The 45,237-nt window shown below is 65.6% G+C and carries 48 protein-coding genes, 1 tRNA gene and 1 riboswitch; of the genes, 24 read left to right on the top strand and 25 right to left on the bottom strand.

The features are described 5' to 3' along the window. Positions 1-140 precede the first annotated feature (140 nt). The 4 genes from PVW46_RS02575 to PVW46_RS02560 form a co-directional block, all read right to left on the bottom strand. Complete coding sequence (locus tag PVW46_RS02575) at positions 141-923, bottom strand: ABC transporter permease (protein WP_139132433.1); 783 nt, start codon at positions 921-923, stop codon at positions 141-143. Continuing rightward, positions 920-1,762, bottom strand: a complete 843-nt coding sequence (locus PVW46_RS02570; protein ID WP_069211424.1) for an ABC transporter permease — start codon at positions 1,760-1,762, stop codon at positions 920-922. The genes PVW46_RS02575 and PVW46_RS02570 overlap by 4 nt, the downstream gene beginning before the upstream one ends. 58 nt (positions 1,763-1,820) lie before the next feature. Continuing rightward, positions 1,821-2,948 carry a polyamine ABC transporter substrate-binding protein gene (locus PVW46_RS02565; protein WP_069211425.1) on the bottom strand — a complete coding sequence of 376 codons (1,128 nt, stop codon included), beginning with the start codon at positions 2,946-2,948 and terminating at the stop codon, positions 1,821-1,823. 136 nt (positions 2,949-3,084) lie between these two features. Next, entirely contained in the window at positions 3,085-3,963 is an 879-nt protein-coding gene (locus PVW46_RS02560; protein ID WP_069211426.1) for a LysR family transcriptional regulator, read from the bottom strand. A gap of 145 nt (positions 3,964-4,108) precedes the next feature. Here PVW46_RS02560 and PVW46_RS02555 point away from each other — a divergent pair, with 145 nt between their 5' ends. Genes PVW46_RS02555 through PVW46_RS02545 form a run of 3 tightly spaced genes read left to right on the top strand, consistent with a single transcriptional unit; the run spans position 4,109 to position 6,358 of the window. Further along, positions 4,109-4,807, top strand: coding sequence for a BtpA/SgcQ family protein (locus PVW46_RS02555; protein ID WP_274574458.1), 699 nt, complete (start codon positions 4,109-4,111; stop codon positions 4,805-4,807). Next, positions 4,804-5,445 (top strand): phosphoribosyltransferase family protein, encoded by a 642-nt coding sequence (locus PVW46_RS02550; RefSeq protein ID WP_069211428.1) that lies wholly within the window; start codon positions 4,804-4,806, stop codon positions 5,443-5,445. The genes PVW46_RS02555 and PVW46_RS02550 overlap by 4 nt, the downstream gene beginning before the upstream one ends. 46 nt (positions 5,446-5,491) lie before the next feature. Further along, complete coding sequence (locus PVW46_RS02545) at positions 5,492-6,358, top strand: polysaccharide deacetylase family protein (RefSeq protein ID WP_069211429.1); 867 nt, start codon at positions 5,492-5,494, stop codon at positions 6,356-6,358. Here the strand turns inward: PVW46_RS02545 and PVW46_RS02540 are convergent. The 13 genes from PVW46_RS02540 to PVW46_RS02480 form a co-directional block, all read right to left on the bottom strand. Next, the gene (locus PVW46_RS02540) at positions 6,355-7,773 is read right to left on the bottom strand and encodes an AMP-binding protein (RefSeq protein WP_069211430.1); all 1,419 of its coding nucleotides are present in this window, start codon (positions 7,771-7,773) and stop codon (positions 6,355-6,357) included. The genes PVW46_RS02545 and PVW46_RS02540 overlap by 4 nt on opposite strands. Next, positions 7,766-8,614 carry a hypothetical protein gene (locus PVW46_RS02535; RefSeq protein ID WP_069211431.1) on the bottom strand — a complete coding sequence of 283 codons (849 nt, stop codon included), beginning with the start codon at positions 8,612-8,614 and terminating at the stop codon, positions 7,766-7,768. Before PVW46_RS02535 ends, PVW46_RS02540 begins: the two co-directional genes overlap by 8 nt. Then, the gene (locus tag PVW46_RS02530) at positions 8,611-9,939 is read right to left on the bottom strand and encodes a hypothetical protein (RefSeq protein WP_069211432.1); all 1,329 of its coding nucleotides are present in this window, start codon (positions 9,937-9,939) and stop codon (positions 8,611-8,613) included. The genes PVW46_RS02535 and PVW46_RS02530 overlap by 4 nt, the downstream gene beginning before the upstream one ends. Then, on the bottom strand, positions 9,936-11,027 hold the full coding sequence (locus tag PVW46_RS02525; protein ID WP_069211433.1) for a DUF3419 family protein: 1,092 nt from the start codon (positions 11,025-11,027) through the stop codon (positions 9,936-9,938). The genes PVW46_RS02530 and PVW46_RS02525 overlap by 4 nt, the downstream gene beginning before the upstream one ends. Further along, positions 11,020-13,464 (bottom strand): PEP/pyruvate-binding domain-containing protein, encoded by a 2,445-nt coding sequence (locus PVW46_RS02520; protein WP_069211434.1) that lies wholly within the window; start codon positions 13,462-13,464, stop codon positions 11,020-11,022. The genes PVW46_RS02525 and PVW46_RS02520 overlap by 8 nt, the downstream gene beginning before the upstream one ends. Continuing rightward, a complete protein-coding gene (locus tag PVW46_RS02515; RefSeq protein WP_069211435.1) occupies positions 13,461-14,366 on the bottom strand; it encodes a UbiA family prenyltransferase in 906 nt (301 codons plus the stop codon). Before PVW46_RS02515 ends, PVW46_RS02520 begins: the two co-directional genes overlap by 4 nt. Further along, the gene (locus PVW46_RS02510; RefSeq protein WP_069211436.1) at positions 14,363-15,622 is read right to left on the bottom strand and encodes a hydroxymethylglutaryl-CoA reductase; all 1,260 of its coding nucleotides are present in this window, start codon (positions 15,620-15,622) and stop codon (positions 14,363-14,365) included. Before PVW46_RS02510 ends, PVW46_RS02515 begins: the two co-directional genes overlap by 4 nt. 156 nt (positions 15,623-15,778) lie before the next feature. Then, positions 15,779-16,333 (bottom strand): ThuA domain-containing protein, encoded by a 555-nt coding sequence (locus PVW46_RS02505; RefSeq protein ID WP_069211437.1) that lies wholly within the window; start codon positions 16,331-16,333, stop codon positions 15,779-15,781. A gap of 5 nt (positions 16,334-16,338) precedes the next feature. After that, on the bottom strand, positions 16,339-16,542 hold the full coding sequence (locus PVW46_RS02500) for an SDR family oxidoreductase (RefSeq protein ID WP_274574446.1): 204 nt from the start codon (positions 16,540-16,542) through the stop codon (positions 16,339-16,341). Further along, a complete protein-coding gene (locus PVW46_RS02495) occupies positions 16,523-16,651 on the bottom strand; it encodes a hypothetical protein (protein ID WP_274574443.1) in 129 nt (42 codons plus the stop codon). The genes PVW46_RS02500 and PVW46_RS02495 overlap by 20 nt, the downstream gene beginning before the upstream one ends. After that, positions 16,648-16,902, bottom strand: coding sequence for a hypothetical protein (locus tag PVW46_RS02490; protein WP_069211439.1), 255 nt, complete (start codon positions 16,900-16,902; stop codon positions 16,648-16,650). The genes PVW46_RS02495 and PVW46_RS02490 overlap by 4 nt, the downstream gene beginning before the upstream one ends. Beyond that, positions 16,884-17,255, bottom strand: a complete 372-nt coding sequence (locus tag PVW46_RS02485; protein ID WP_069211440.1) for a hypothetical protein — start codon at positions 17,253-17,255, stop codon at positions 16,884-16,886. The genes PVW46_RS02490 and PVW46_RS02485 overlap by 19 nt, the downstream gene beginning before the upstream one ends. A gap of 340 nt (positions 17,256-17,595) precedes the next feature. After that, positions 17,596-18,120 (bottom strand): hypothetical protein, encoded by a 525-nt coding sequence (locus PVW46_RS02480; protein ID WP_069211441.1) that lies wholly within the window; start codon positions 18,118-18,120, stop codon positions 17,596-17,598. Positions 18,121-18,316: 196 nt separating this feature from the next. Further along, positions 18,317-18,411, top strand: a riboswitch (TPP riboswitch). A 55-nt stretch (positions 18,412-18,466) separates the two neighbouring features. Here PVW46_RS02480 and thiM point away from each other — a divergent pair. From thiM to tenA, 4 genes are read left to right on the top strand one after another with little or no spacing between them, the layout of a single operon-like run. Beyond that, positions 18,467-19,255: a hydroxyethylthiazole kinase gene (gene thiM, locus PVW46_RS02475; RefSeq protein WP_069211442.1), complete on the top strand. Its 789-nt coding sequence runs from the start codon at positions 18,467-18,469 to the stop codon at positions 19,253-19,255. Then, entirely contained in the window at positions 19,252-19,863 is a 612-nt protein-coding gene (gene thiE, locus PVW46_RS02470; protein ID WP_069211443.1) for a thiamine phosphate synthase, read from the top strand. Before thiM ends, thiE begins: the two co-directional genes overlap by 4 nt. Beyond that, positions 19,860-20,663 carry a bifunctional hydroxymethylpyrimidine kinase/phosphomethylpyrimidine kinase gene (thiD, locus tag PVW46_RS02465; protein ID WP_069211522.1) on the top strand — a complete coding sequence of 268 codons (804 nt, stop codon included), beginning with the start codon at positions 19,860-19,862 and terminating at the stop codon, positions 20,661-20,663. Before thiE ends, thiD begins: the two co-directional genes overlap by 4 nt. Then, positions 20,660-21,379, top strand: a complete 720-nt coding sequence (tenA, locus tag PVW46_RS02460) for a thiaminase II (RefSeq protein ID WP_069211444.1) — start codon at positions 20,660-20,662, stop codon at positions 21,377-21,379. The genes thiD and tenA overlap by 4 nt, the downstream gene beginning before the upstream one ends. Positions 21,380-21,579: 200 nt before the next feature. Here tenA and PVW46_RS02455 read toward each other — a convergent pair. After that, positions 21,580-21,663: transfer RNA gene (locus tag PVW46_RS02455), tRNA-Leu, on the bottom strand. Positions 21,664-21,844: 181 nt separating this feature from the next. On the opposite strand from PVW46_RS02455, the gene PVW46_RS02450 reads away from it, so the two are divergent. The 8 genes from PVW46_RS02450 to PVW46_RS02415 all read left to right on the top strand — a co-directional run bounded on the left by PVW46_RS02450 (position 21,845) and on the right by PVW46_RS02415 (position 26,347). Further along, on the top strand, positions 21,845-22,459 hold the full coding sequence (locus PVW46_RS02450; protein ID WP_043139543.1) for an exopolysaccharide biosynthesis protein: 615 nt from the start codon (positions 21,845-21,847) through the stop codon (positions 22,457-22,459). 87 nt (positions 22,460-22,546) lie between these two features. Then, positions 22,547-23,008: a disulfide bond formation protein B gene (locus PVW46_RS02445; RefSeq protein ID WP_043139546.1), complete on the top strand. Its 462-nt coding sequence runs from the start codon at positions 22,547-22,549 to the stop codon at positions 23,006-23,008. Between the two features lie 222 nt (positions 23,009-23,230). Beyond that, positions 23,231-23,488: a PepSY domain-containing protein gene (locus tag PVW46_RS02440; protein ID WP_043139549.1), complete on the top strand. Its 258-nt coding sequence runs from the start codon at positions 23,231-23,233 to the stop codon at positions 23,486-23,488. A gap of 55 nt (positions 23,489-23,543) precedes the next feature. Next, the gene (locus tag PVW46_RS02435; protein ID WP_069211445.1) at positions 23,544-24,083 is read left to right on the top strand and encodes a cytochrome b/b6 domain-containing protein; all 540 of its coding nucleotides are present in this window, start codon (positions 23,544-23,546) and stop codon (positions 24,081-24,083) included. Next, on the top strand, positions 24,080-24,577 hold the full coding sequence (locus PVW46_RS02430; protein WP_043139556.1) for a helix-turn-helix transcriptional regulator: 498 nt from the start codon (positions 24,080-24,082) through the stop codon (positions 24,575-24,577). The genes PVW46_RS02435 and PVW46_RS02430 overlap by 4 nt, the downstream gene beginning before the upstream one ends. A gap of 56 nt (positions 24,578-24,633) precedes the next feature. Continuing rightward, a complete protein-coding gene (locus PVW46_RS02425) occupies positions 24,634-24,777 on the top strand; it encodes a hypothetical protein (protein ID WP_043139559.1) in 144 nt (47 codons plus the stop codon). A gap of 139 nt (positions 24,778-24,916) precedes the next feature. Further along, positions 24,917-25,918 (top strand): type I glyceraldehyde-3-phosphate dehydrogenase, encoded by a 1,002-nt coding sequence (gene gap, locus PVW46_RS02420; RefSeq protein ID WP_069211446.1) that lies wholly within the window; start codon positions 24,917-24,919, stop codon positions 25,916-25,918. A 270-nt stretch (positions 25,919-26,188) separates the two neighbouring features. After that, positions 26,189-26,347: a YjiS-like domain-containing protein gene (locus tag PVW46_RS02415; protein ID WP_121494987.1), complete on the top strand. Its 159-nt coding sequence runs from the start codon at positions 26,189-26,191 to the stop codon at positions 26,345-26,347. Between the two features lie 137 nt (positions 26,348-26,484). Here the strand turns inward: PVW46_RS02415 and PVW46_RS02410 are convergent, their stop codons facing one another. The 4 genes from PVW46_RS02410 to PVW46_RS02395 all read right to left on the bottom strand — a co-directional run bounded on the left by PVW46_RS02410 (position 26,485) and on the right by PVW46_RS02395 (position 29,311). Next, positions 26,485-27,198, bottom strand: coding sequence for a hypothetical protein (locus PVW46_RS02410; protein ID WP_069211447.1), 714 nt, complete (start codon positions 27,196-27,198; stop codon positions 26,485-26,487). Between the two features lie 69 nt (positions 27,199-27,267). Beyond that, positions 27,268-27,765 (bottom strand): pantetheine-phosphate adenylyltransferase, encoded by a 498-nt coding sequence (gene coaD, locus PVW46_RS02405; protein WP_069211448.1) that lies wholly within the window; start codon positions 27,763-27,765, stop codon positions 27,268-27,270. An 88-nt stretch (positions 27,766-27,853) separates the two neighbouring features. Next, positions 27,854-28,291 (bottom strand): CBS domain-containing protein, encoded by a 438-nt coding sequence (locus PVW46_RS02400; protein ID WP_043139566.1) that lies wholly within the window; start codon positions 28,289-28,291, stop codon positions 27,854-27,856. A gap of 105 nt (positions 28,292-28,396) precedes the next feature. Then, positions 28,397-29,311, bottom strand: a complete 915-nt coding sequence (locus PVW46_RS02395; protein WP_069211523.1) for a LysR family transcriptional regulator — start codon at positions 29,309-29,311, stop codon at positions 28,397-28,399. A 99-nt stretch (positions 29,312-29,410) separates the two neighbouring features. Between PVW46_RS02395 and PVW46_RS02390 the strand changes: the two genes are divergently transcribed. The 3 genes from PVW46_RS02390 (at position 29,411) to PVW46_RS02380 (ending at position 32,810) form a co-directional block, all read left to right on the top strand. After that, complete coding sequence (locus PVW46_RS02390; RefSeq protein ID WP_043139569.1) at positions 29,411-30,910, top strand: CoA-acylating methylmalonate-semialdehyde dehydrogenase; 1,500 nt, start codon at positions 29,411-29,413, stop codon at positions 30,908-30,910. Positions 30,911-31,225: 315 nt separating this feature from the next. Next, on the top strand, positions 31,226-31,612 hold the full coding sequence (locus PVW46_RS02385; protein ID WP_043139571.1) for a hypothetical protein: 387 nt from the start codon (positions 31,226-31,228) through the stop codon (positions 31,610-31,612). 70 nt (positions 31,613-31,682) lie between these two features. Further along, positions 31,683-32,810, top strand: a complete 1,128-nt coding sequence (locus PVW46_RS02380; RefSeq protein ID WP_069211449.1) for a carboxylate-amine ligase — start codon at positions 31,683-31,685, stop codon at positions 32,808-32,810. Between the two features lie 7 nt (positions 32,811-32,817). Here the strand turns inward: PVW46_RS02380 and PVW46_RS02375 are convergent, their stop codons facing one another. Both PVW46_RS02375 and PVW46_RS02370 read right to left on the bottom strand, forming a co-directional pair. Continuing rightward, the gene (locus tag PVW46_RS02375; protein ID WP_069211450.1) at positions 32,818-33,978 is read right to left on the bottom strand and encodes a hypothetical protein; all 1,161 of its coding nucleotides are present in this window, start codon (positions 33,976-33,978) and stop codon (positions 32,818-32,820) included. Between the two features lie 171 nt (positions 33,979-34,149). Then, the gene (locus PVW46_RS02370) at positions 34,150-35,580 is read right to left on the bottom strand and encodes an NCS1 family nucleobase:cation symporter-1 (protein WP_043139578.1); all 1,431 of its coding nucleotides are present in this window, start codon (positions 35,578-35,580) and stop codon (positions 34,150-34,152) included. A gap of 266 nt (positions 35,581-35,846) precedes the next feature. Between PVW46_RS02370 and PVW46_RS02365 the strand changes: the two genes are divergently transcribed. From PVW46_RS02365 to PVW46_RS02345, 5 genes are all read left to right on the top strand, one after another. Further along, the gene (locus PVW46_RS02365; protein WP_069211451.1) at positions 35,847-36,983 is read left to right on the top strand and encodes a glycosyltransferase; all 1,137 of its coding nucleotides are present in this window, start codon (positions 35,847-35,849) and stop codon (positions 36,981-36,983) included. 144 nt (positions 36,984-37,127) lie between these two features. Next, positions 37,128-38,267, top strand: coding sequence for an acyl-CoA dehydrogenase family protein (locus tag PVW46_RS02360; protein WP_069211452.1), 1,140 nt, complete (start codon positions 37,128-37,130; stop codon positions 38,265-38,267). Positions 38,268-38,361: 94 nt separating this feature from the next. Beyond that, complete coding sequence (gene mmsB / locus PVW46_RS02355; RefSeq protein WP_274574423.1) at positions 38,362-40,272, top strand: 3-hydroxyisobutyrate dehydrogenase; 1,911 nt, start codon at positions 38,362-38,364, stop codon at positions 40,270-40,272. A 73-nt stretch (positions 40,273-40,345) separates the two neighbouring features. After that, positions 40,346-40,549 (top strand): YgaP family membrane protein, encoded by a 204-nt coding sequence (locus PVW46_RS02350; RefSeq protein WP_069211453.1) that lies wholly within the window; start codon positions 40,346-40,348, stop codon positions 40,547-40,549. 107 nt (positions 40,550-40,656) lie between these two features. Continuing rightward, a complete protein-coding gene (locus tag PVW46_RS02345) occupies positions 40,657-40,983 on the top strand; it encodes a hypothetical protein (RefSeq protein WP_069211454.1) in 327 nt (108 codons plus the stop codon). Positions 40,984-41,086: 103 nt separating this feature from the next. Here PVW46_RS02345 and uvrA read toward each other — a convergent pair whose 3' ends face one another. Then, a complete protein-coding gene (uvrA, locus tag PVW46_RS02340) occupies positions 41,087-43,945 on the bottom strand; it encodes an excinuclease ABC subunit UvrA (protein WP_069211455.1) in 2,859 nt (952 codons plus the stop codon). A 234-nt stretch (positions 43,946-44,179) separates the two neighbouring features. On the opposite strand from uvrA, the gene PVW46_RS02335 reads away from it, so the two are divergent. Further along, positions 44,180-45,237: vWA domain-containing protein (locus PVW46_RS02335; protein ID WP_274574415.1), on the top strand; the 1,058-nt coding region annotated here is incomplete at its 3' end.

Raw genomic sequence — 45,237 nt, 5'->3', positions numbered from 1 at the left:
CGTCGTCTTGCCGCAGCCCGACGGCCCCATGATGGCGACGAATTCGCCCCGCCCGATGTCGAGGTCGAGGTGCTTGACGGCCTCGAAGGTGCCATAGGTCTTGCGGACGCCCGAAAATCGGACAAGCGGATCCGTGTCAGTCATGCATTGGTCTTTCGCAGGATCAGGAGCTGGGCCACGATCACCAGCGCCATCGAGGTCAGGAAGACGACCGAGCCGATGGCGTTGATCTGGGGATCGACGTTGCCCTGCAGGATTTCGAGGATCATCACCGGAACCGTCTTGTTCAGGCCCGAGACGAACCAGGCGACGATGAACTCGTCGAAGCTGACGGCGGCCGTGAGGCAATAGGCCGAGACCAGCGCCGGCAGGCAGAAGGGGATCACCACGGCCCGCATGGCACGCCACTGCGAGGCACCGAGGTTCCAGGCGGCGGCCTCCAGCGCGGGGTCCATCTGGCTGAGCCTGAGCCGGCAGATCGCCATCGCAAAGGGCGCGCCCATGACCGTATGGGCGACGACGATGCCGGACAGCGTCCCGGAAATCCCCAGCCGTCCCAGCCATGCCAGCATTGCCAGCCCCATGATCACCAGCGGGATGGTCGGCGGCAGCAACGCCAGAGCCAGGTAGGCGGGTTTGAAGCGGAAGCCGTAGCGGAAATCGGTATAGGCGGTGACGAAACCCAACGCGGTCGACAGGGCCGCCGCGCAGACGGCCACGATCAACGAGTTGCCGAAGGCGGTCCAGACCTCGGAGCGGGAAAAGGCGGTCTTGTACCAATGGGTCGTGAACTCCCCCAGCGGGACGGTCGGGAACCGGTCAGAGTTCAGCGAAAAGACCATGCTGGTCAGGATCGGCAGAAAGACGAAGGTGAAAAGTGCCACGAGGTAGAGGCGAAAGGCGATGTCCGAAGGGCGCATCATTTCCTCCGCCCGTAGGCCGCACCGACGGCAGCGAAGGCCGCGACGAAAAGCGTGGCGATCATCATGATGGCGACGACGGCGGCGCGCGGCCATTGCTGGCCGGACTTGGTGGTGTCGATGATGAGGATCGAAAGCGTCGGAGGCTTCGATCCGCCGAGGTAGAAGGGACTGACGAAATCGCCAAAGGACAGGATGAAGGCAAATGTGGCGCCCAGGATCAGACCAATCCGCGCCGCAGGCAGGATCACCTGGAACAGCGTCTCACGCGGGGATGCGCCGAGGTTCCATGCTGCCTCGATCAGGTTGCGGTCGATGGCGGCCAGGCTGAAGGTCTGCAGGATGACGACCAGCGGCAGGACGAGGGTCATGTAGCCCACCATCGCGCCAAAGCCCGAGTTGAGCATGGTGAAGGGCCCCAGCCCGCCAAAGCCCAGCACCGCGTTGATCGGTCCGCTTTCGGCCAGCAGCACCTGCCAGGCGTAGACCCGCACGAGATAGGAGGTGAAAAAAGGCACGATCAGGAAGAAGATCGCCCAGCGGCGGGTGGTTTCCGACACGCGAAAGGCCAGCGCGTAGGAGGCCGGAAAGGCAATCAGGCTGGCCAGCACACCGGCCAGCGTCGCGCGCCAGAGCGTGACCCAGTAGGCGTTCCAGAAATAGTCGCGCCCCAGCATCCGGTCCCAGTTCTTCAGGACGAAGTCCGGCTCCATCCGGTAGTTGCGCACCAGCCAGAAGGACATGGCGACCATCAGGATCAGCGGGCCGAGAAAGAACAGCCCCTGCCAGATCAGCAGCGGCAGGCGCCAGACATAGGGGTAGGCATCGAAGCGTTTGGACATGATCGGGGAACCGGGTAAAAGGAGACCCCGGCGCAAGGCCGGGGCGCGATGCCTGCGATCAGGCGGTCTTGTACTCGGACCAGAAGTCGTTCCAGTCCTCGAGGTCCTGCTGGCGTGGGATGTCGCGGAAGAAGAGACGGCCCTCGGAGAGCAGCTTGATCGGCGACTGGTCGTCACCCTCGATCAGACCCGAGCGTTTCGCCTCGGCCGGGTCGGCCTCTTGGATGGCCTTCCAGCCGGATTTCAGCGGCGAGAGGCCGGGATAGGCGGCCATCTTGATCGACTTCACCTGGCCCTCTGGGCTCAGCATGTAGTTGATGAACTTGTTGATGATCTCGTGCTTGGTCGTGCCCTTGCCGATGGAATAGCTCTCGGTCCACTGGATGCCGCCCTCTTCTGGGATCACGCTGGCCACCGGGGCGCCGTCCTTTTGCAGGACGCCGGTGATCCAGTCGCCGATGCCCGCCATCGCCAGCATCTCGCCGTTCTTGAGGCTGGCGAAGGTGCCGCCGTAATCGAAATAGCCGCCGACCTGGGGTTTCAGGCTCAGCGTCTTGTCCATGACCGCCTCCCAGGCGTCCTCGGAAATGTCGAAGGGCGACGGATCGCGGTTGCCCATCAACAGCGAGATCTGCCCAAGCGACGGCAGGTGCCAGTCGAAATGGCCGAGCTTGCCGGTGATCTTGGGGTTCCAGAAGGCGTTGTAGCTCATTGCCTCTTCGCGGGTCATCACGTCAGAGTTGTAGGAGACACCCAGGAGCCCGAAACGCACCATGACCGACCAGAGCTGGTCGTCGGTCCAGTGGCCGGGAAAATTCTGGTACTCGGGCCAGAAGTCGTCGAAGGGGTACAGGCTGGAGTCCATCTCCTCGATGTATCCGGCCATGTTCAGCTGCTGCACGAACTCTGCATCCGACAGGATCAGGTCGTAGGTGCCCGGCGGCGACTGGGCGATCAGGCCCAGCATATTGTCACCACCGGCATAGTATTTCGGCACGAACTTGACGTTGTTGGCGGCCTCGAACTCGGCCACGATGTCGGGTTCGGCATGGCCGTACCAGGCCAACATGTTGATCTGCACCGGGTCCGCGGCCCAGGCGCGGTTGATCATCGGCGTCGTCAGCGCGGCACCCGCGGCCCCGGCCAGGAGGCGCCGCCGCGAAAGGGTAAAGGTCGATCTGGTCATGGAACCTCCGTGTCGGTCTATTCTGTTGTCCGCCGCCCGATCCGCGGAACTGCGGCCAAAGCGATCTGCTGCACAGCCTATGAGCAGATTGGACCAACTGGGAAATTTCCAGTTGGTATGATTGCATTAAGGATTCTTATGTTTTGACCGCTGATCGCGACCTCTGGATATGCTCCAGCAGGTGCTGCGCCAGCCCGTGCCCGGCCCCGCTCAGCGCGGCGTGCTTGTAGAACAGGCCAATGCGCAGGGGCGCCAACTGGGGAAAGCCCTCGTCCGGGCGGCCCACCCGCATACCGGGCATCAATGTCGCCGGGGTCAAGGCCGTGGCCCCCAGCCCGGCGCGCACCGCCGTCTGCAATCCGGCCACGTCCCGTGACAGCAGCACGGTCCGCCAACTGCGCCCGGACAGCCGCAGGGCGTTGCGCATCCGGCTGGCGTATTCGCAAGGCTCCGGGTGGCAGAGGATCGGCAAGGGTGCCCTGGGGTCCAGGTGGAAACTGTCCTTGACCGCCCAAAAGGGTTCGACCAGCGCGCTTTCGACAAGGTAGGGCACATCACCCTCAGGCACCACGGCCACGCAGATATCCAGCGTGTCGGCGGCAAGCGCCGTGCGCAGGCCGCTGGACAGAAGGCTTTCAATCTCGATGCTGACCTCGGGATGGGCCACCGCGAAGTCCGCGATCGCCTCGAGCAGGAAGCTATGGGCGAAATCCGTCGGCACGCCGACACGGATGCGCCCGGACAACGCCCGATCGCCGAAATGCGCCACGATATCGTCGTTCAGCCGCAACATCTGGCGTGCATAGGGCCCAAGCGCCACCCCCGCATCCGTCAGCGCAAACTGCCGTCCCGCGGTGCGGATCAGCTTGGTCTGCAACAGGTCCTCCAACCGCCGGATCTGCAGGCTGATGGCGGGCTGGGTCCGCCCCAGCGCCTGCGCCGCGCGGGTAAAACCACCCAGGTCGACGACGGTGACGAAGCTGCGAAGAAGGTCGGTCGGGATATTGGTGGCCATGCAAGCATAGTCGCGCCTTATGCAGTTATCAGAATTATAAATTTTTCATATGCCCAAGGGATTCATAGCTTCTGTCTGAAATACGGGAGATGATCCGATGACCTGCCCAGATTTTAGACAGTTGCCAAGCGGACAGGGGCCCATCGTGACCCCCGTCATCCACGTCCTGGACCGGGACCAGACGCTGGCCAACATCGACATCGCGTTGGAGGTGGGCTGCCCCGGTGTCTTTCTCATCAACCACGATTTCCCGATGGCGCCCTTCCTGCCGATCCTCCGCCAGGTCAGGGCCGCACGACCTGGGGCCTGGCTGGGCGTCAACTTTCTGGACCAGCCCGGCGACATTGCCTTTCCGGTGCTGGCAGGGCTCGCACGCGAGGGATTCTCCTTTCAGGCCTATTGGGCCGACGATGCGCGGATCGACGAAGCCGAACAGGTTCAGGCAGAGGCCGCGCGCATCGCCCGCATCCGCGCCGACAGCGGCTGGCAGGGACTGTATTTCGGCGGTGTCGCCTTCAAGAAGCAACGCCCCGTGCCGCCAGAAATGTATGCCACCGCCGCGCGGATCGCGGCCCGTTACATGGACGTGGTGACGACCTCAGGCATTGCCACCGGACAAGAGGCCGACCTGTCCAAGATCGAGACCTTCCGCAGCGCGCTGGGCACGGCACCGATGGCGCTGGCCTCGGGCATCACGCCGGATAACGCCGCCCGCTATTGCGATGCGGTCAACTGCTTCCTTGTCGCCACCGGCATCAACCTGCCGGGAGATTTCTACAACATCGACCCGGCGCGCCTTGCGGCGCTGCTCTCTGTCATCCGAACCCACGGAGCAAGCTCATGACCCATTCCAAAGGCCCCCGCGACGACCGGTGGTATCTTTCGCTGATGTCCCCCAACACCAAGGGGCCACAATTCGCCTGGCTGGACCCGACCTCGATCTACATCAACTCCACGGCTTTCGGGGACCTGTTGGACGATCTCTGCGCCGAGCTGAACCCGGGGCAGATCGACGTGGTGGCGGGGCTGGACGCGATGGGCTTTGTTCTGGGCGCGGCGCTGGCGACGCGGCTGGGGCGCGGGTTCCTGCCCATCCGCAAGGCGGGAAAGCTCTGCGTCGAGACCGACAGCGTCAGCTACGGCAATTACTCGGGCCGCACCCAGGACATGGAGATGCGCACCCCCGCCTTCGCCCCCGGAACGCGCGTCCTGCTGGTCGATCAGTGGATCGAGACCGGCGGCACGATGGATGGCGCGATCCGCCTGGTCGAACGGCAACAGGGCACGGTCGCCGGCCTCGTGGCCATCGCCGTCGAAGAAAACGACAGGACCGCCCGCTACCGCGAGACCTACAGCGTGACAAGCGCGGTGCTGCCCGGCACCCCCTGGCAGGCGGACTGCAATGCGCAATCGCTGGGCAGTTTCGCCCGCTATGCCCCGCCGCGCACCTTTCCCACCGCCGGGCGCAGCCCCGCCCCTTGATCCGCCGCGCGGGCCGGTCGCAGGCTGCAGGCAAAAAGGACCCGACATGTTGTTGCATCCCCTGCCCTGGCCCGACGGCAAACGCCTTGCCGCCGCCATCACATTCGACATCGACGCCGACAGCCTGATCCGCAACGCCCGTCCCGACGACGGGCACCTGCGGTTGGCGCCGGTCAGCATGGGCCGCTACGGACCGACCGTCGCCGTGCCGCGCATCCTGGACAGCTACCGGCGGCTGGGTCTGCGGCAGACCTTCTTCATCCCGGCCTGGGTGATGGAAACCTACCCCGCGACGGTCGAGATGATCCTGAAGGACGGGCATGAAATCGGGCACCACTCCTGGCGTCACGAAGACCCGATGGGGCATTCCGATGCGCGCGAGGCCGAGCTGTTCGGGCGCGCGATGGAGGTCCACCAGCGTCTCACGGGCATGAAACCGCGCGGCTATCGCGCGCCGGTCTACAACGCGACGCCCGGCGTGATCGAGCGGCTGATCACCGAGGGTTTCCTCTATGACAGTTCGCTCATGGCGGACGAGATGCCCTACCTGCTGCGGGCGCCCGCAGGTGAGTTGATCGAACTGCCCCCGCACTGGGGCAACGATGACTGGCCCCCCTTCGCCCATTTCGAGGAAATCGGATACCTGATGCCGGTGCGTGCGCCCTCGGACGGCATCCGCGCCTTTGTCGAGGAATACGAGGCCGCGCGCGAGGTTGGCGGGTTCTGGATGCCGGTGCTGCACCCGTTCCTGACCGGGCGCCTGGCGCGCTGGCAGGTTCTGGAACGCTGGCTGGAAGAGGCGCTGACACGGGGTGAAGCCTGGTTCGCCCCGCTGGAAGAGATCGCACGTCACGCCGCCCAACATCGTGATGACCTGCGGGTGGACGAGGTGCCCGGACCGGAAGCAGTCTAGTCTGCCACCAGCCTGCGCAATTCTGTGTAGTCGACCTTGGACCGGTGCCGCCGGTCCAGCGGTATGGCCGCGACCCGGCGCGCATCGGCCAGCCCCAGCGCGCGGGCCCTGCCGGCACAGTCCACCGGGTCCGCCGTGCCCTCGTAGACCAACAGCGGCCCGCCATCGCCGGATAGCAGCGCGGCCCGGAAGACACCCGGCCAGCTTTCGGCTGCCAGTTCAACCGCAAAGGGATAGAGCGGCCCGTCGCGCCCCGTCGCAACCCCATCGCTCCGCCCCAAGAGCCAGAGCCGCCCCTGCCCGTCCAGCCGCCCGGCATCTCCGGTCCGGTGCCAGACCGTCGCGCCTGCGCGGATCTTGGTGCCGGTTTCCTGTTGCGGGTCCAGGTAGTGCGCGTTGACATGCGCGCCGGCCACCTGGATCTCATCCGCCACGATGCGCACCTGCGTCCCCGGAACAGGCGCCCCGGTCAATAGCCCGGCGCCCTCGGCCATCGCGGCGCGGTCCTCTGCGCCGACATCGGCCCAGTCCAGTTCGGCAATCGGCTCTGCCTCGGTCGACCCATAGACGGAAACCACCCGCAGCCCCGGACCGGCGTTCCGCAAGCGATCCACGAGCGCGGGTTTGACCGGCCCCCCGCCGGTAAAGACGCTGTGCAGCGCCTTCGGGATCTCTGCGGCCGCCAATGTCTCGCACAGCGCGGGCGGCAACAATGCCCGGGTCGCGCCCGTCTGCCGGATCCAGGCCGACAGCGCCTTGGGGCTGACATCTTCGGGGCGGGTCAGTTTCCAATCGGGCAGCACGGTTGGGCGCCCCTCGGCCAGGTTGACGAGGGCAAATACCGGAAAGGCCACAAGATCGGTTTCCTCGCGTTCAGTGGCCAGCACCTGCCGCACCGCCTGGAATTGCGCGGTCAGAAAGCCGTGGCTGCGCGGGATCGCCTTGGGTGCGCCGGTGGACCCGGAGGTGAAAGAGATCAGGGCAGGATCGTCCGGGGTCAGGTCCATCGCCGGCACCTGCCCGCGGTCCGAATCCGCCGGCGCCAGTCGGGGACAGCACCAAAGCGGGGGCAGCAAGCGGATCAGCCGATAGAGACCGCTGGCCAGAAGGAATTTCGGCGCGGTGACCGCCACCGCGTGGCGCAGCCCCCGCAGCCCCATCGCCGGCTCCGGAAAGACCGCCACCGCCCCCAGACGCCAGCAGGCAGCCAAAGCAACATACAGATCGACCCCGACGGGCATGGCGATCAGCACCCGGTCGCCCTTGCCCAACCCGCGCTTGGCACAGGTGGCGGCGAAACCGCTGGCGCGGCGTTCCAGTTCGGCAAAGCTGACGCGCTCTGCCGGAGTGGTCAGGGCGGTGCGGGCGCCCTGTTCCGCCGCGACCCGGGAAAAGCGCCGCGCGAGGTCAGTCATCCAGCACACGGCCCATCAGCGCGTAGCGGCGAAAGACCTCTCCGCCATGACGGCGGCTGCGATCGGCCGAGGCGTTATCCTCGTGGATCAACGCATGGATCACCTTTGCATAGCCCAGGTCGCGCGCCCGGACGTGAAAGGCCTGGGCCAAGTGGTGGCCAAGCCCGTGTCGCAGGCTGGCATAGGTTTTCAGGATCACAGTGTCGGGATTGGCCCCGTGCCCGTAGTTCGGAATGCCGAAGAGATAGCCCTGCAGCGCACCGGTCGCCGCGTCACGGGCGGTAAAGATCAGGTCCGGCTTCAGCAGGGGCACGAAAGGCATGTAGAGCGCCAGGAAGGCGTCCAGCCCGATGGGTTGATAAAAGGCATTGCCCGCAAAGGCGCGGGTCGACAGGGCGTGGACCTCGGCGAAATGCGCCTCTGGCGCGCTGCCATCCCAGTTGGTGATCTCGATGCCGGGCATCGGTTCGGGGTCCGGGCCGATGCCCGCCTCTGGCGTCACGCGGGCCGAGACATAGCGAAAGACCGGGCTGAACCCGGCAGTCTCGAATGCGGCAAGGTCATGCGGGCCGCTCTGCGGTTCCATCAGTAAAGGCGGCGTGCCGTCGCTTTCGGTCACCAGGCGGTAGCTGTGCCAGGTGTCGCCGCTCATCGGCCCCAAGACGCGAGCTATGCCCTGCGCCCTGACCTCGTCGCAGATCGACCGCAACAGCGCGGCGCCCTCTTCGGGACTGTCGCACTTGAATTCGCCGATTGTGGCGGATGCTGCGCCATCCCATTCCGGCCCGTTGGAATAGAGGTTGGCCCGCGCGCCCACGGCCTCTCGCAACTGTTTCGTCATGTCCCCGCTCCCCCGTTCAGCAGGCAGTTGCCGCCATATAGACACAGCGCGGGCAACGCCCCAAGCACGGTGATCCGGATCTCGGCGCCGCGTTGGAACAAAGCGGGCCAGACCTGCGGCAAAAGCCCGGCCAGCAGGATCAGCACCGCCGCCTGCACCTCTTGCCCCGCGTGCCAGGCCATGCTGCCAACATTAAGGTCGCTCAGCAGGAACCACAGCAGCCAAAGCGTGCCGCAGGCCGCAAGGCCGGCGCCCAGGCGCAGCCCCCGCGCCATGTCCGGCAGGCCGTGGGACACCAGCCCCGCGGCAATCGCGGCGCAACCGATACCGTAAAACCCGATGCCACTGGCCCCGCAGGGCACGTCGATGGCAAGGAAGGCAAAGCTGACCGCCGCAAGTCCCGTCACCACGTTCAGCGCCCCCCGGTCGGTCCCCTCCTCTCCTTGCCGGGCCGAAAGCAGCGCGTGCCCCAGCAGGACCAACCCCGGCAGGACCGCGTTCCAGACGTGGACCGCACAGAGGATCATGAACAGCGCCACCGCATGGATGCGGGCGATCTGTCCGGTGGTTCCGGCGGCCCGGCTCAACCCGTAGGCCAGCGGCATGGCCAAGGCCACCGCCACCAGCCGCATCAGCCCGCCCGTATCCGGCCAGCCGTAGAAGTTGACCAGGAACAGGTAGACGCCCATCGGCAGGAAAAGGTTGTCCAGCCCGGCCCAGCTGTCGGCCTCGATCACCGTGGCGAAAAGCGCGATACAGAAGGCGGCAAGGATCAGCTCTCCGCGCCCCATGTCGGTCAGCAGCAACAGGCAGATCATGGCCAGGATCAGCGTCACCAGCAGGAACATGGTGCTGCCCTCGATGCTCTTGCGGCCATCGGGCGTCAGGTAGAAATTGCGGCCATAGGCACTTCCGGCCAGCGCGGCGGCGGCATCGCCAAGCGCGACCACGGAAAGCGGCAGGATGTAGAGCACCGGATGCGCCCCCTGCAGCAGGAACAACAGCCCCACCGAGACCACCAGAAAAACGTCTCCCCAGGACTTGCGCTCGACCGAGTGCAGCGCCCGTCCCGGCCCTGCCAACAGCGGGGTCCGCATGGCCACCATCGCCGACAGGGCCAAGCCCAGCACCAGCCAAACCGGCCAGTCATCCACGAACAGCCAGGGCAATGGAATGGCCAGCCCCGAGGCAAGGACATGCACGATCTTGCGCGCCAGCTCCGGGTGCCAGTCGCCCCTGCGCGCCACGCGCGACAGGACTGTCATGATGCCCAGAAGGCCCAGGATCAGCCCCAGCGCCAGTGCCGATTGCCAGAGAATGCTCATCCGACTTCTTCGACCACGAAATCGGAATAGAAAAAGGCCATGTCCTGCGCCTTCAGCCGGGTTTCGAGGTCGCCCAACGTTGTGACACGGTGGGCCAGGGCGGGCGGCACGCGGCGCGGCGCCATCATGTTCCAGTAGACCAGGCGTGCCCCGGGCCGCGCCATGTCCAGAAAGGTGCCATAGACCTGGTCGGCCAGCTCGGGCGACATGTATTCAAAGATATCGGACAGGTAGAACCCTGCCACGCCGCCCAGGGTCAGCGCCTCTGCCGTGCCCTGCACCGGCTGGATTCGGTCCAGTCGCGACCGGATGACCCCATAGGCCTCTGCCCGCCAGGGCAGTGGCAACGCGGTGCCGTGACAGCGTTTCATGATCCAGTGCAGGTAGGGGTTCTGCGCCGGGTCGGTGTCCACGCCCGCGTGACGCAGGCGGGAAAAGACGTGGTCGGCCACGCTGCCCTGCACATGTTCGAAAAACGCCGGATCACGACCCAGCATCCCCATCGCGGCGCGAGAAAAGAACAACCGCACCAAGAGGCGCCAGCGCCAAGTGTTGAACCGATTGTCGAAAAACACCTCGCGCGCGGCCCTCTCGCGTGGCTCGAAGATCGCGTCGATGGTCTTGCGGCTGTGCACCAAGGGCAGCAGGTAGCGCGAGAACATGCGGAAATAGCCCTCGAACTTGCCCAGACCGCCCGCGCCAAAGGCCTCGACCTGCGGCGTCAGCGCGGTCCAGAAGGCGCGGGTTTGCCCCGGTGCGTCCGACAGCGCCCGGGCCAGCAACATGGCCCGCCGGGTGCTTTGGCGCGCGCCCATCAGTTCCAGGAACTCGGAATGGGTCAGGGCCTTGTAGGCACCCAGCCGCAGGTTCAGGCATTCGATCTGGGCGGGCGAAATGTCGACGGCAAAGACCCGTGCCGGATCGGTCAGCAGCAGCGCCAAGGCATTGTCCCCCGAGGCACAAACCGCCACCAGATCGCCCCCCGACACGTCCCCCATCGCCTGCGTCAGGACATCGGCATCCTCCCAGGCCTGGGCATAGCGGATACGTTCGAACGAGGCGCGGTGGTCGATGCCACGATCATCCATCGCGTTTCCTAACCTCTCCGCTGCCGCCGTCCACCTCGATCAGGTCGCCGGTCTGCAACCAGCAGGTCGCGTCGCGGATGCCGACGACGCAGGGAATCCCCATCTCGCGTGAAACGATGGCCGAATGCGACAGGAGCGAGCCGCGCTCGACGACGATTGCCGCGGCCCCGGCGAACAGAGCGATCCAGCCGGGATCCGTGTTCGCCGCCACGAGAATCTCTCCCGGTTCCAGCATCTCGGTCCTCGGATCGCGAACGACGCGGGCGCGCCCGGTGATCTTGCCTTTGGAACAGCCGGTGCCAGTCCGGTCATCGCCGCCTTCGACCTTGACCGGTGTCGCCTCTGCCGGGCGATAGGCCCCCACGGGTCCGCGCAGTCCGATCCGTTCCGGCGGTGCGGGGCGACTGGCGCTGGCCTCTGCCTCGGCCTTGCGCATGGCGGCCAGGGCGCGCAGGTCGTCGCCCGGCGCGTTGCCCTCGATGGCGCCCATGACCTCGGGGACGGTCAGGAACAGCACGTCACGCGGTCCATCCAGCAAGCCCCGAGCGTGAAACTCGCGCCCCATCGCCAGGAAACAGCGCCGCGCCAGGGCAAAGATGCGCGTGCGTTCGAACCGCAGGTTCTCGCGGTCGCGTACCCGGGCGGCGGCCCAGCCGGTCAGGGCGCGCGCCAGGGCACGGCGCAGCGGCTGGCGCGGGAAAAGCCCGTTCCAGTCGGAGGTATTGCGGCGGGCCTGCGGTACATCGGACCGGCGGGCGGCGCTGGCAATGGCAGCCAGCAGCGGTGCCGGATCCACCGACAGCGGCAGGCTTTCGAGTTTCAGCTCCTCGGTGCAGCGGTCACCGAAGTCGGCAAGGTAGGCGGTAACGGCAGAGTTGAGATCGGGGAACGCGGATAGCGCGTCCCGCCCCTGCCCCAGTGCGTCCAGAGCACCGGGCATTTCCCGCGCCATGCGGCCCATCGCGGCGATACGCCGGGCCGGTTCGGCAGAGACGATCCCGCCCTGCCCGATCATGACATCGTTGTGAAACCCCTCGCCCGCCTCTCCGGCCCATCGTTTCAACAGCGCGCGCGAGGCGCCGAACCCCATCATGCAAAGGAAATCGTTGACCAGCGGCGCGTCCCAGCGGTCCAGCAACCGAGCCTCGATCCGGCGGTACATGGCGGCCAGCTGGGTCAGGTTGGCGCCAGAGGTGTCCGCCCCCTCGTCCAGCGCGGATTGCAGCCGCGCCAGGAAATGCCGCCGGGTCCGGCCCAGCCGCATGGCCTCGAAGACAAGGCCACCCGCCACGCGCCCCAGCCCCAACAGCGCAAGGACCTTCTGCCAACCGCGCGCCGGGTCCGGTGCCAGCCGGTCGGTCAGCTCGGACGGCAGCGGTTCCTCGACGCCCATCATGGTTTCCATGTAGCCCCGGTTGAGCGAGAAGGCCGGCAAGAGCGCCAGCGCACGATACCAGTTGCCCAGGTTATAATAGACCCTCCCGTCGACGCGGGTCAGAAGATTGTCGAAGACGGCGGCATTCTCGGCGATCTGCGCCTCGCGCAGGCCCAGCAGACGGACAAAGGCGCGGTAGACGCGGTTGTAGCAATAGGCGGCAAAGCTGTAGGTCAACGGGCTGACGAGGCCGGGATAGCTCTCGACGATGTTGGAATTGTCCAGCACCACCAGCGCCGTATCCGGCCTGGGCGCGGGGCGCAGATCGGTGGTGATCGGGCGGGATTGCAGCAGGTGCAGCCGGGTGCCCTCGTAGGCCCATTCGATATCCTGCGGGGCGCCGAACGCCACCTCGGCCCGGCGGGCAAGATCGGCGACCTCGGTGGCCTCTTGCGGTGTCAGGACCTCGGGCGGATCAGGCGCGTCGACGACGCCATCGCGCGAAATAGTCCAGCTTTCGCCATCCACTTCGCCACCGACCAGCGCATCGGCCAATCCCTGCACGGCGGACACAACGCAGATATCCCGGCGTCCGCTGACCGGATCGGCGGAAAAGCCGACCCCGGCCGTCCGCGCGGCGATCATGCATTGCACCAGCACCGCCGGAAGGCCGCTGTCGGCCACGCCCCGGTCGGCCCGGTAGCGCGCGACATGTTCCGCCTTGCCCGAGGCGCGCACCTGCGCCGCCGCCGCGGCTATCCCGTCGGCGGAGACATTCAGGACGGTGTCGAACTGGCCCGCATGGCTGGCTTCGGCCCCGTCCTCTGCACGCGCCGAAGACCGCACCGCATAGGGCCCCGGCCCAAGCGCGGCCAGCGCGTCCGGCAAGGCGCCAGTGACGGTCTCGATCAGGTCACTGCCGTGTTCGGCGAAAGCCTCGTCCGCCAGGACAAGGAACCCGGGGACGTCAAAACCCGCCGCTTTCAGCCGGGACAGGGCTGCGGCCTTGCCGCCCACCTCTTGCGGGTCCTGCGCCCTGTCCGCCGGGATCATCCCCTTCATGTGCCGCCCCCCAGCACCAGCGGCAGCCCCGCAGCACCTGCGTAGCAGACCAGCACCCAGAGGCCCGCCGCCGCGTCCAGCCGCGCCTGCGTGGTGCGGGATGGGTGACGCGTGAAGGCGAAACTGACAAGGGCGGCCCCTGCCAGCCCCAGCCCCGCCAGAACGACGAAAGGCCAGAACAGCCCAAGAACGGCGCCCAGCCCGACCAGCAGCGAAGCCGCCAAAGCCACCAGTGCCAGCCAGATGCGCGCGCTGCGCTCCGGTCCCCAGAGCGACGAATAGCTCTCGACGCCCTCGCGCTCGGCCTCGGGGGCCCATGTCTTGCGCCCGATCTCCAGCACGCAGCCGTTGACGAAGGACAGCGCAAGGAACAGCCAGAGCCCCGGCGCCGGGCCGCCCTTCCCGCGCCATTCGATCCCGGTCAGCATCAGATCCATGATCGGCATGATCGCCATGTGGCTGACGAGGTAGACCAGCATATGTGCCCGCAGCCACTCCGGCGCGCCGAATTCCACGGTCATCAGGGCCAGCCAGAGCCAGCAGAGCAGCAGCAGCCAGACCACACCGGCCCCCGCCGCCGCGATCAATCCCAAGGGGATCACCCCCACCGCCAGCCAGAGCACGGCCCTCAACTGCACCAGCCCACGCGGAATGGGACGCTCGGGCCGGTACAGCCGGTCAATCTCTCGGTCCTTCCATTCATCCGCCGCGCGCATCTGGAAAAACAGGATCATGGCCAGCAGGAACCCGGCACCGTAGCTGCCCAGCCCCGGCAGGGGACGCCCGGCCAGCAGCGCCGAAACCGTGATGCTGGCGGCGGAGAACACCGCCAGCAGCGGCGCGGTCTTGGCCAGCGGAAACCGCTCTTTCTGGTAGATCAGGAAACGCTGGACCGGGGTCATCTGAGGCGCGCCAGTTTTTCATGCGCCGAGGCGAAGGTGCCCGAGGCCATTGCCGCGACGATGGAAATCTCGCCGCAAAGACAGGTCGCGGCGACCACCTCGGCCAGAGCCTCGCCGTGGCCCGCGCCGCGCAGCCCCATGAGGTCCAGGCAGGCGGCCTGCGCCGGCAGTCCCGTGCCACCGCCCACGGTTCCCACAAGGATCGACGGCATGGTGACCGAACAGAACAGTCCCGTGTCGCGGCGTTCCATCCGGGTATAGCCGACCGCGCTTTCGGCGACACAGGCGGCATCCTGCCCGGTGGCGATATAGACGGCGGCCAGGCCATTGGCGAAATGCGCCTGCGCCCCGAACTGCCCCGAGAGAAGCGCGCCCAGGTTCGCCACCCTGCCATAGTCCAGCATGGCCTCCATCGTCGTGCCCAGCGTGGTTTCGACTACCGCCTCCGGCAGGACGACAGAGGCACTGACCTTGCGCCCGCGCCCGGTTATCATGCCCAGGCTCGAGGCCTTCTTGTCACCCGAGAAATTGCCCTCGACATACCAGTTGCGCGGTTGGATCGGGCAATGTGCGGCCACATGGCGACAGAGCGCCTCTGTGGCGATCGTCACCATGTTCTGTCCGGCGGCATCGCCGGTCGTGTAGCGGCACAGCAGGAAGACCACGTTGTTGTCGATCACCGGTTCCAGCGAGACAAGCTTGCCGTGCCGGGTCGTGTCCTCGGCCCTGGCCTTGAGCAGGTCCGCCTCCGTCACAACCCAATCGACGAACTGCCCCGCCTGCAGGAGCGTTTCGAACACGAAGGCCGGGCTGCGCAACACGCCCTCGTACAGCACCGCCGTGCCGATCCCGCCGGCCTTGTTCGCGGCCCGCGCCCCCCGCCCGTAAGAGGCGACCAAGGCGGCCTCCGACGTGGCCATCGGCACGGGATAGTCACCCACGGCGTTGACCCCGTTGATACGCAGCGGCCCGATTACCCCCACCGGCAGCGACACGGTCCCGATCATGTTCTCGATATTGGCGGCGTAGTGCGGCAGGTCCGCCTGCGCCCGCGAGTCAAAGAGACGGTCGGCGCTTTCGGCATCGAGGCCCAGGTCGCGGTGCAGGCGCGCCACCGTATCGGCGGTCACGCGTGGCGACATGCGCAAAGAGCGGCTGCCCTCCGGCCGGGGGGCCATGTCGGGCAGCGCGCCCGTCCCGGCGATCCGCTGCCGCACCCGGCGCAGCATTTCGGAGACGTGAAAAGGGACGATCATGCAAGGACTTTCGCAAGATGGGCCGGTCGCAACCCCGGAGACCGGGCATCACGGGGGGAATACGGGACTGATTGTCGGCGGTCCTTGTCGTGTTTACAACTCGTTAGATGGGTTTGCGTCGAATTTCGGGGGATCGGTGGCGCAGGCGAATTGCCCTCAGACCGGAACGATGCCGCTGTCCCCGCCGTCGCGGGCCCAGCCGACGGGGTGATCCACGCCCTCGCCCATGCGACCCTGGGCGAGGATGATCGCCTCGGGGTGAAGGGCCAGGTCCCCGTAGTGTTCGTCAGTGACGGCGAATGGCGCGATGTCCGCTGTCACGGGATGGTCTTGCACCGGGGTCACGTCGACGGTTTCCAGCCCCGGCGCGTGGTAGCGCCGACCCCAGACCCATCCGCCTGCCAGCAGGTCGAGCCAGCCTTGCCAGCCGTCGAAACAGATACAGCCCGTGTGCAGCGAGACGATGCCGCGCCCGGCCCCGGCATGAGCGTCCAGCGCGCGCACCAGTTCCGGATCAGTCTCATAGGCCCATTCGGCCCGGTAGGGCGCGTATTTCTCGTTGCCCAGCATCCGGAACCGCAGCGCCTGCACCCCGACAAGGTCCGCCGGGGCGCGGTCCAGCGCAGAGACCAACTCTGCCGGAGAACCGACAAGCTCCGTCTCCATGCCAGCCGCAGCCAGGATGCCGCCTTTCAGGATGACCACGCGCATTGCCGTTATTCCCGCGGCAGCGAGCGCAGAAGGCTGTGGCAGACGCCGCCGTCCACCACCAGCTGATGCGCATTGACGTAGCGGGGCTGCGGCGAGGCCAGGAACCAGACCGCCTCGGCGATGTCCTCGATCTTGCCCAGATCGCCGTTCGGCACGGCGCCTTCGCGCGCGGCGCGGACCTTGGGATCGTCATAGAACGGGGCGGACATGCCACCGTCGATGAACCCCGGCGCGATAGCCCTCGGCATCGAATTTTGCGGCCACGCCTGCCCCGAGGCCCGCGGCGGCCCCGGTCACGATTTCGGATTTCATGCTCATGCCTCGGGTTCGGGTGTCAGGAGAACGGGATAGGACGAAAAGTTCATGCGGGAGGTGTTGGTGTCCTGCACCGCCGAACGGTCCGGGTCGGGGCGCACGTCGCGGTCCAGCAGCGTCTGGACCAACCGCGTCACGATCCCGTACTGGTGCCTGTCCGGATCGGTGTCCGGCCCCGCCGGCAGTCCGCCGTCAAGATCGCGCCCAAGGCACATGTGCATGCCATAGCCAAAGGTCAGGCCCCGGATCGGCACGCCTTCGGACAGGGCGCGGCCCGTACGGCTTCCTTGTCTAGGGTCACATGGGTCAGCGTCGCGCATTCCGAGAAGTTCTTGACCAGTTTCAGCAACTGCCCGGTTTCCTCGGGCGATTTCTCGGGCCGGTCGAGGCCCGCGAAATCTGCAGTCAGGTTCATCGTGACGCGATAGCCGAAGTCGATCAGGTCCATCCCGCCGCTCGCCGAAAGCGGCCCGATGACCTGTGCCAGGGCGGGCAGGAATATCTCTGTCTCGTAGACCGAGAAGTCGTCCCTGCGGAGCACCGAAAACTCCAGCACCCGCCGCTTGTGATGGTCCCCGCCATGCAGCGTCAGCAGGACGTCATTCATGACGACGCCCCCCCTCGTCGTACAGCGCCTGACGCATGGAACGGTCCGTCAGGACGCGCGTGATCTCGTGGTAGTCGGGTATGACCTGGCCAGCCATAAAGGCCTCCTTGCGGGCATCTGGAAATCCCGACAGCTGTCCCGGTCAGGTGCTTGCCGGGGCCGTCTGCGGGTGACGATTGCATTGGCGCGGATCCTGCGGATCGACTGCCAGCGTCCGCCAGGCTCCTTCCCCGAGCTCCTGTTCCCGGTCAGTCTCCACGGATCGGATCGCTGCCGTCCCAGCCATCGGCCGCTGCAGCGGGCTCCCGACCGGCACCGATCCGCGGCGCCACACGGGCAGTCAGCGAACTGCCAAAACGCCTGTCCGACCGCCGAGCGCGCCATAGACGCGGGCCTGCATCGCGATCCATTGCGCCGCTGGCCGCGTCTCTTGCTCGACCCGCAGGAAACTGGTCCCGAAGCGGTCCGGGCGAAAGTTCCAGACCTCCGTCAGCAACCATTGCCCCCGGACATGTTTCAGGACGGCCACCGAGGGCACCGGATCGCCGACCAAGAGGTTCTCGGTGATCATCCGGGTTTCATGGGTGGCGACAATCGTCGTCTCGTCGATGCGCTGCGCGTCGAGGCAGACCGCGAAGTAAGAGCTGAGATTGAGGCAGAAGATCCGGTGCTGGATGGTCTCGAAGATCATCCGCAGATCGTCCGGCGTGGAAAAGACATGCGCCGCATCGAGGTTCACAAGCCGAAACGGAAGGTCGAAGACCCCCTGGTATCCGTCGAAATCCCTGGTGCGGATCACCCCCTGCGCCCGGTGCAACAGATCATCGTATATCGACTTGGCATTCAGGTCGTCGCGATCAGGCATACCCGGCCTTCTGGAAGTGTTCTGCATCCAGCCTATACACAAGGGGATGCAAAAGGCCAGTATAAACAGGGTCTTGCAAGGATTGCCCCCTTCGACAGGCCAATTCCCGCCATCCCGCGACCCAAACGTCCGGATTTCGCGATGCGAAACCGGCGAAGCTGATTGACGCTGGCGCCGTCTGATGCGACCTTCGCGCCGTTAGCGACAGGGGCGCTCGGGAAACCGGGCTGAGACGTACCCTTCGAACCTGAACCGGATAATGCCGGCGGAGGGAGGCGCACAGGGCAGACCGGATTCCGGTCGACGTCTCGTGATCTCTCATGCCGCCGGGCGAAAGGAGATCACGATGGACGATACGGGACAGCACCTGGATCACATGCGCCGGACGGCGCCACTTGTTCAGAACATCACGAATTACGTCGCCATGAACATCATGGCCAACGTCATGCTCGCGGCGGGGGCTTCGCCCGCGATGGTCCACGCGCGCGAGGAAGCAGCCGAATTCACAGGCCTGGCGCAGGCATTGACGATCAATATCGGGACGCTCTCACCGGCCTGGGCCGACGCCATGCTGGAGAGCGCCGGGGCCGCTCAGGCGCAGGGAACGCCCTGGATACTCGATCCGGTGGCGGTCGGCGCCACGGGTTATCGCCGGGACATCGGCGCACGGCTATTGGACCTCGCCCCGACCGTGATCCGGGGCAATGCGTCAGAGATCATGGCGCTGGCCGGCGCCGACGCAAGCGGCAAGGGCGCCGACACCGCCGACGCGGTTTCCCAGGCGCAGGAGGCTGCAAGCGCCCTGGCACGGCGGACGGGCGGCGTGGTCGCCGTGACCGGCCCCGTGGATTTCGTCACCGATGGCACGCGCAATGCTGAGGTCGCCAATGGCCACGCCCTGATGCCCCGGGTGACAGCCCTGGGCTGTTCCCTGACCGGCATCGTCGGCGCCTTCACCGTCGGGCAGGATCCCTTTGAGGCGACCGTTGCCGCGCTGGCCTTTTTCGGTCTTGCCGGCGAACAGGCCGCCGAAGGCGTCCGGGGACCGGGGACATTCCAGGTGGCCTTCATTGATGCGCTGTACACGATGACGCCGGAGGACCTGGCGCGCGGCGCCCGGATCACGCTGGCATGATCCCGCCGCTCTGTTTCATCACGGATGCCACCGCACCCGCACCGGTCATCGTCCAGGCGGTTGCCGCCGCACAGGGAGGCGCCGAATGGGTTCAACTGCGTGACAAGGTGACACCGGACGCGGATCTGGCCCGGCTCGCGCGGGCGCTGATGACCGCGCTGTCCCCCTTCGGGACCAAGCTGATCGTGAACGATCGGGTCGACCTGGCCATCGCCATCGGCGCGGCGGGTCTGCACGTCGGCCAGGGTGACGGAGATCCCGCCCGCATCCGCCGGAAGATCGGTCCGGACATGGTCCTTGGCCTGTCGATCGAGACGGCAGCGCAACTGGACGCGGTTCCCGCCGGTGTCGACTACCTCGGCGTCGGACCGATCTACGCGACCGGGTCCAAGCCAGATCACGCCGCACCCATCGGGTTGGACGGTTTCGCCGTGATCGCCGGGCGCTCCTCGCTGCCCTGCCTCGCCATTGGCGGCGTGACGGCCCGCGACGCCGCGCCGGTAAAGGCCGCCGGTGGCGCCGGGCTGGCCGTCGTCTCGGCGATTTCACGGGCGGCGGACATGACCGCCGCGACCCGGACCCTGATCCACGCATGGAGGACGGCATGATCCCGAACATCCTTTCCATCGCCGGTTCCGATTGTTCCGGCGGTGCCGGCATCCAGGCCGACATCAAGGCGATCTCGGCAAATGGCGGCTACGCAATGAGCGTCCTGACCGCGCTGACCGCCCAGAACACCCGTGGCGTGACGGCGGTCAGCCTGTGCGACACCGACATGATTGCCGCCCAGATCGCCGCAATCCGCGACGACATCGCCATCGACGCGATCAAGATCGGCATGCTGGGTGACGCGGCCATCATCGAAACCGTGACAAAGGGCATCGCGGGTCTTGCATGCCCCGTCGTGCTGGACCCCGTGATGGTCGCCAAGGGCGGCGACAGGCTGTTGCGGGCACCGGCCGTGGCGGCCTTGCGGGACATGTTGCCCTTTGCCAGCGTTATCACCCCGAACCTGCCGGAGGCGGCGGACCTTCTCGGCTGTGCCGAGGCCGCAACCACGGAAGAGATGATCCGGCAGGCCCGGGCATTGCTGGCGTTGGGGCCGAGCGCTGTTCTGCTGAAAGGCGGGCACCTCTCCGGAGACCGCAGCCCCGATCTCCTGCTCTCGCCCGATGTCGAGGCCTGGTTCGACGGCCCCCGCACGGCGACGCGCAACACGCATGGCACGGGTTGCACCTTCTCGTCGGCGCTGGCCACCGCCCTCGGGTCCGGGCTGGCGATCACCGAGGCCGCCGATCGGGCCAAGCGTTACATCAGCGCCGCCATAGCGGCGGCAGACCGGTTGTCGGTCGGGACGGGGCACGGCCCGGTCCATCACTTTCATTTCATCACGGGGACAGACAGATGACCTTCACACAGGATTTGGCCAAGCAGACCGCGGATCTGTGGCAGCAGATCTACGACATGCCCTTCAACCGCGACATGGCATCGGGCACCCTGCGCCGTGACGTGTTCCAGGGATACATCGTGCAGGATGCGCATTATCTCGAAGGCTTCGCCCGCGCCCTGTCACTGGCCGCGGCCAAGGCCCCCTCGGCCGATGTGCTGGCGCAGCTGGCGGGTTCGGCTACCGGGGCAATCCACGTCGAGCGCGAACTTCACGCGCATTACATGGGCCTGTTCGGGGTTTCCGACAGCGCTTTCGCCGCCATTCAGCCCTCTGCGGCCTGCGACCACTACCTGTCCTTCCTGCTGCGTTCCGCCGCGCTGGGCGACTTTCCAGAGGCGGTCGCGGCGCTCCTGCCCTGTTTCTGGATCTACCGCGAGGTCGGCCGGGACATTGCCAAGCACAGCCAGCCGTCAAATCCCTACGCGGCCTGGATCGACACCTATTCCGGCGAAGCCTTCGACGAGAGCGTCTCGCGCATGCTGGCCCTGACTGACAGGCTGGGGGCCGAGGCGGATGGCCCGACGAAGACACGCATGGAACGGGCCTTTCGCAGGGCCTGCTGGCACGAATGGCGGTTCTGGGACAGCGCCTATCACATGGAGGACTGGGCCCAGCCGCCAGCCGCGCAGGGCGCCCCGGCGTACCAGAGCGGCCCCCCGGTCAGTGTTCCTTGAGCGTCAGGATCAAAGGAGCGGGACCCGAGGTCCCGCTTCGCGCCCGCAACACAAGGGGGCAGCTGCCTGATGTTTCACCAGAACCAAATGGCCCTGTCTTGGGGTGTGGGTAAGAACGGGGACAAAGGCGGCGAAAGCACGCAATCCCACTCCGGTGTGACCCGTCCCGATGCGCCGGGCCTGCGCATCCGCCAAATCATTGGTACCCAAGGCCGGACTCGAACCGGCACGCCCGAAGGCGGGGGATTTTGAATCCCCTGCGTCTACCATTCCGCCACTTGGGCCCGTAGGGCCATATACACATGGGCAAGAATGGGGGCAAGCGGCGTTGGATGCCCTTTTGATCATTCCAGGGCGCTTTCGCGGCCTCCCCAGAGGGATGCGACGGTCGGACGCTAGCCTACTGGAACGCGACCTGCTAGCGGAGAGAAAATTTTGAGGTCTGCAACTCAAGGAGAGCCCTGGATGACAGCCCCACAAGAAACGGACCAGGCGATTTCGGACCGGCTTGATGCCCTGGCGGCAGAGGCGCAGGGCGATAGCGTTTCGCTCGACTGGGTGCTCGGGCAACTCCACGAACGGGCCTTCGGGTTGTTTCTGCTGATCCTCGCCCTGCCCTGCTGCATTCCGTTTCTCTACGGAATTCCACAGGTGGTTGCCCTGCCGCTCATGTTCGTGTCGGTTCAAATCCTTTTCGGTCGGCAGGTTCCCTGGCTGCCCGGCAAGCTTGGAAAGCGCACCGTCACGACCAGCGGGCTGGAGTCCCTGGCGCGCCGCGCCGGCCCCTGGCTGCGCCGGATCGAGGCGGTCAGCCGTCCGAGGCTGGGCGCACTGACCCGTCCGCCGCTGGATCGGATCATCGGGATCGCGCTGGTGGCGTTCAGCGCCTCGATCCTTGTGCCGTTGCCCGGCACGAACACCGTTCCGGGCATTGCCGTGGTCGTGATCGCCATGGGATTGCTGCAACGGGACGGGGTGCTGGTCGTGATCGGAACCATCATCGGCACCGCCTGGATATCGACACTTGTCCTGGCCGGGGCAACACTGGCGAGCCTGATCAAGACCTGGCTCGGGCTCTGATCACGTCCGCGACATCGCCCCGTTTACGCTTGCGCGCCCCGTACGCCTGCGCCACCTGTAGGCAAAGATCGAATACTTGAGGATGCCATGAACCGCACTGTCCTGACCTTGCTTGGTGTACTTGGTTCCGCCGGGCTGCTGCTCGGCGCGCTCTATTTCCAGTACGTTCAGGGGCTGTTGCCCTGCCAGCTTTGCTACTGGCAACGCTATGGCCACGTCGGCGCGCTGATCATCGGCGGCATCGCCCTTGCGCTGCCGAACCGGATCCTGCTGGCCCTGGCGGCGCTTTCGGCGCTGTCCAGCTCCGCCATCGGCCTCTTTCACAGCGGGGTCGAACGGCAGTGGTGGGAAGGTCTGAAAAGCTGCAGCGCCCCTTCGCTGCAAGGCCTGTCGCCCGAAGAGGCGATGGAGGCGATCATGAACGCACCGATGGTGCCCTGCGACCAGATCCCCTGGGAATTGTTCGGCCTGTCGATGGCCAACTACAATGTCGCGGCCTCTGCCGTGATCGCCGGCCTGTTCGTCATGGCGATGCGCGCACCGCGCTGAGCCGCCGCCAGATCCGGATCACCGGCCCCGCCCTGCGGGGCCGTTTTGCGTCGTGACGGTGACGGCAGCTCGCCTCTTCAGGAAAACCCTTTCAAATCAATCCTAAACCAAAGTCGCAGCCTGCCCCTTCCCCCGCTTTGGACCAATATCTTTCCCGCCTCGACCGGCACATCTTCCTGTCACGCCCTGCACCACCGCAGGCCGCAACACAGGAGATACAACATGACCCGCACCATGATCGCCGCCGCCCTTTCCGCCCTGATCGCCCTGCCCGCCTTTGCCTCCAGCGGCGAGTACGGCCAGATGGACAAGGCCCGCAAAGCCGAGATCACCGCCCTTCTGACCGAACAGGGTTACGAGGTCCGCGGCATCGACCGGGAAGACGGGATGATCGAGGTCTACGCGCTGAAGGACGGGCAGCGGTTCGAACTGTACCTGGACCAGGACCTGAACATCGTCCGCACCAAGATCGACGACTGATCCCAACCGCGCCGGACCCCGCCCCGTGGGTCCGGCCCTGCCCCGGAGACCGGACATGACAGACCACCGCATATGGGATCCCTTCCTGCGCCTCTTTCACTGGAGCCTGGCGATCCTCTTCCTGGCCAATGCCATCTTTACCGACCCGGACGAAACGCTGCACGAATGGGTGGGCTATGCCATCGCCGCCCTGATCGCGCTGCGCCTGGTCTGGGGGCTGATCGGGCCGCGCTCGGCGCGATTTGCCAGCTTCATGCCCAGCAGCAACAGCATCCGCGCCCAGTTGACCGACATGGCGGCGGCCCGCAAATCCGCGCATCTCGGGCATTCGCCGCTGGGCGCACTGATGATCTTCAACCTGATCGCGACGCTGATCGGAATCAGCGCAACCGGCTACATGATGACCACCAATGTCTTCTGGGGCATCGAATGGGTCGAGGAGATGCACGAGGTTCTGGTGACCTGGGCAGAGATCTCTGTTGTGGCGCATATCGCAGCGGTCTTCTGGGAAAGCCGCCGCTCGGGGATCAACCTGCCCCGCGCCATGCTGACAGGTGTCAAGCGCGTGCCCGATACGGTACGACTGGATCCATGACCGGGAAAAAGCCGCTTCGCCTTGGCCTGTTGATCGCCGCGCAGAGTGCCTGCGCGGCCTTCTTCCTGCTGGATGTCCTGCGTGACGGGATCGAACTGGGCTGGCCGCCCTTCACCCACTGGCATTTCATGGTCGAGGCCCTGGCCGCCGCCGCGCTGATTGCCGGGGTGATCTTCGGCACCCGCATCCTGATGGAGATGCTGCGCCGCGAGGCACACCTGGAACAGCAGCTGGGGCTGGCCGCCGGCGCCTTTCACGACATCGTGGCGCAGCATTTCGATACCTGGGGCCTGACGCCGTCGGAACAGGACGTGGCGCTGTTGACGCTCAAGGGCCTGGCGATCCCGGAAATCGCCCGGATGCGCGGCAATGCCGAGGGCACGGTCAAGGCCCACCTGGGCGCGATCTACCGCAAGGCCGGGGTCAGCGGGCGCGGCGCCTTCCTGGCCTATTTCATCGAAGAGCTGATGGAGGCCGCGCCCGCGCCCTCGTGACAGGCCCGCGCCGCTCTGGCATGACAAGGGCAAAGACCAAATGCAAAGGCCCCGCCATGACCAACCGGCTTGCGATCCTCCTTGGCCTGGCCGTCATCGCGGCCATTGTCGCCGACCTCCAGCTCAACAACGGCGACAACCTGCTGTTCCTCGGGCGCAAGCTCTTCGTTCTCCTCGACTGGCTGGCTTTCTGGCGCTAGGCGGCGCGGCCTCCCGTCCCGACGGGAAGCGAGGTTGACTTTTTCGCTCGCTGGTGGTTGTTAGCGGTAACGAAACGCTGGACGGAGCGATTGACGCACCGTCCCCGCCCTGCCCGCAAGCCACAAAGGGACACGCCCCATGAGTGTTAAAGTCGCCATCAATGGCTTTGGCCGCATCGGCCGCAACGTATTGCGCGCGATCATCGAGTCCGGCCGGACCGATATCGAGGTGATCGCGATCAACGATCTCGGCCCGGTCGAAACCAATGCCCACCTGCTGCAATTCGACAGCGTGCACGGCCGGTTCCCGGTCGAGGTCACGCATACCGAAGACAGCATCAACGTCGGCCGTGGCCCGATCCGCGTGACCGCCATCCGCAACCCCGCCGATCTGCCCTGGTCGGACGTGGACGTGGTGATGGAATGCACCGGCATCTTCACCTCGAAAGAAGCCTGCCAGGCGCACCTGGACAACGGCGCCAGCCGCGTGCTGATCTCGGCCCCCGGCAAGGACGCGGACAAGACAATCGTCTACGGCGTCAACCACGACACGCTGACCGCCGAAGACCTGATCGTCTCCAATGCCTCCTGCACCACCAACTGCCTGTCGCCGGTGGCCAAGGTGCTGAATGACACCATCGGCATCAAGCGCGGCTTCATGACCACCGTGCACAGCTACACCGGCGACCAGCCGACGCTGGACACGATGCACAAGGATCTCTACCGCGCCCGCGCCGCGGCCATGTCGATGATCCCCACCTCGACCGGCGCGGCCAAGGCCGTGGGCCTGGTGCTGCCGGAACTGGCGGGCAAACTGGACGGCGTGGCGATCCGTGTGCCCACGCCGAATGTCTCGGTCGTCGACCTGACCTTCGAGGCCGCGCGCGACACCAGTGTCGAGGAAATCAACGACGCCATCCGTGCCGCCGCCGACGGCCCGCTCAAGGGTGTGCTGGGCTATACCGACCGCAAGCTGGTCTCGATGGATTTCAACCACGACCCGCAGTCCTCGATCTTTCACACGGATCAGACCAAGGTCATGGACGGCAACATGTGCCGCATCCTGAGCTGGTATGACAATGAATGGGGCTTTTCCAACCGCATGGCCGACACCGCCGTCGCGATGGGCAAGCTCATCTGAAAGGGCGCATGACGCCGTTACGGGGTTCGGGGCCGCCTTTGGGCGGCCCTTTTCGTTTGGGTGATCCGGTTTCGGATCGCTTTCGCGATCCGACCGGCTGGGGGGCGCTGCCCCCCAGACCCCCGGGGGTATTTTCACCAAGAAGAAGCCGGTAGCCTCGCGCCAAGCCCTGCAGGAAATGCAAGGCGCCTTTCCGGAACCGTCAATTGTGCTGCGCCGCAGCATGCCTATGTTTGCGACAACAGAAACGCAGACACAGGACACAGACCCATGAGTGTTTTCACAGAACTCCGCAGCTCGATGCAGAAACGCGCCAAGTACCGTGCCACCGTGCGCGAACTCAGCGCCCTTGACGCCTCCGTCGCCCGCGACCTTGACATCGCGCCCTCGGAGATCCGCCGCATCGCGCATGAGGCCGTCTACGGCTGACCCCCGTTAATCGGTGGTTGTGAAAAGGCGCCGCGCCCTGCAATGGGCCGGCGCCTTTGTCTTGCGCGGGGGATATGACCGCCAAGGCCCCGCAGCCGATCCGAGGCGTAATCCTTTGCGCTCGGGCTGACGACTGTTCAGCCGAACTTCAGGAACAGCATAGAATAGGGCTTTTTCAACCCGGTCAGCGCCTTGCGCAGCGCCTCCAGGTCTCCGGCCTGGGCGGCATCCTCCAGCGTCTGAACCGAAGCGCGAAACCCGCTGACAAGTTTTGAAAATTCCTCGTTTTCAACGGCTTCTGCCGGGGGATGACCCGCCACCTCGCCCGCGAGGTAGGACAGCACCGCCGCCTCTCCGGCCATCCTTGGCAGGTCCGCCTCTGTGAGGCTGTCCGGATCGATGGCCAGGACATGTTCCATCCGGGCATGATAGGCGTTCATCCGGTCCGAGAAGGTCTGAATGCCGTTGCGCAGATGCAATCGGGAAAAGACCTCCCGCACCCCTTCCAGCGTTTCATGCGCCTCGGCCAGATCGCCCTCGGCCACCTGTGACCCCGCACTGGCCAGCAGCGCGTCGACCTGGCGCAGCATATCGGCCCACTGCGGATCGTCTGCATACTGTGGGGGCGGATTTGTGGCATGGTCCGCTGTCAACGCCGCCCATCCGGTGCCAAAGGCCCCGAGGCTCGCGGCAGACCCGTCACGGTTGCCGCTGTTGGTCATGAACAAGGCCTTGCGATAGTCGGCGTAGACGGCCCGGAATTCCGTTTCGAATTCAGTCACCGGGCCGGCAATCGCAAGCCCAGCCGCCCAGATTGCCAGTGCCGTCGCGCCCAACACGGGTTTGCGCATTCGATCCCTCCTGTTCCGCGTGATACGAACAGGAATACGCCGCCAAGTGCCCGCGCCAAATGACGCAGATCAATCCGCCTTGAACCGGTTATCCAGCGCCGTCTTGACCTCGGGGCTGACGAATTTCGACACGTCCCCCCCCAGCCGAGCGATTTCCTTGACCAGTTTCGAGGCGATCGCCTGATGCCGCGCCTCGGCCATCAGGAACACCGTCTCGACACTGTCGTCCAGCGCCCGGTTCATGCCGACCATCTGGAATTCATACTCGAAATCCGCCACGGCGCGCAGACCGCGAATGATCAACTGGGCGCCAACGTCATGGGCGCAGTCGATCAGCAGGTTCTCGAAGGGATGGGCAATGATTTCCGTGCCCGTCTCTTCCGAGAGGAGGCTGCATTCCGATTCGATCATCGCCACCCGCTCTTCGAGCGAGAACAGCGGGCCCTTGTCACGGTTGATGGCGACACCGATCACCAAGCGGTCGACCAGCAGGGCGCCGCGCCGGATGATGTCGATATGCCCATGCGTGATGGGGTCGAAGGTTCCGGGGTAAAGACCAACGCGCATGGCTGTTTCCCTTGTGGTACGTCGGTTCGCACGCAACAATATTGCGCGTGCGAATGCAACCCGGAACCGCCATCTGGGGCGAAATCCCTCACCAGGGGTTCGAGATCATCCCTTCCAGCGCGTCCTTTTCCGCGGCCAGTTCCGTCAGGCGCGCCTTGACGACGTCGCCCAGCGTGACCAGCCCGACCATCTTGCCGTCCTCGACCACGGGCATATGGCGAAACCGGCCCTCGGTCATCCTGGCCAGGATCGCGTCGGCCCGGTCATCGCGCGTACAGGTGATCGGATCGGGGGTCATGTAGGTGTCGACACTTGCGTCGAGACAGCCGCCGCCGTGGGCCGCGAGTTCACGCACGATGTCGCGTTCCGACAGGATTCCCATCGCGGTCGAGCCATCCTTCGAGACCACGACCGTACCGATGCGTTTCTCGGCCAGGATCCGCGCGGCATCGGCCACCTTGGTGTCCGGCTTGACGGTGAAAACCCCGTCCGTGCCCTTGCTCTTCAGGATCTGGTGGACCTGCATCGTCGAACCTCCTTGCATGATACCCTATGCGACAGCGTGACGCGGGCGGACATAACCTGTCAAGTGGCTGAAAGTCTTAAGCCACCGGCGACCGCCCGTCGCGGCTCAGCCGGGGTCGGCGCGGTCTGCCAGTGCCTCCAGACGCGCCAGTTCCTCGCGCATGCCGGCCACCAGGGCCTCGGCAAAACGGGTCTGGCGTTCAAGACGGCGGTCGTCGGCATGGCGCACGAGGTAGAAACTGCGGGTCAGCGAGATCACGTCACGCAGGACAAAGCGCATCCCCGGCGCCGTCGGCATTGCGAAATCATGCACGATGCCCAGCCCCGCGCCCTGCCGCAGCCAATGGAACTGGACCGCGACAGAGTTCGAGGCCAGCGGCACCCGGTCCAGCCCAAGTTCGCCAAGGTAGTCCAGCTCCTTGTCGAAGATCATGTCGGGAATATAGCCAACGATCCTGTGGCCACGCAGGTCCTCGGGGCGTCTCACGGGGTCGTTTTGCGCAAGATACTCGGCGCTTGCTGCAAGATGCAGGCGATAGTCGGTGATTTTCTGCACGACCAGTCGCCCGGCAGAAGGAGGAGAGACGGCAATCGCCATGTCCGCCTCGCGCCGGGAAAGGTTCACCACCCGAGGCAGCGCGACGATCTGCACGTCCAGGTCCGGGTTCGCCGCAGCGATGCGCGCGCAGACTTGCGGCAACAGGAAATTGGCGCAACCGTCCGGCGCCCCGATGCGGATCTGCCCAGACAAGCCCTCTGCCCGGCCGACCAGCGCCTCCGAGGCCTGCGACGCCGCCTGTTCCGCCTCTTCGGCGAAGCGCACCAGCCGCGTGCCCGCCTCTGTCAACGCATAACCCTGCGGGGACTTGGCAAAGAGCGGCGCCCCCAGCGATTCCTCCAGCCGCGCCACCCGGCGCCCCACCGTCGCCGCATCCATGCGCAGGCGCCGCCCCGCCGCCGACAGGCTTTCGTCCCGCGCCACGGCAAGGAAGATCCGCAGGTCATCCCAGTTGTCCATCATCCACCTTTGCAAAAACGCAAAACGCTTTTGCCGCATTCTGTCTGTTCAGCTCATTTTTGCAAGAGTACAGTCCGCGCCAAGGGAACAAGGAGGATTCCGATGACCGAACTCACCAACTGGATCAACGGCCAGCACGTCAAGAGCGGCTCGGGCCGCTTTTCGGATGTCTACAACCCCGCCACCGGCGAGGTGCAGGCCAAGACCCCGCTGTCCTCCGTGGACGAACTGAACGAGGCCGTCGCCAAGGCCAAGGAAGCGCAGAAGGCCTGGGGGGCCACCAACCCGCAGCGCCGCGCCCGCGTGATGATGAAATTCGGCCAGCTCATCAACGAGCACATGGACGAACTGGCCGAGCTGGTCAGCCGCGAGCACGGCAAGACCCTGCCCGACGCACGCGGTGACGTGCAGCGCGGTCTCGAGGTGGTCGAGGTCTGCATGGGCGCGCCCAACATGCTGAAAGGTGAGTTCACCGACGATGGCGGCCCGGGCATCGACCTCTATTCCATGCGCCAGCCGCTGGGCGTGGTCGCCGGCATCACGCCGTTCAACTTCCCCGCCATGATCCCGCTGTGGAAGATGGCCCCGGCGTTGGCCTGCGGCAACGCCATGATCCTCAAACCGTCCGAGCGCGTGCCCTCCACCGCGCTGCGCCTGGCCGAGCTGATCCAGGAAGCGGGCCTGCCCGACGGCGTCCTGCAGGTCGTGAACGGTGACAAGGAAGTGGTCGACGCGATCCTCGACAACGAGGATATCGCCGGCGTGGGCTTTGTCGGCTCGACACCCATCGCGCAGTACATCTATGGCCGTGCCGCCAACAACGGCAAGCGCGCCCAGTGCTTTGGCGGCGCCAAGAACCACATGATCATCATGCCCGATGCCGACCTCGACAAGGCCGCCGATGCGCTGGTCGGCGCGGGCTACGGCGCCGCGGGCGAACGCTGCATGGCGATCTCGGTCGCGGTTCCGGTCGGCAAGGAAACCGCCGACGGACTGATCGAACGCCTTGTGCCCCGCATCGAAAAGCTGAAGGTCGGCCCCTATACCTCCGAGGACGAGGTCGATTATGGCCCCGTCATCACCGCGCAGGCCAAGTCGCGCATCGAGGGGCTGATCGACAGCGGCGTGAACCAGGGCGCCAAGCTGGTGGTCGACGGCCGCGGCTTCCAGATGCAGGGCTACGAGAACGGCTTTTTCGTCGGCCCGTCGCTGTTCGACGACGTGACCCCGGACATGGAGATCTACCGCGAAGAGATCTTTGGCCCCGTCCTGTCGACCGTGCGCGCCGACAGCTACGAGGACGCTCTGAACCTGGTGATCGACAACCCCTATGGCAACGGCACCGCGATCTACACCGCCGATGGCGACACCGCGCGTGACTTTGCCCACCGGGTGAACGTCGGCATGGTCGGCATCAACTTCCCGATCCCGGTGCCTCTCTCGTACCACACCTTTGGCGGCTGGAAGAAATCGGCCTTCGGCGACCTCAACCAGTACGGCCCCGACGCCTTCCGTTTCTACACCAAGACCAAGACCGTCACGGCGCGCTGGTTCTCGGGCATCAAGGAAGGCGGCGAGTTCAACTTCAAGGCGATGGACTGATCCCCAGTCCAGGCCATCTCGCGGGGCGTGCCTGAAAAAGGTGCGCCCTGTTTCTTTGCGGCATCGTCCAAAAGTATAAAGCTTTCTCTAATCGTTGACAGCTCTCCCATTGGCATGCCACGCTCAACTATAAGGATAGTGTTCAGTAACCCCTTGGGCTGGAATGAACTCTTTCATGATCCTTGGGGCATCATGCCCTCTTGTCAGTGGGCCGGACCCGGAACAGGTCGCCAGCCTGAAAACATGCATGCCGGAACCGTGATAATGCCGATTTCATACTCGATTCATCCGGACCGCGGTCTCGCTCATTTCCACATGACCGGCACGATCGACGTTGCGCAGACCCTCGGGTCGTTTTCCGATTACGTCCGGAACCCCCGGTTCGATCCATCTTATGTGATGCTCACCGACGCCCAGGACGTTGGCGCGGTGGATGCGGATTTCCTTGGCATCGTTGGCGGGGTGCAACGGGCGATGCCCTTTTTGCGCAGCTTTCCGGAGGAGGCCAGCAGCATCATCTACGCCCCCCGCGACCTGATCTTCGGCATGGCCCGGATCATGCAGCAGGTGGTCGAACCGGTGTCCAGGCTGCGGTTCCAGATCCTGCGCGACGAGGGTGAGGCTCTTGCCCTTGCCGGGCAGCCCGAAGCGGATTTCTACGCGCTGGACCAGGCGCTGCGGCCCAGGGTGGCAGCTGGCTGATCCGCGCATATTGCCCCCTTTCCTTTGCTCCGGCGCTCTGCTTTCCTTCGAAAAAATCCTAGGGGGTAACATGACCGAGCCACCGTTCAGCATCGGCATCGAAGAGGAATACCTGCTGGTCGACCGCGAGACCTGCGCGCTGGTCGAGGCGCCCGACGGGTTGATGGAGGCCTGCGCCGCCGAGCTTGAAGGCCAGGTCAGCCCCGAGTTCCTGCAATGCCAGATCGAGATCGGAACCCGCCCCTGTGCCGGCGTCGCCGAGGCCCGGGAGGAACTGCGCCGCCTGCGCGAGGCCGTGTCGCGCCATGCAGCCAGCTATGGCTTGTCGCCTATCGCCGCCTCCTGTCACCCGCTGGCGGACTGGAAGAAACAGCACCACACCGACAAGGAACGCTACAACGACCTGGACCGCGCCCTGGGCAGCGTGGTGCGGCGGATGCTGATCTGTGGGATGCATGTGCACGTCGGGCTGGAGGACGACCCGCTGCGCGCCGACCTGCTGGCGCAGACCAGCTACTTTCTCCCGCACCTGCTGGCGCTCTCGGCCTCCTCGCCCTTCTGGCAGGGCGAGGACACCAAGCTGGCCAGCTACCGTATCTCGGTCTTCGACAACCTGCCGCGCACCGGCCTGCCGCCGCAGTTCGACAGTTGGCAGGACTATCACCGCTCGACCGAGGTGCTGATCGAGACCGGCGTGATCGAGGACCGCAGCCGCATCTGGTGGGACCTGCGCCCTTCGTCCAATTTCCCCACGCTCGAGGCGCGCATCATGGACGTACAGCCGCGCATGGAACATGCGCTGACGCTGGCGGCGCTGGTGCAATGCCTGATGCGGATGCTCTGGCGGCTGCGCGTGCGCAACCAGCGCTGGCGCCTGTATGACCGGTTCCTGATCGGCGAGAACCGCTGGCGCGCACAACGCTATGGCGTCTCCGAGGGACTGATCGATTTCGGGGCGGCGCAGGTGGTTCCCTTCCCGAAACTGGTCGAGGAACTGATGGAGCTGCTGCAGGAGGACGCCGCCGAACTGAAATGCCTGACGGAACTGGCCCGCGCCCGCGAGATCGCCGCCGAAGGCACCTCGGCCGACCGCCAGCGCGCCGCGCTGGCCGCCGCGCGGGACGCGGGCGCCGACCACGAGGGCCAGATGCGCGCGGTCGTGCACCACCTGATCGAGGAATTCCACGCCGACCTGTGAGGCCCGGTCAGGTCACGCGCAGCGATTTGACCACCGCATCCACGGCGCTTTGCACGTCGTGCTGGTCCAGCCGCGCGATACCCATGAACTGGATGTGCATGTCGCCGCGCGCCAGCCAGATTTGCCGCACCGCAACCGGGGCCGCCACCTGGCCGAACATCTGCAGGTTGGCCCCTTTCGGCATCTGCCGCACGACCGAGAAGCCCCGAAAAGGCCCGACCACCACCTCCGGGTTGGACTGCAGCAGTTTCAGCTTGAACCGCCGCGACCAGGGATCGTTCAGCACTTCCTCGTAGCTTTGCGGAATCGGACCGTCGAGGATCTTCATGCCGACACCGGCATCCGGTCCGCCGCGCGCCATCATCAGGTTCCAGTCCCCACCGCTGCCCAGCGTCCGTTCCGGCCCCGGACGGATGATCCGTTTCAACAGCGTGACCCCGAAGACGACCAGCGGACCGTCATAGTCCTGGCGCACGGTGACGGGCCAGCCCGCCGGAACATCCACGGTCAGCCCGGTGGCGGGATGACGGACCCGCTGGCTGCCGTCGTCGGTCTGACCATCCGCATCCCCACCCCCCTCTCCCCGCTCCCGTGCAAGAAAGTCCGTCGCCGCCGCCTCGGCCCGGCGGGAAAACCCTTCGCGCCAGTCCTGAACCAGGCGAAGCAGCGTCTCGGGGTCCTCGACCCCGTGAAAACCGGGATGGCGTTCCTCTGCCGACCGCGAGTTGCCCCTGTCCCCAAACCCAAGCTCTCGCCAGCAGACGGCACCCCGCCGGGTGTAGACAGTGTGGATCTCGTCGGGCCGGGCCGACCTGTAGACATCATTCCCACGGATGCTCAACAGGCGCCTGTCCGTGACCGCGTAGACCCTGACACGGCGGCGGTTGATCCGGGGCGCGACAAAGGCCACCAACCCGACCCCGACAAGCGCCAGCCCCGGTATCAGGCGCGGCTGACCTTCCAGCGACAGGCCCGTCACGCTGTCGAAAATCCCGGTCAGGATCGCAAGACCAAGTCCCCCGGTCAGAACACCGCCAAATGTCGATCCGCCCGACCCAAAGGTGGCTGGGTCAGGGCGCGCCTGCCAGAGCACCCGTTCTCCGGGTTCCAGGAAGGGCGCCAGCTGCGGGTCAACGTCCGCGGGATCCAGTGGCGTCAGGTCGTACATCGCAGTCCCCCTTTCGACTGACCCCACCTAGGCATATCCGGCGGCGATGACGCAAGGTCACGCTCTAAGGTCGCGCCAAAGCAAAAGCGCCAGGCCGAAGCCTGGCGCCATGCACGGGCAGAGGAGTGTCCCGCGCGGGTCGCGGCCGGAGCAGGGTCCGCGACCGAAAGGTCAGACGGCGACCTTGCCCTTGGCGCGGACCAGGTAGATCCCGCCGCCCAGCACCGCCCCGATGATCCAGGCGTATCCGGCCAGCTCGTTCAGCCCCGGCACCCAGACCGTCGCCACCGAGAAGACAGCCGCCACGCAGAAGGCCACCAGCGCGTGCTCGTTCCAGCCGTTGCCATAGTGGTAGATGCCGCCCCGCTCGTTGTAGAGGTCGTCGCGCTTCAGCGCTTCCTTCCGCAGCATGTAGTAATCGACGATCATGATCCCGTAGAGCGGTGCCAGAGTCGCGCCCAGCGTGTTGACGAAGCCCGAGATGCCGAACTGGCTGATAAAGCTGGTCCAGAGACCGCCGATCACCAGCGCAAAACCCGAGGTGATGAGCCCCGCCTTGCGAAAGCTGATCTTCGACGGCGCAAGGTTGGCGATGCCGTTCACCGCCGGGATGAAGTTGGCCACCAGGTTGATGCCCACGGTCGCGGCAAAGAAGGTGATGGCCGCGATGATCCCCAGAACGACGCTGTCGGTGCGGTCGACGATCTCGGTCGGGTTGATGATCTTCTCGCCATAGACCACGGCGGCCCCGGCGGTGGTCAGCAGGGCCAGCGCCGAAAAGAGGATCATGTTGAACGGCAGACCCGCCAGGTTGCCGCGCACCATCGCCTTCTTGTCCCGGGCATAGCGCGAGAAGTCCGAAAAGTTGATCATCACGGCGGCGAAATAGGCCACCATCGTGCCAAAGATCGCCACGGCGCCCTTCAGCTCGGTCGCCCAGGTGCCCTCGGGATTGGCAAAGATCGTCTGCGCCTCGGACAACAGCTTGCCGTCAGCGGCGAACCACAGGTAGATCACCAGCCCGATCATGACCGCGTAGACGAACGGCCCGGCAAAGTTCAGGAACCCCTCGACCCAATCCATGCCGCGCCAGAAGATCACGATGTGAAAGGCCCAGACCAGGACGAAGGACAGCCAGTCGATCTCTGTCAGGCCCAGGTAGGCGGTGCCGCCGGTGATCCCGGTGACCGACTTGATCAGAAGCGCCAGCGCCGTCGAGGCGAAATAGACCTGCACCCCGTACCAGAAGACCGCCACCGTCGCCCGCAGGACGGCGGGCAGCTTGGCGCCCTGGGTGCCCATGCTGGCGCGGGCAAAGACCGGGTAGGGAATGCCATAGCGTTCCCCCGCCGCGCCCGAGAGGTTCACCAGGAACATCACGAACAGCCCCGCCACGATCAGCGAGGCAAAGGCCGTCCAGCCGCTGACCCCGAACGAAATGAACAACGAGGCCACCAGCGAATAGCCGAACAGCGACTGGATGTCGTTTGCCCAGACGTTGAAGATCGCGAACCAGCCCCATGTCTTTTCCTTCTCCGTCACCGGGCGCAGCGCGTCCTGCGCCACCTCGCCGCTGTCGGCCTCTGCCGTGATTGCGTGCATCTTTCCTCTCCCTTTCTCCCGGCCCGGAGCATTCGGCGCCCCCGGCCCTCCCGTTCTTATTGATCTGCCAGCTGGCATGATTTGTGAAATGTTAGTTAATAGATTACACGCTGGGTATAATGAAAACCAAACATGACCTTTCGGATTTTCCGAAGGATCGGAACCCGGGGCCGCCGCCTCTTGCCGCCGGACCGGCCGCGACGGGACGATCCCCTTGGCACCGCGCCCTGCCCGCGCTACGAGGCCGGAACAGCGTGGAGAGCCCCATGAAAACCGCCATCGCCACCTCCGACTACTTCGTGATGGGCGAGACCTTCATCAATCGCCACATCGCCCACCTGTTCGGGGGCGACACCTGCGTGGTCTGCGGGCGGTCCAACGGCGAGGACCCATTGGGCAAACCCCTTTTCACCCGCCGCGCCCCCCTGACCCCGATGGACAAGCTGCGGGCTCCCTTTGCCGCCGCCTCCGGCGCCCTGCTGCACGGCACCTCGCGCCTGCCCTTCGGTGACAACCGCAAGCGCCTGGCCGGCTTCCTGCAAGACCAGGGCGTGCAGGTTATCCTGGCCGAATTCGGCACCCAGGCGCTGGTCATGGCCAAGCTGGGCAACGACCTGGGCATTCCGGTCTTCACCTACTGGCGCGGCACGGATGCCTCCAAGATGCTGCGCTCGGCGCAGCGGGTGCGCTCCTACCGGCTGATGATGCCGCGCCTCGCTGGCATGTTCTCGGTCTCACAATTCCTGCTCGACAACCTCGCCCGCCACGGCATCCGCCACGACAACGCCCATGTCGTGCCCTCAGGCGTCGACATCCGCCGCTTTACCCCGGCGGACAAACGCCCCGGCAGCTTCCTGGCCGTGGGGCGCATGGTCACAAAGAAGGCCCCGCAGGTGACCCTGCGCGCCTTCGCCAGCGCCGCCGCTACCCGCGACGCGCATCTGACCTTCATCGGCGACGGCCCCCTGCTGGCAGAATGCCAGGCCCTGGCCCAGACCCTTGGCGTGGGGGACAAGGTGACCTTCACCGGCGCCCTGCCCCACGACCAGGTCCGCCAGCACCTGCAATCCACAGAGGTCTTCCTGCAGCATTCCATCACCGCCCCGGACGGCAACACCGAGGGCCTGCCCACCGCCATACAAGAGGCGCTGGCCTGCGGCTGCATCACCCTGTCGACACGCCACGCCGGCATCCCCGAGGCGGTCGAGGACGGCGTGAACGGCCTTTTGGTCGATGAATGGGACGAAACCGGCTTTGCCGATCGCATCGCACAGATCCTCGACACGCCCGACCGCACAGAGATGACCCGGGCCGCCCGCGCCACCGCCGAGGCAAAGTTCGACAACGACATCGGCCTGGCCCGGGTCGAGGACGTGATCCGCACGACCCTCGCCAACACCTGAGTTACCGCAAACACAGGTCGCCGACCGGCACAACAGCTTTGCAGAAATGCAAAGCTGTCCTGCGCTGTGCATGGTTGCATTGCGCGGCCCTTCGGGCGACAATTTGAACATGCGTTCATTTCAGCCCGGGGGAGGACGGCCGCAATGGATTTCGCGCTTTCAGAGGAACAGACCGCCATCTTCGACATGGCCTATGCCTTCGGGCAGGAAAGGATCGCGCCCCACGCCCGCCAGTGGGAGGCCGAGGGCACCATCCCGAAACAGCTCTGGCCAGAGATCGCCGAACTCGGCTTCGGCGGGCTCTATGTCAGCGAGGAGAGCGGCGGCGCCGGTCTCACCCGTCTCGACGGGACGCTGATCTTCGAGGCCCTCAGCATGGCCTGCCCCTCGGTCGCCTCCTTCCTGTCGATCCACAACATGTGCGCCAAGATGATCGACAGCTTCGCCAGCGACGCCTTCAAGGCCCGGGTCCTGCCAAGGGTCCTGACGATGGAAACGGTCCTCAGCTACTGCCTGACCGAACCGGGCTCGGGCTCGGACGCCGCCGCCCTGCGCACCCGCGCCACCAAGACCAACGAGGGCTACCGCCTGACGGGCACCAAGGCCTTCATCTCCGGCGGCGGCTACTCGGATGCCTATGTCACCATGTGCCGCACCGGCGACGACGGCCCGAAAGGCATCTCGACGCTCTACATCGAGGACGGGGCCGAGGGCCTCAGCTTCGGCGCGCTCGAGGACAAGATGGGCTGGAAATCCTCGCCCACCGCCCAGGTCCAGTTCGACGACTGCCCGGTCCCGGCGGAAAACCTCATCGGCGAGGAAGGCCGCGGATTCAGCTACGCGATGGCCGGCCTCGACGGCGGCCGCCTCAATATCTCGGCCAGCGCGCTTGGCGGTGCGCAGAACGCGCTCGACCTGACCCTGCAATACATGTCCGAGCGCCGCGCCTTCGGCCGCACCATCGACCAGTTCCAGGCCCTGCAATTCCGCCTGGCCGAGTACGAGACCAGGCTCCAGGCCTCCCGCACCTTCCTGCGCCAGGCCGCCTGGAAGCTCGACACCGGCGCCCCCGACGCGACGAAATTCTGCGCGATGGCCAAGCTCATGGTCACCGACAGCGCCTTCGAGGTCGCCAACGGCTGCCTGCAGATGTTCGGCGGCTACGGCTACCTGGCCGACTACGGCGTCGAAAAGATCGTCCGCGACCTGCGCGTGCACCAGATCCTCGAAGGCACCAATGAAATCATGCGCCTGATCGTCTCGCGCCAGATGCTGGCCAATTGACCGCCCCGCTGCTTCTTCTTGGGTAAAATACCTCTCGGGGGAGCGCGAGGGGGCAGACAGCCCCCTCGCTCCCGCCCTCACAGCCAGGACCGACATGTCAGACATTCAGATCCGCACCGAAGGCCAGGCCGGCCGCATCACCCTGACCCGTCCCAAGGCGCTGAACGCGCTGACCTGGGACATGTGCCTGGCCACGGAACAGGCGCTGGACGCCTGGGCCGTTGACGAAGGCGTGAAGCTGATCATCCTCGACGCGACAGGCGACCGCGCCTTCTGCGCCGGCGGCGACATCGCCGAGATGTACCGGACCGGCAAGGCCGGCGACCTCGACTACGGGCGCAGCTTCTGGCGCGACGAATACCGCATGAACGCCAAGCTGGCCGAATATCCGAAACCCATCGTCAGCTTCCTGCACGGCTTTGTCATGGGCGGCGGTGTCGGCATCGGCGGGCATTGCTCGCACCGGATCGTGGGCGAGACGACGCAGGTGTCCATGCCCGAATGCGGCATCGGCTTTGTGCCCGACGTCGGCGGCACCTACACGCTGGCCCGCGCGCCGGGGCGGCTGGGCGAATACCTCGGGATCACCGCCGCGCGCATGGGTCCGGGCGATGCCATCCACGCGGGCTTTGCCGATCGGTTCCACCCCGAAGCCGTCTGGCCCGCTCTGAAACAGGCGCTGATCGACAGCGGCGACGTGGCCGCCCTGGGCGAGGCGCCACAGGCCCCGGACAGCCCGCTGGCCGCCACACAGGCCGAAATCGACGCGCTTTTCGGCGGCGAGACCCTGCGCGACGTGCTCAACACCCTCCGGGCCAGCGACAGCGACCTGGCCCGGGACGCGCTCAAGCGCCTGTCCCGCAATTCTCCGCTGTCGATGGCCGTCACGCTGGAAATGATCCACCGTCTGCGCACCCCCGGCCTCGACATCCGCAAGGCGCTCGCGATGGAATACCGGGTCAGCCACCGGATCATGGACCAGGGGGACTTCCTCGAAGGCATCCGGGCGGCCATCATCGACAAGGACAAATCGCCGAACTGGCGCCACGCACTCGACAGCGTGCCCCTCGTGGACGTGTCGAAGATGCTGATGCCGCTCGGCAAGGACAAACTGGATTTCAGGGAGAGGACCATGCAGATCGGATTCATCGGACTGGGCAACATGGGGGCGCCGATGGCCGCCAACCTTGCCAAGGCGGGCCATGCGGTCAAGGGCTTTGACGTGGCGGGCACAACCGCCGAGGGCGTCACCTCCGTCGCCACCGCACAGGAGGCCGCACAGGGCGCCGACGTGGTCATCACCATGCTGCCCAACGGCGCGATCCTCAAGGCCGTCGCGACAGAGATCCTGCCGGTCATGGACAAGGGCGCCATTCACCTCGATTGCTCCACCGTCGATGTGGCAGCGGCCAGGGCGGCGGCGGATATGGCTGCCGAACATGGGGTCGAGGCGCTGGATGCGCCGGTTTCCGGCGGGGTCGGTGGCGCGGCGGGCGGCACGCTGACATTCATGGTCGGCGGCTCCGACGCCGCCTTTGCCCGCGCCCTGCCCCTGTTCGAGGTCATGGGCCAGAAGGCGGTGCATTGCGGCGCCTCGGGCAATGGCCAGGCGGCCAAGATCTGCAACAACATGATCCTTGGCGTGACCATGATCGCCACCTGCGAGGCCTTTGCCCTGGCCGACAAGCTGGGCCTGTCGCGCGAGGCCATGTACGACGTGGTCTCGACCTCCTCGGGACAGAGCTGGTCGATGACCACCTATTGCCCCGCCCCGGGCGTCGGCCCGCAATCGCCCTCGGACAACGACTACAAGCCCGGGTTCGCCGCCGACCTGATGCTCAAGGACCTGCGCCTGAGCCAGCAGGCCGCCAGCGAGGTCGACGCCGACACGCCGCTGGGCCAGGCCGCGATGGATCTCTACCGCCGCTTTGTCGAGGAAGAGGACGGCGCGGGCCGCGACTTCTCGGCCATGCTGCCCCGGTTCGAGACCCGCGGGCGCAGTTGATCCAAATCATATTCCCGACTCGCGATCCGAGTCATAGCTTACCCGAAGATGAACCTTTGTCTGGGGAAACGTTATGTTCGAGAAAAACATGGGGTCCGCCGATCGCGCCATCCGTGCCGTTCTGGGCGTTCTGTTGGTGATCGCCTTCTTTGCATGGCTCAGCGGCACCTGGGCCTGGATTGCCCTGATCGTCGGCGTGGTCATGCTGGCCACCGCCGCGATGGGATTCTGCCCGCCCTACAGCCTGCTTGGCATCAAGACCTGCGCCCGAAAGTAACCACAGGCACATGACACCCTCGGCAAGTCTTTGCCGGGGGCATGACTTTTGTCGGAACCCGAAGGCTTTGGACGGTATTTCCCTCCAAAGACACAGGAGATCCGACCATGAAAACCCGCTCGCTTGCCATCCTTGTCCTGGCCGCCATGCCACTGGCCCTGCCCGCCACGGCCCAGCCCAAAGGCTGTCCGCCCGGACTCGCCAAGAAGGATCCGGCCTGCGTGCCGCCCGGTCTGGCCAAGAAAGGCGTCAAGGCCCCGGACCGCGACCGCCACTACATCACGGATGACTACGTCATCCTGGTCGATCCGCTGCGTTACGGGCTGGACCCGGACCGCACCTATTATCGCCTAGGGGACGAGGTCGTGCGGGTGGACCGCGAAACCGGCGAGATCCTGAATTTCATCGGCTCTCTCGCCGCACTTCTGGACTGATCCAGCGGAGGGCCGAAAGGCCCTCCTGTTCACTTCTGGCACGTTTTGTACGTTTTGCTGGATTCGCTGTACGTTTTGTACGTTTCGTACAAAAACCGGCTCGCTATTCCGCCGCCACCTTGCGCGGCTTCAGCATCGGCTTGAGGTAACGTCCGGTGTGAGAGGCCTCGACCTCGGCCACCTTTTCCGGCGTGCCTTCAGCGACGATCTGGCCACCGCCATCGCCGCCCTCGGGGCCGATATCGACGATCCAGTCGGCGGTCTTGATGACGTCCAGATTGTGTTCGATCACCACCACTGTATTCCCGGCCTCAACCAATTCGTGCAGCACTTCCAACAGTTTGCGCACGTCTTCAAAGTGCAGACCCGTCGTCGGTTCGTCCAGGATATAAAGCGTCCGCCCGGTCGAGCGCTTGGCCAGTTCCTTGGACAGCTTCACCCGCTGCGCCTCGCCGCCCGACAGCGTCGTCGCCTGCTGACCCACCTTGATATAGCCCAGCCCCACGCGCATCAGCGCATCCATCTTGTCGCGGATCGCCGGAACAGCCTTGAAGAACTCTTGCGCATCCTCGACCGTCATCTCAAGAACGTCGGCTATACTCTTGCCTTTAAAGAGAACTTCGAGCGTCTCGCGATTGTAGCGCGCACCTTTGCAGGTCTCGCAGGTGACGTAGACATCCGGCAGAAAGTGCATCTCGATCTTGATGACGCCATCGCCCTGGCAGGCCTCACACCGGCCGCCTTTGACGTTGAAGCTGAACCGCCCCGGCTTGTATCCCCGCGCCTTGGCCTCTGGCAATCCCGCGAACCAGTCGCGGATCGGGGTGAAGGCCCCGGTGTAAGTTGCTGGATTTGAACGAGGAGTACGCCCAATAGGCCGCTGGTCGATGTCGATGACCTTGTCCAGGTGCTCCAGCCCCTTGATCGTCTCGCAGGGCGCGGGCGTCTGACGGGCGCCGTTCAGCGCCATGCTGGCGGTCTTGAACAGGGTCTCGATGGTCAGCGTCGACTTGCCGCCGCCGGACACACCGGTCACGCAGACGAATTTGCCCAGCGGAAAATCGACGGTCACCTCTTTCAGGTTATTGCCGGTCGCCTTGACCACCTTCAACTTTTTCTTGTTTCCTTTCCGGCGCTTGTCTGGAACAGAGATTTCACGCGTGCCGCTCAGGTACTGGCCCGTCAAGCTGGCGGGGTCACTTGCGACTTCCTCTGGCGTGCCCTGCGACACGACCTGACCGCCATGCACCCCCGCACCGGGACCGATGTCAAAGACGTAATCCGCCTCGCGGATCGCCTCTTCGTCGTGTTCCACCACCAGCACTGTATTCCCCTGGTCGCGCAGGTTCTTGAGCGTGTCGAGCAAGCGCGAGTTGTCGCGCTGGTGCAGACCAATCGACGGCTCATCGAGGACATAGAGAACCCCGGTCAGCCCGCTGCCGATCTGGCTGGCCAGGCGGATACGCTGACTCTCTCCGCCGGAAAGCGTTCCGGAAGAACGGCTTAGCGTGAGATATTCAAGTCCGACGTTATTCAGAAAACCCAGCCGTTCACGGATCTCCTTGAGAATGGCCCTGGCGATCTCGTTCTTCTGGCTGGTCAGGCTGGCGGGCACGGTTTCGCACCAGTCGAAGGCCTGCTTGATCGACATTTCGACCACCTGGCCCACGTGCAGTCCCGCAATCTTGACCGCCAGTGCCTCTTCCCGCAGGCGATAGCCGCCGCAGGTGCCGCAATCGCGGTTGTTCTGGTAGCGTTCGAATTCCTCGCGGATCCAGTTGCTGTCGGTCTCGCGATAGCGCCGTTCCATGTTGGGAATGACGCCCTCGAAAACGCGGCTGACCTGGTAGACGCGCCCGCCCTCGTCATAGCGGAACTGGATTTCCTCGTCGCCCGAGCCATACAGGAAGACCTGCTGCACATGCGCGGGCAGATCCTTCCACCGCGCGTTCTTGTCGAACTCGTAGTGCTTGGCAATCGCCTCGATGGTCTGCAGGAAATAGGGGCTTTTCCCCTTGCGCCAGGGTGCCAGCGCACCGTCGCTGATCTTCAAAGTCTGGTCAGGCACCACCAACCGTTCGTCAAAGAACAACTCGACCCCAAGCCCATCACATTCCGGGCAGGCGCCGAAGGGCGCGTTGAACGAGAACAGGCGCGGTTCGATCTCGGGGATGGTGAAGCCACTGACGGGACAGGCGAAATTCTCGCTGAAGGTGATCCGCTCGGACTCGCCTTCGCGCGGGGCCGTCTCCAGCACCGCGATGCCATCGGCCAGGTCCAGCGCGGTGCGGAAACTGTCCGCCAGCCGGGTTTCCATCCCCTCGCGCACCACGATACGGTCGACCACCACGTCGATGTCATGGCGGAACTTCTTGTCCAGCGTCGGCGGCTCATCCAGCTCGTAGAACTCGCCGTCCACCTTGACCCGCTGGAAACCCTGCTTGCGCAGTTCCAGGAATTCCTTGCGGTATTCGCCCTTGCGGTCGCGCACGATGGGGGCAAGCAGGTAGGCGCGCGTGCCTTCCTCCATGCCCATGACCCGGTCGACCATGTCCTGCACCTGCTGGGCCTCGATCGGCAGGCCGGTGGCGGGCGAATAGGGTGTGCCGACGCGGGCGAAGAGCAGCCGCAGGTAATCGTAGATCTCGGTCACGGTGCCAACGGTCGACCGCGGGTTCTTCGACGTCGTCTTCTGCTCGATGGAAATGGCAGGCGACAGGCCGCTGATGTGGTCGACGTCGGGCTTTTCCATCATGTCCAGGAACTGCCGCGCATAGGCCGACAGCGACTCGACATAGCGGCGCTGCCCCTCGGCATAGATCGTGTCGAAGGCCAAAGAAGACTTGCCCGACCCGCTGAGGCCGGTGATGACAACCAGTTGATCTCGCGGGATATCCACGTCGATCGACTTGAGATTGTGTTCGCGCGCCCCGCGGACTTCGATCTGCTTGAGTTCCGGCATCACTCACCCCCGGCATTCCAACCTGCGTAGACATAGTTGAATTCGGCGAGACCGCCAATCGAAAAACATGAACGAAGTGTGAACAAAAGCAACAGCGCCCGGATTTCCGCCGGCGTGCTTCCTCACGCCGCAGGCTGGTCGGAAAGCGGGCGCCAGTGGGGTAAACCTTTCCTTGCCCGGACAGTGTCCCTCGGTGCAGGGTAGCGGCGTATTACCGCCAAAAGGGGGGATTTCATGACCGGGTTTCGCCGCGCCGCTCTGGCGCTTTGCCTTGTTCCGGCGCTTGCCGCCGCACAGGAAGACAGCAAGTCCATTCTCGTACTCGACGCCTCCGGCTCCATGTGGGGCCAGATAGACGGGGTCGCCAAGATCACCATCGCTCAGGGCGTCGTCGGCGACCTGCTGTCCTCCCTGCCAGAGACGCAGGCGCTGGGGCTGACCGCCTATGGCCACCGCACCAAGGGCGATTGCACGGACATCCAGACGCTTGTCGAACCCGGCACCGCCAGCCGCGACGCCATCGCCGCCCAGGTGAACAAGCTGCGTCCGCGTGGCAAGACGCCGATGACCGATGCGGTCATCCAGGCCGCCCAGGCGCTGAAATACACCGAAGACCCGGCCACCGTGATCCTGGTGTCCGACGGGATTGAGACCTGCAACCCCGATCCCTGCGCCGCCGCCCGCGCGCTGGAAGAGGCCGGCGTGGACCTGACCGTGCACGTGGTCGGCTTTGACGTCAGCGACCCCGAGGCACGCCGCCAGATGCAATGCATGGCCGACGAGACCGGTGGCCAGTTCCTGCTGGCCGCCAATGCCAGCGAGTTGGGCAAGGCCCTGACCGAGGTGACGCAGGCGCAGCCGGCGGCCACCTTCTCGACCCGTTTCGTGGCGCAAGACGGCGCCGAGGGCGGCACCATCGAAACGCCGCTGGTCTGGGATGTTCGCCGCGGCGACGAGGTGATCGTCGACTTTCAGCAAAGCGCCTCGCTGGACATCGACCTGCCCGCCGGCAGCTATACCGTGACCGTGCTGCGCCCCGATGACGAAAGCAGCGTCGAAAAGAGCTTTGACGTGACCGACGCCACGCAGACCGTCACCCTTGTGCTGCCCAGCTCCCTGCCCGAGGCGCTGGTCAGCGGTGCTGAACAGGCGGTGGCCGGATCGACGATCCCTGTCACCTGGGAAGGCCCGGACGAGGACGGCGACTATGTCACCGTCTCCAGGCCGGACGACAAGGGCTATGTGAACTACACCTACACGCGGGACGGCACGCCCGCGCAACTGGTGATGCC

It is taken from the genome of Mameliella sp. AT18, assembly GCF_028807275.1.
GTDB classification, from domain to species: Bacteria; Pseudomonadota; Alphaproteobacteria; order Rhodobacterales; family Rhodobacteraceae; genus Antarctobacter; species Antarctobacter albus.
The sequence above is the reverse complement of the archived record's forward strand: the minus strand, read 5'-3'. Positions and strand labels throughout refer to the sequence as shown.

What these genes read in the sequence shown, in the direction of transcription:
- PVW46_RS02575 (WP_139132433.1), bottom strand. Translation starts at nt 923, where the DNA reads ATGATGCGCCCTTCGGACATCGCCTTTCGCCTCTACCTCGTGGCACTT.
- PVW46_RS02570 (WP_069211424.1), bottom strand. Translation starts at nt 1,762, where the DNA reads ATGTCCAAACGCTTCGATGCCTACCCCTATGTCTGGCGCCTGCCGCTG.
- PVW46_RS02565 (WP_069211425.1), bottom strand. Translation starts at nt 2,948, where the DNA reads ATGACCAGATCGACCTTTACCCTTTCGCGGCGGCGCCTCCTGGCCGGG.
- PVW46_RS02560 (WP_069211426.1), bottom strand. Translation starts at nt 3,963, where the DNA reads ATGGCCACCAATATCCCGACCGACCTTCTTCGCAGCTTCGTCACCGTC.
- PVW46_RS02550 (WP_069211428.1), top strand. Translation starts at nt 4,804, where the DNA reads ATGACCCATTCCAAAGGCCCCCGCGACGACCGGTGGTATCTTTCGCTG.
- PVW46_RS02545 (WP_069211429.1), top strand. Translation starts at nt 5,492, where the DNA reads ATGTTGTTGCATCCCCTGCCCTGGCCCGACGGCAAACGCCTTGCCGCC.
- PVW46_RS02540 (WP_069211430.1), bottom strand. Translation starts at nt 7,773, where the DNA reads ATGACTGACCTCGCGCGGCGCTTTTCCCGGGTCGCGGCGGAACAGGGC.
- PVW46_RS02535 (WP_069211431.1), bottom strand. Translation starts at nt 8,614, where the DNA reads ATGACGAAACAGTTGCGAGAGGCCGTGGGCGCGCGGGCCAACCTCTAT.
- PVW46_RS02530 (WP_069211432.1), bottom strand. Translation starts at nt 9,939, where the DNA reads ATGAGCATTCTCTGGCAATCGGCACTGGCGCTGGGGCTGATCCTGGGC.
- PVW46_RS02525 (WP_069211433.1), bottom strand. Translation starts at nt 11,027, where the DNA reads ATGGATGATCGTGGCATCGACCACCGCGCCTCGTTCGAACGTATCCGC.
- PVW46_RS02520 (WP_069211434.1), bottom strand. Translation starts at nt 13,464, where the DNA reads ATGAAGGGGATGATCCCGGCGGACAGGGCGCAGGACCCGCAAGAGGTG.
- PVW46_RS02515 (WP_069211435.1), bottom strand. Translation starts at nt 14,366, where the DNA reads ATGACCCCGGTCCAGCGTTTCCTGATCTACCAGAAAGAGCGGTTTCCG.
- PVW46_RS02510 (WP_069211436.1), bottom strand. Translation starts at nt 15,622, where the DNA reads ATGATCGTCCCTTTTCACGTCTCCGAAATGCTGCGCCGGGTGCGGCAG.
- PVW46_RS02505 (WP_069211437.1), bottom strand. Translation starts at nt 16,333, where the DNA reads ATGCGCGTGGTCATCCTGAAAGGCGGCATCCTGGCTGCGGCTGGCATG.
- PVW46_RS02500 (WP_274574446.1), bottom strand. Translation starts at nt 16,542, where the DNA reads ATGTCCGCCCCGTTCTATGACGATCCCAAGGTCCGCGCCGCGCGCGAA.
- PVW46_RS02495 (WP_274574443.1), bottom strand. Translation starts at nt 16,651, where the DNA reads ATGAGCATGAAATCCGAAATCGTGACCGGGGCCGCCGCGGGCCTCGGG.
- PVW46_RS02485 (WP_069211440.1), bottom strand. Translation starts at nt 17,255, where the DNA reads ATGAATGACGTCCTGCTGACGCTGCATGGCGGGGACCATCACAAGCGG.
- PVW46_RS02480 (WP_069211441.1), bottom strand. Translation starts at nt 18,120, where the DNA reads ATGCCTGATCGCGACGACCTGAATGCCAAGTCGATATACGATGATCTG.
- thiM (WP_069211442.1), top strand. Translation starts at nt 18,467, where the DNA reads ATGGACGATACGGGACAGCACCTGGATCACATGCGCCGGACGGCGCCA.
- thiE (WP_069211443.1), top strand. Translation starts at nt 19,252, where the DNA reads ATGATCCCGCCGCTCTGTTTCATCACGGATGCCACCGCACCCGCACCG.
- thiD (WP_069211522.1), top strand. Translation starts at nt 19,860, where the DNA reads ATGATCCCGAACATCCTTTCCATCGCCGGTTCCGATTGTTCCGGCGGT.
- tenA (WP_069211444.1), top strand. Translation starts at nt 20,660, where the DNA reads ATGACCTTCACACAGGATTTGGCCAAGCAGACCGCGGATCTGTGGCAG.
- PVW46_RS02450 (WP_043139543.1), top strand. Translation starts at nt 21,845, where the DNA reads ATGACAGCCCCACAAGAAACGGACCAGGCGATTTCGGACCGGCTTGAT.
- PVW46_RS02445 (WP_043139546.1), top strand. Translation starts at nt 22,547, where the DNA reads ATGAACCGCACTGTCCTGACCTTGCTTGGTGTACTTGGTTCCGCCGGG.
- PVW46_RS02440 (WP_043139549.1), top strand. Translation starts at nt 23,231, where the DNA reads ATGACCCGCACCATGATCGCCGCCGCCCTTTCCGCCCTGATCGCCCTG.
- PVW46_RS02435 (WP_069211445.1), top strand. Translation starts at nt 23,544, where the DNA reads ATGACAGACCACCGCATATGGGATCCCTTCCTGCGCCTCTTTCACTGG.
- PVW46_RS02430 (WP_043139556.1), top strand. Translation starts at nt 24,080, where the DNA reads ATGACCGGGAAAAAGCCGCTTCGCCTTGGCCTGTTGATCGCCGCGCAG.
- PVW46_RS02425 (WP_043139559.1), top strand. Translation starts at nt 24,634, where the DNA reads ATGACCAACCGGCTTGCGATCCTCCTTGGCCTGGCCGTCATCGCGGCC.
- gap (WP_069211446.1), top strand. Translation starts at nt 24,917, where the DNA reads ATGAGTGTTAAAGTCGCCATCAATGGCTTTGGCCGCATCGGCCGCAAC.
- PVW46_RS02415 (WP_121494987.1), top strand. Translation starts at nt 26,189, where the DNA reads ATGAGTGTTTTCACAGAACTCCGCAGCTCGATGCAGAAACGCGCCAAG.
- PVW46_RS02410 (WP_069211447.1), bottom strand. Translation starts at nt 27,198, where the DNA reads ATGCGCAAACCCGTGTTGGGCGCGACGGCACTGGCAATCTGGGCGGCT.
- coaD (WP_069211448.1), bottom strand. Translation starts at nt 27,765, where the DNA reads ATGCGCGTTGGTCTTTACCCCGGAACCTTCGACCCCATCACGCATGGG.
- PVW46_RS02400 (WP_043139566.1), bottom strand. Translation starts at nt 28,291, where the DNA reads ATGCAGGTCCACCAGATCCTGAAGAGCAAGGGCACGGACGGGGTTTTC.
- PVW46_RS02395 (WP_069211523.1), bottom strand. Translation starts at nt 29,311, where the DNA reads ATGATGGACAACTGGGATGACCTGCGGATCTTCCTTGCCGTGGCGCGG.
- PVW46_RS02390 (WP_043139569.1), top strand. Translation starts at nt 29,411, where the DNA reads ATGACCGAACTCACCAACTGGATCAACGGCCAGCACGTCAAGAGCGGC.
- PVW46_RS02385 (WP_043139571.1), top strand. Translation starts at nt 31,226, where the DNA reads ATGACCGGCACGATCGACGTTGCGCAGACCCTCGGGTCGTTTTCCGAT.
- PVW46_RS02380 (WP_069211449.1), top strand. Translation starts at nt 31,683, where the DNA reads ATGACCGAGCCACCGTTCAGCATCGGCATCGAAGAGGAATACCTGCTG.
- PVW46_RS02375 (WP_069211450.1), bottom strand. Translation starts at nt 33,978, where the DNA reads ATGTACGACCTGACGCCACTGGATCCCGCGGACGTTGACCCGCAGCTG.
- PVW46_RS02370 (WP_043139578.1), bottom strand. Translation starts at nt 35,580, where the DNA reads ATGCACGCAATCACGGCAGAGGCCGACAGCGGCGAGGTGGCGCAGGAC.
- PVW46_RS02365 (WP_069211451.1), top strand. Translation starts at nt 35,847, where the DNA reads ATGAAAACCGCCATCGCCACCTCCGACTACTTCGTGATGGGCGAGACC.
- PVW46_RS02360 (WP_069211452.1), top strand. Translation starts at nt 37,128, where the DNA reads ATGGATTTCGCGCTTTCAGAGGAACAGACCGCCATCTTCGACATGGCC.
- mmsB (WP_274574423.1), top strand. Translation starts at nt 38,362, where the DNA reads ATGTCAGACATTCAGATCCGCACCGAAGGCCAGGCCGGCCGCATCACC.
- PVW46_RS02350 (WP_069211453.1), top strand. Translation starts at nt 40,346, where the DNA reads ATGTTCGAGAAAAACATGGGGTCCGCCGATCGCGCCATCCGTGCCGTT.
- PVW46_RS02345 (WP_069211454.1), top strand. Translation starts at nt 40,657, where the DNA reads ATGAAAACCCGCTCGCTTGCCATCCTTGTCCTGGCCGCCATGCCACTG.
- uvrA (WP_069211455.1), bottom strand. Translation starts at nt 43,945, where the DNA reads ATGCCGGAACTCAAGCAGATCGAAGTCCGCGGGGCGCGCGAACACAAT.